The organism is Streptomyces sp. NPDC047043, assembly GCF_040644055.1.
Lineage (GTDB): Bacteria > Actinomycetota > Actinomycetes > Streptomycetales > Streptomycetaceae > Streptomyces.
On sequence record NZ_JBEYVO010000057.1, the window covers coordinates 1 to 41,307 of the forward strand.

At 69.6% G+C, this 41,307-nt stretch carries 41 protein-coding genes; 24 read left to right on the top strand and 17 right to left on the bottom strand.

Features of this window, described 5'->3' with window-relative positions:
- Positions 1–113 precede the first annotated feature (113 nt).
- The 4 genes from ABZ880_RS51495 (at position 114) to ABZ880_RS51510 (ending at position 3,981) form a co-directional block, all read left to right on the top strand.
- Positions 114–758, top strand: a complete 645-nt coding sequence (locus ABZ880_RS51495; protein WP_361278327.1) for an HAD family hydrolase — start codon at positions 114–116, stop codon at positions 756–758.
- 69 nt (positions 759–827) lie between these two features.
- Positions 828–1,550 carry a VC0807 family protein gene (locus tag ABZ880_RS51500; RefSeq protein WP_361278246.1) on the top strand — a complete coding sequence of 241 codons (723 nt, stop codon included), beginning with the start codon at positions 828–830 and terminating at the stop codon, positions 1,548–1,550.
- A gap of 87 nt (positions 1,551–1,637) precedes the next feature.
- Positions 1,638–2,858 (top strand): MFS transporter, encoded by a 1,221-nt coding sequence (locus ABZ880_RS51505; RefSeq protein ID WP_361278248.1) that lies wholly within the window; start codon positions 1,638–1,640, stop codon positions 2,856–2,858.
- Positions 2,809–3,981: an acetoin utilization protein AcuC gene (locus tag ABZ880_RS51510; RefSeq protein ID WP_361278250.1), complete on the top strand. Its 1,173-nt coding sequence runs from the start codon at positions 2,809–2,811 to the stop codon at positions 3,979–3,981. The genes ABZ880_RS51505 and ABZ880_RS51510 overlap by 50 nt, the downstream gene beginning before the upstream one ends.
- 100 nt (positions 3,982–4,081) lie before the next feature.
- On the opposite strand, the gene ABZ880_RS51515 is transcribed toward ABZ880_RS51510, so the two are convergent.
- Positions 4,082–4,231 (bottom strand): hypothetical protein, encoded by a 150-nt coding sequence (locus ABZ880_RS51515; protein WP_361278253.1) that lies wholly within the window; start codon positions 4,229–4,231, stop codon positions 4,082–4,084.
- Positions 4,232–4,382: 151 nt separating this feature from the next.
- Between ABZ880_RS51515 and ABZ880_RS51520 the strand changes: the two genes are divergently transcribed.
- The 5 genes from ABZ880_RS51520 (at position 4,383) to ABZ880_RS51540 (ending at position 8,198) form a co-directional block, all read left to right on the top strand.
- The gene (locus ABZ880_RS51520; protein WP_361278255.1) at positions 4,383–5,198 is read left to right on the top strand and encodes a phosphatase; all 816 of its coding nucleotides are present in this window, start codon (positions 4,383–4,385) and stop codon (positions 5,196–5,198) included.
- 129 nt (positions 5,199–5,327) lie between these two features.
- On the top strand, positions 5,328–5,537 hold the full coding sequence (locus ABZ880_RS51525; protein WP_016437488.1) for a helix-turn-helix domain-containing protein: 210 nt from the start codon (positions 5,328–5,330) through the stop codon (positions 5,535–5,537).
- A gap of 153 nt (positions 5,538–5,690) precedes the next feature.
- The gene (locus tag ABZ880_RS51530) at positions 5,691–5,789 is read left to right on the top strand and encodes an AURKAIP1/COX24 domain-containing protein (RefSeq protein WP_003948845.1); all 99 of its coding nucleotides are present in this window, start codon (positions 5,691–5,693) and stop codon (positions 5,787–5,789) included.
- 280 nt (positions 5,790–6,069) lie between these two features.
- A complete protein-coding gene (locus ABZ880_RS51535) occupies positions 6,070–7,131 on the top strand; it encodes an NAD-dependent epimerase/dehydratase family protein (protein ID WP_361278257.1) in 1,062 nt (353 codons plus the stop codon).
- Between the two features lie 14 nt (positions 7,132–7,145).
- Complete coding sequence (locus ABZ880_RS51540; RefSeq protein WP_361278260.1) at positions 7,146–8,198, top strand: lysophospholipid acyltransferase family protein; 1,053 nt, start codon at positions 7,146–7,148, stop codon at positions 8,196–8,198.
- Positions 8,199–8,271: 73 nt separating this feature from the next.
- On the opposite strand, the gene ABZ880_RS51545 is transcribed toward ABZ880_RS51540, so the two are convergent.
- From ABZ880_RS51545 to ABZ880_RS51555, 3 genes are all read right to left on the bottom strand, one after another.
- The gene (locus tag ABZ880_RS51545) at positions 8,272–9,492 is read right to left on the bottom strand and encodes a DUF5667 domain-containing protein (RefSeq protein WP_361278263.1); all 1,221 of its coding nucleotides are present in this window, start codon (positions 9,490–9,492) and stop codon (positions 8,272–8,274) included.
- A 273-nt stretch (positions 9,493–9,765) separates the two neighbouring features.
- Positions 9,766–10,539, bottom strand: a complete 774-nt coding sequence (locus ABZ880_RS51550) for an ECF subfamily RNA polymerase sigma factor, BldN family (RefSeq protein ID WP_361278265.1) — start codon at positions 10,537–10,539, stop codon at positions 9,766–9,768.
- 381 nt (positions 10,540–10,920) lie between these two features.
- Positions 10,921–11,859: an HAD-IB family hydrolase gene (locus ABZ880_RS51555; protein WP_361278267.1), complete on the bottom strand. Its 939-nt coding sequence runs from the start codon at positions 11,857–11,859 to the stop codon at positions 10,921–10,923.
- A 95-nt stretch (positions 11,860–11,954) separates the two neighbouring features.
- Here ABZ880_RS51555 and ABZ880_RS51560 point away from each other — a divergent pair, with 95 nt between their 5' ends.
- From ABZ880_RS51560 to ABZ880_RS51580, 5 genes are all read left to right on the top strand, one after another.
- A complete protein-coding gene (locus ABZ880_RS51560; RefSeq protein WP_361278269.1) occupies positions 11,955–12,236 on the top strand; it encodes a glutaredoxin family protein in 282 nt (93 codons plus the stop codon).
- A gap of 246 nt (positions 12,237–12,482) precedes the next feature.
- Positions 12,483–13,247: a redox-sensing transcriptional repressor Rex gene (locus ABZ880_RS51565; RefSeq protein ID WP_361278271.1), complete on the top strand. Its 765-nt coding sequence runs from the start codon at positions 12,483–12,485 to the stop codon at positions 13,245–13,247.
- Positions 13,244–14,968 carry a glutamyl-tRNA reductase gene (locus tag ABZ880_RS51570; protein WP_361278273.1) on the top strand — a complete coding sequence of 575 codons (1,725 nt, stop codon included), beginning with the start codon at positions 13,244–13,246 and terminating at the stop codon, positions 14,966–14,968. The genes ABZ880_RS51565 and ABZ880_RS51570 overlap by 4 nt, the downstream gene beginning before the upstream one ends.
- A complete protein-coding gene (gene hemC, locus ABZ880_RS51575; protein ID WP_361278276.1) occupies positions 14,965–15,924 on the top strand; it encodes a hydroxymethylbilane synthase in 960 nt (319 codons plus the stop codon). Before ABZ880_RS51570 ends, hemC begins: the two co-directional genes overlap by 4 nt.
- Positions 15,921–17,624: a bifunctional uroporphyrinogen-III C-methyltransferase/uroporphyrinogen-III synthase gene (locus ABZ880_RS51580; RefSeq protein WP_361278278.1), complete on the top strand. Its 1,704-nt coding sequence runs from the start codon at positions 15,921–15,923 to the stop codon at positions 17,622–17,624. The genes hemC and ABZ880_RS51580 overlap by 4 nt, the downstream gene beginning before the upstream one ends.
- Positions 17,625–17,687: 63 nt before the next feature.
- On the opposite strand, the gene ABZ880_RS51585 is transcribed toward ABZ880_RS51580, so the two are convergent.
- The gene (locus ABZ880_RS51585; RefSeq protein ID WP_361278280.1) at positions 17,688–19,079 is read right to left on the bottom strand and encodes an FAD-binding oxidoreductase; all 1,392 of its coding nucleotides are present in this window, start codon (positions 19,077–19,079) and stop codon (positions 17,688–17,690) included.
- Between the two features lie 208 nt (positions 19,080–19,287).
- On the opposite strand from ABZ880_RS51585, the gene hemB reads away from it, so the two are divergent.
- The gene (gene hemB / locus ABZ880_RS51590; protein ID WP_361278329.1) at positions 19,288–20,280 is read left to right on the top strand and encodes a porphobilinogen synthase; all 993 of its coding nucleotides are present in this window, start codon (positions 19,288–19,290) and stop codon (positions 20,278–20,280) included.
- A 758-nt stretch (positions 20,281–21,038) separates the two neighbouring features.
- Positions 21,039–21,941 carry an SAM-dependent methyltransferase gene (locus ABZ880_RS51595; RefSeq protein ID WP_361278282.1) on the top strand — a complete coding sequence of 301 codons (903 nt, stop codon included), beginning with the start codon at positions 21,039–21,041 and terminating at the stop codon, positions 21,939–21,941.
- Between the two features lie 311 nt (positions 21,942–22,252).
- On the opposite strand, the gene ABZ880_RS51600 is transcribed toward ABZ880_RS51595, so the two are convergent.
- Positions 22,253–23,023, bottom strand: a complete 771-nt coding sequence (locus tag ABZ880_RS51600; RefSeq protein WP_361278284.1) for a DUF4253 domain-containing protein — start codon at positions 23,021–23,023, stop codon at positions 22,253–22,255.
- Positions 23,024–23,229: 206 nt separating this feature from the next.
- On the opposite strand from ABZ880_RS51600, the gene ABZ880_RS51605 reads away from it, so the two are divergent.
- Positions 23,230–24,204, top strand: a complete 975-nt coding sequence (locus ABZ880_RS51605; RefSeq protein ID WP_361278287.1) for a winged helix-turn-helix domain-containing protein — start codon at positions 23,230–23,232, stop codon at positions 24,202–24,204.
- A gap of 224 nt (positions 24,205–24,428) precedes the next feature.
- Here the strand turns inward: ABZ880_RS51605 and ABZ880_RS51610 are convergent, their stop codons facing one another.
- On the bottom strand, positions 24,429–25,025 hold the full coding sequence (locus tag ABZ880_RS51610) for a TetR/AcrR family transcriptional regulator (RefSeq protein WP_361278289.1): 597 nt from the start codon (positions 25,023–25,025) through the stop codon (positions 24,429–24,431).
- Positions 25,026–25,099: 74 nt separating this feature from the next.
- Here ABZ880_RS51610 and ABZ880_RS51615 point away from each other — a divergent pair, with 74 nt between their 5' ends.
- On the top strand, positions 25,100–25,963 hold the full coding sequence (locus ABZ880_RS51615; RefSeq protein WP_361278291.1) for a class I SAM-dependent methyltransferase: 864 nt from the start codon (positions 25,100–25,102) through the stop codon (positions 25,961–25,963).
- Here ABZ880_RS51615 and argS read toward each other — a convergent pair.
- Positions 25,941–27,704, bottom strand: a complete 1,764-nt coding sequence (argS, locus tag ABZ880_RS51620) for an arginine--tRNA ligase (protein ID WP_361278293.1) — start codon at positions 27,702–27,704, stop codon at positions 25,941–25,943. The genes ABZ880_RS51615 and argS overlap by 23 nt on opposite strands.
- Positions 27,705–27,850: 146 nt before the next feature.
- Between argS and lysS the strand changes: the two genes are divergently transcribed.
- On the top strand, positions 27,851–29,596 hold the full coding sequence (gene lysS / locus ABZ880_RS51625) for a lysine--tRNA ligase (RefSeq protein ID WP_361278295.1): 1,746 nt from the start codon (positions 27,851–27,853) through the stop codon (positions 29,594–29,596).
- Between the two features lie 45 nt (positions 29,597–29,641).
- On the opposite strand, the gene ABZ880_RS51630 is transcribed toward lysS, so the two are convergent.
- From ABZ880_RS51630 to ABZ880_RS51640, 3 genes are all read right to left on the bottom strand, one after another.
- A complete protein-coding gene (locus tag ABZ880_RS51630) occupies positions 29,642–30,937 on the bottom strand; it encodes a DUF2637 domain-containing protein (RefSeq protein WP_361278298.1) in 1,296 nt (431 codons plus the stop codon).
- A 156-nt stretch (positions 30,938–31,093) separates the two neighbouring features.
- Positions 31,094–32,020 carry a DUF3558 family protein gene (locus ABZ880_RS51635; RefSeq protein ID WP_361278300.1) on the bottom strand — a complete coding sequence of 309 codons (927 nt, stop codon included), beginning with the start codon at positions 32,018–32,020 and terminating at the stop codon, positions 31,094–31,096.
- 121 nt (positions 32,021–32,141) lie between these two features.
- Positions 32,142–32,993: a DUF3558 domain-containing protein gene (locus ABZ880_RS51640; protein ID WP_361278302.1), complete on the bottom strand. Its 852-nt coding sequence runs from the start codon at positions 32,991–32,993 to the stop codon at positions 32,142–32,144.
- A 208-nt stretch (positions 32,994–33,201) separates the two neighbouring features.
- Between ABZ880_RS51640 and ABZ880_RS51645 the strand changes: the two genes are divergently transcribed.
- Complete coding sequence (locus ABZ880_RS51645) at positions 33,202–34,395, top strand: RtcB family protein (RefSeq protein WP_361278304.1); 1,194 nt, start codon at positions 33,202–33,204, stop codon at positions 34,393–34,395.
- 48 nt (positions 34,396–34,443) lie between these two features.
- Here the strand turns inward: ABZ880_RS51645 and ABZ880_RS51650 are convergent, their stop codons facing one another.
- The 4 genes from ABZ880_RS51650 to ABZ880_RS51665 form a co-directional block, all read right to left on the bottom strand.
- The gene (locus ABZ880_RS51650) at positions 34,444–35,277 is read right to left on the bottom strand and encodes an LAGLIDADG family homing endonuclease (RefSeq protein ID WP_361278307.1); all 834 of its coding nucleotides are present in this window, start codon (positions 35,275–35,277) and stop codon (positions 34,444–34,446) included.
- A gap of 141 nt (positions 35,278–35,418) precedes the next feature.
- A complete protein-coding gene (locus ABZ880_RS51655; protein ID WP_361278309.1) occupies positions 35,419–36,681 on the bottom strand; it encodes a tyrosine-protein phosphatase in 1,263 nt (420 codons plus the stop codon).
- A gap of 17 nt (positions 36,682–36,698) precedes the next feature.
- A complete protein-coding gene (locus tag ABZ880_RS51660; protein ID WP_361278311.1) occupies positions 36,699–36,851 on the bottom strand; it encodes a hypothetical protein in 153 nt (50 codons plus the stop codon).
- Positions 36,851–37,624: an SDR family NAD(P)-dependent oxidoreductase gene (locus ABZ880_RS51665; protein WP_361278313.1), complete on the bottom strand. Its 774-nt coding sequence runs from the start codon at positions 37,622–37,624 to the stop codon at positions 36,851–36,853. Before ABZ880_RS51665 ends, ABZ880_RS51660 begins: the two co-directional genes overlap by 1 nt.
- Before the next feature lie 166 nt (positions 37,625–37,790).
- Between ABZ880_RS51665 and ABZ880_RS51670 the strand changes: the two genes are divergently transcribed.
- Positions 37,791–38,228, top strand: a complete 438-nt coding sequence (locus ABZ880_RS51670; RefSeq protein WP_361278315.1) for a nuclear transport factor 2 family protein — start codon at positions 37,791–37,793, stop codon at positions 38,226–38,228.
- 7 nt (positions 38,229–38,235) lie between these two features.
- Here the strand turns inward: ABZ880_RS51670 and ABZ880_RS51675 are convergent, their stop codons facing one another.
- Positions 38,236–38,571, bottom strand: coding sequence for a YnfA family protein (locus ABZ880_RS51675; RefSeq protein ID WP_361278317.1), 336 nt, complete (start codon positions 38,569–38,571; stop codon positions 38,236–38,238).
- A 151-nt stretch (positions 38,572–38,722) separates the two neighbouring features.
- Between ABZ880_RS51675 and ABZ880_RS51680 the strand changes: the two genes are divergently transcribed.
- Entirely contained in the window at positions 38,723–39,193 is a 471-nt protein-coding gene (locus ABZ880_RS51680; RefSeq protein ID WP_361278319.1) for a hypothetical protein, read from the top strand.
- A 135-nt stretch (positions 39,194–39,328) separates the two neighbouring features.
- Positions 39,329–39,802 (top strand): MarR family winged helix-turn-helix transcriptional regulator, encoded by a 474-nt coding sequence (locus ABZ880_RS51685; protein ID WP_361278321.1) that lies wholly within the window; start codon positions 39,329–39,331, stop codon positions 39,800–39,802.
- On the opposite strand, the gene ABZ880_RS51690 is transcribed toward ABZ880_RS51685, so the two are convergent.
- Complete coding sequence (locus ABZ880_RS51690; protein WP_361278323.1) at positions 39,759–40,208, bottom strand: helix-turn-helix domain-containing protein; 450 nt, start codon at positions 40,206–40,208, stop codon at positions 39,759–39,761. The genes ABZ880_RS51685 and ABZ880_RS51690 overlap by 44 nt on opposite strands.
- 122 nt (positions 40,209–40,330) lie before the next feature.
- Here ABZ880_RS51690 and ABZ880_RS51695 point away from each other — a divergent pair, with 122 nt between their 5' ends.
- Positions 40,331–41,221 (top strand): NADP-dependent oxidoreductase, encoded by an 891-nt coding sequence (locus ABZ880_RS51695; RefSeq protein ID WP_361278325.1) that lies wholly within the window; start codon positions 40,331–40,333, stop codon positions 41,219–41,221.
- The last annotated feature ends 86 nt before the right edge of the window (positions 41,222–41,307 follow it).

Below are 41,307 nucleotides of genomic sequence, written 5' to 3' on the forward strand. Positions count from 1 at the left end.
TACTGCAGGGGGGACCCTGTGGGAGAGTAGGACGCCGCCGAACAAATCGTGAGAAAACCCCCGTACCAATAATCGGTACGGGGGTTTTCTGCGTTTAGGGTGGTGTCATGCCAATGCGCTACGACCTCGTCATCTTCGACAACGACGGCGTCCTCGTCGACAGTGAGCCCATCTCCAACCGGCTCCTGGCCGCCTATCTCACCGAGCTGGGGCACCCGACGTCGTACGAGGACTCCCTGCGGGACTACATGGGTTCTGCCATGCACCGCGTACATGATCTGGTCGAGGAGCGGAGTGGGCAGCGGTTGCCGACGGACTTCGACGACGTATTCCACGCGCGTGTGTTCGCCGCGTTCGAGCGGGAGTTGAAGCCGGTGGCCGGCGCCGCGGACGTGCTCGAGGAGCTGGCGGCCGACGGGGTGCCGTGCTGTGTGGCGTCCTCCGGGAGTCATGAGCGGATCCGGGTGGGGCATCGGACGACCGGGCTGGATCGGTGGTTCGACGACTCGCGCATCTTCAGTGCCGAGGACGTGGGGCGGGGGAAGCCCGCGCCGGATCTCTTTCTGCACGCGGCCGAGCGGATGGGGGTCGCGCCGGAGCGGTGTGTGGTGGTGGAGGACTCGCCGTTGGGGGTGCAGGCGGCTGTTGCGGCGGGGATGGACGTGTACGGGTTCACGGCCATGACGCCTGCTGAGCGGCTCACCGGGGCCACTCAACTCTTCTCCGGCATGGGGGAGTTGTCAGGGCTGCTGCACTGACATTTGTCACGCCGAGCTCCGGACGATCGTTTCTACTGGCGCTCAGGTGCCGGACGCCAAGCTGAGAGCATGACGACGAACGCGGTTCCTCAGGGTCAGTCCAGCAGCCAGAGCCTCCTCACCAACCTCAAGCCGCTGCTCGTGGATGTGGCGGTGCCCCTCGGGTCGTACTACCTGCTCAAGGGCGGCTTCGGGATGAGCACCTTCGCGGCGCTCGCCTGGAGCAGTGTGGTGCCGGCGCTGCGGACCGTGTGGAGCGCGGTCAGGGAGCGGCAGGCCAACGGGCTCGCCGCCCTCATCCTCGTCGTGAACGTCGTCGGGCTGGTGCTGAGCTTCGTCTCCGGTGACCCTCGGCTGATGCTCGCCAAGGACGGCGCGGTCAGCAGCACCGTCGGTATCGGGATCCTGGTCTCAGTGGCGCTGGGCAAGCCGATGATGACCGCGGGGCTCAAGCCCTTCCTGGTGAAGGGGAACGTCGCCAAGGAGGCCGCCTGGGAGCGGTTGGCGGCCGGCTCCGCGGCCGGGTCGGTGACCTTCCGGCGGCACGAGCGGGCGTACTCCGTGGTCTGGGGTGTGGCGCTGCTCGCGGAGTGCGTCGCGCGGGTCGTGGGGGCGTACACGATCCCGGTGGACACGATGGTCTGGCTCGGTACCGTCTTCCTGATCAGTGCCATCGTGATCGGCATGGTCGTGGGCGGTGGTCTTGCCGCCGAGCCGATGGAGAGGCTGCTCTCCGAGGAGGCGAAGGGTGCCGTCGAGGGCGCCGAGCCTGCGGTCGCCCTCGCCAAGTGATCCGAGTGACGACAAAGGTAAAGCTGAAGGAAATTCATCTTTGGCTGGATCTACCCACAGGTAGTCAGGGGCCCTACGCTCGCCGCCATGACAGATGTGCTGCGGCGCGGTAGGGCCTCTTTGGCGTTCAGCTTCTTCGCTCAGGGCGCCACCTTCGCCCTGCTGGTGACCCGTATTCCGGCCATCCAGGACCGGTACGGGGTCTCCGACGCGCTGCTGCCCGTCTTCCTGGCCGCCGTACCCATACTCGCCGGCGTCGGCAGTGTGACGACCGAGCAGCTGGTGAAGCGGATACGGCCGAGTCTGCTGCTGCGGTGTCTGCAGCCGGTGGTGATGCTGGCGCTGCTCGGGGTCGGGGCGGGGGACCAGCTGACCGAGCTGGGGATTGCGCTCGCCGCCTTCGGGCTTGCCGTGGGCGGGCTGGACGCGTCGATGAACATGCTCGGGGTGAGCCTGCAGCGGGCGTACGGGCGCAGCATCATGCTCAGCTTCCATGCCGCGTTCAGCCTCGGCGGGATCGTGGGGGCCTCGCTGGCGTGGGCGGGGGCGCACTGGCATCTCGCGCTGTGGGTGTCGTATCTGCCGGTCGTGGCCGCGCTGCTGCCGGCCGCGCTGGTGGGGAGCCTCTGGTACGTCGACGGAGAGGCCTCCGCGGCCGTACAGGACGAGCAGGCGAAGGGGGAGGGGCAGCCCGTCGTCTTCAAGTTGCTGCTGCCGCTGTGTCTGGTGATGACCTTCGCGTACATCGGGGACTCGACCGTCTCCAACTGGAGCGCCAAGTATCTGAAGGACGTGCTCGGGAGCTCGGAGCAGCTGTCGACGGTGCCGTACAACGTCTACATGGTGACCACGCTGCTGGGGCGGTCGCTGGGGGACTCCGGTGTACGGCGGTTCGGGGCCGTGGCGGTCGTACGGATCGGGGCGCTGGTGGCGGCGCTGGGGTTCGCGGTGGTGGCCGTGGCGCCGGGGGCGTGGGTCGGGATGCTCGGGTTCACGTTGCTGGGGCTGGGGTTGTGCGTGTTGGTGCCGCAGACGTTCGCGGCGGCGGGGCGGCTGTTCCCGCATGCCTCCGATGCGGCCGTCGCGCGGCTCAATGTCTTCAACTACGTCGGCTTTCTGATCGGCTCGCCGTTGGTGGGTGCGCTGGGGGACGCGTGGAGTTATCGCTGGGCCATGCTCGTGCCCATGGTGTTGGTGCTGGTGACCCTCGTGTACGCCAGGTCGTTCGCGGCTCAACCGGACCGATACGGTGGCGAGCATGAGCGGCCGCGCACAGCTGATGTGGGACGAGGCAGTAACGGGCTATGACTTCGGTCCGGACCATCCGATGGATCCGGTCCGGCTCGCCCTGACCAGGCGTCTTGTCGATGCCTTCGGGCTGGACAAGGACGTCGACGTGGTGGCGGCGAAGCCCGCCGGGGAGTCGACGCTGCGGCTCGTCCACCGGGAGGACTACGTCGAGGCCGTGAAGGCGGCCTCGGCCGATCCGGAGGGGGCCGACCCGTCGTACGGGATCGGGACGATGGACGATCCCGCCTTCGCCGGGATGCACGAGGTCTCCGCGATGATCGCCGGGCAGTCGGTGGGAGCCGCCGAGGCGGTGTGGCGCGGGGAGGCGCTGCATGCCGTGAACTTCGCGGGCGGGCTGCACCATGCGATGCCCGGGAGTGCCTCGGGGTTCTGCATCTACAACGACGCCTCGCTGGCGATCGCGCGGCTGCTTGAGCTGGGGGCCGAGCGGGTCGCGTACATCGATGTGGACGTGCACCACGGGGACGGGGTGCAGGCGGCGTTCTGGGAGGATCCGCGGGTTCTGACGATCTCGATGCACGAGCATCCGCGGACGCTGTTTCCGCAGACCGGGTGGCCCGAGGAGACGGGGGCGGACTCGGCGGAGGGTTCGGCCGTGAACGTCGCGCTGCCCGCCGGGACCGGGGACGCGGGATGGCTGCGGGCCTTCCATTCCGTCGTACCGGAACTGATCGCCGATTTCCGGCCGCAGGTGCTGGTGACGCAGCACGGGGCCGACACGCACTTCGAGGACCCGCTCGCGCACCTGGCGGTGTCGCTGGACGCGCAGCGGGCCGTGCAGGTCGCCTGCCATGAGCTCGCGCACGAGTACGCCGACGGGAAGTGGGTCGCGCTCGGCGGGGGCGGATACGCGGTCGTCGAGGTCGTGCCGCGGTCGTGGACGCATCTCGTGGCGATCGCGGCGGGACGGGAGATCGCGCCGGAGGCGATGATCCCGGAGGACTGGCGGCAGGAAGTGTTCGCGCGGACGCGGCAGTTGGCGCCGGCGCGGATGACGGACGGGCGGTGGCCCGTGTCGTACGCCGAGTGGGAGGCGGGGTACGACCCGGCGGACCGGCTGGACCAGGCGGTGCTGGCCACTCGGCGGGCGGTGTTTCCGCTGCGGGGGCTGTTGGCGTAGGGGGTGTTGCCGGGGGCGGGTGGTCGGCCCGCCCCGCCCCGGGTCGGCGTCAGCTGCAGTGACCCGAGTCGTCGGCCGACGCGGTGCCGATGGTGCCGCCTCAGACGAGGCAGTGGCCACGGCCGTTGACGTAGACCGGCTCGGCGTAGCTCGTGTACTGGCCGGAGTCCACAGCGGTGTCCTGGCCGCTGTCGAGGGCCAGGATGGTGAGCGCGGCGGCGGTCGTGGCGCTTCGGGACAGCTTGTTCATGATGTTCCCCCTGTTGTGTTGGTCAACTGAAGTCGGTCAGCGTGCTCGGGACAGCTGGTCGTTGCCGTCCACGCAGGGTGCCGTTACGCCAACTGTGCGGTGTTTGCCCGTTCGCATGGCTGCGTTCAGCCCCCTCCGCCACCATCGAGACGTGTTGAGCACCGGAGCCCTGCGCGCCCATCTGCTGGCTGCCCGTCTCGCCGGGCCGGTGGCCACCTCGCGTGAGGAGAGCCTCCGTAGCTACCGGCTCTTCGCCGCTCGGGATCCTCGCGTGCTGATCGGCCTTGATCCTGAATGGACGTGGCGGCAGCGGGATTTGATCGAGTTGATGGCGGACAAGTGCGGAGTTTCGGCCGATCCGCAGTATGTCTCCGGCCATGATGTGATCGATCCGGAGCGGACTCTGAGTGCTCTGGATGCCTTCGCCGAGCGTCTCGCCGCTGCGGCCCAGCGCAGCGCCCCCGTACTCCTCGGCACCGGCCACCCGCACCGCCTGCTCGGCTTCTACGCCGCCTTGGCGGACGCGTTGTCGGCGGCTGGATGTAGCGTCCTCACACCGGCGCATGGTCACTGTGTCGACATAACGACCCGGTTCGGCCTACGCACGTACAACCTTGACTACGTACAAGGAGTCGCGCTGGTGCGGGAACCCGGCGCCTCTCGCCCCGGTTGTGCGACCGGCGCACACACGCACTCACCGCTCCCGGTTCGTACCGCGCTGGCCGTGGCGGCCGAGGCCGGCGGGCCGCTTCCCGAGCTGGTGGTCGGGGACCATGGCTGGGTCTGCGGGGCAGGTCAGCTGGGGTTCGAGGCCATTGGTCTTGCCGATACGGACGACCCCGCGCTCTTCGTGGGGGAGGCGGAGGGGTCCGTGTCCGTCGTCGTTCCACTTGATGACGCTGTGCGGTCTGATTACTACCGGCCGCTTACCCGCTACGTACTCAATCGAGCGTGTCTGTCACAGTAGGCCGCCGATGGGTGCACCTCTTCCCCACTCGCATCACCCGCCCCTACATTGGGGAGTGAGCACGCAGCGACGAAGAGTCACCGGAAGGGGAAGCCGGTGGCCGTCGAGTGCGGAAGGTTCAGGTGTGTCATGGCTGCTGAGCAGAGGCCTCTGAGCGAGGTTCAGTTCCTTACCGTGGCGGAGGTCGCCTCGGTGATGCGAGTGTCGAAGATGACCGTGTACCGGTTGGTGCACAGCGGTCATCTGCCCGCGATCAGGGTGGGGCGGTCCTTCCGCGTCCCCGAGAACGCGGTTCACGAGTACCTTCGCGAGAGCTATGTGGGGGTGGAAACCGCCTGACGGCGTCCCGGGGGGATCCTCAGGGCACTTCGGGATCTCCCCCGGCTCTCCCTCGATTACGACCTCAGCGCTCGGACGGGTAGGCTGGCCCCTCGTAGGTCGTATGGGCCCCGGCGCCCAGCACCGAGTGATGAGAAGTGAGCGAGGGTAGTCGTGGGCTCTGTTATCAAGAAGCGGCGCAAGCGGATGGCGAAGAAGAAGCACCGCAAGCTGCTCAAGCGCACGCGCGTTCAGCGTCGCAACAAGAAGTAAGCGACGCCGTAAGAGCGTGTTTGTGGCCCCCCACCGCAATTGGTGGGGGGCCACACGCGTCTGCGGTTCACAGAAGCTCCCAGAAGCGCACGGGACCTCGCACAAGCCCTGAGCCTACGCACGTCTTTCACATGGCTTGGTCTGTTCGTAGGCCTGTGGATGTCGTCACTTCGTGCATTGGGTGGTCATCACAGCGCAACATCGACCCGCTAAGTTGGCCACACACGGGGAACGCGGCACGCTACGAATACCGGAATGGGCTGGAAGGAAGGCGCAGATCTTGGGCAAGGTCGTGCTCGTGACCGGAGTGGCCCGCAGGTTGGGGGGCCGGTTCGTACGACGGATCCAGCGTGACCCGCAGGTGGACCGGGTTGTCGCCGTGGACGCGGTCCCACCCGAGCATCATCTCGGTGGCGCCGACTTCATCCAGGCCGACATCCGCCAGCCCACCATCGCGCGTGTGCTCGCCGAGACGGGTGCGGACACGGTCGTACACATGGATGTGAGCGCGACCGGGCTGGGCAGTGGCAGCCGGACCGCGATCAAGGAGACCAACGTCATCGGCACCATGCAGCTGCTCGGTGCCTGCCAGAAGTCGCCGGCCGTGAAGCGGCTTGTGATCAAGTCCAGTACGAACGTGTACGGGTCCGCGCCCCGCGATCCCGCGGTGTTCACGGAGACCACCCCGCCCAAGTCCCTGCCCAGCGGCGGCTTCGCCAAGGACACGGTCGAGGTCGAGGGGTATGTGCGCGGCTTCGCGCGGCGGCGGCCGGATGTCGCCGTGTGCGTGCTGCGGTTCGCCAACATCCTGGGGCCCACGGCGGACACGCCGCTCGCCTCCTACTTCTCGCTGCCGGTACTGCCGACCGTGTTCGGCTACGACCCGCGGCTGCAGTTCGTCCACGAGGACGACGTGATCGAGGTGCTGCGCATCGCCTCGCACGAACCGGAGCGGGGCACGCTCAACAGCGGCACGTTCAACATCGCCGGCGACGGTGTCCTGCTGCTGTCGCAGTGTTCCCGGCGGCTCGGCAAGCCCACCGTGCCCCTGCTGCTGCCGGCCGTCACCTGGGCCGGCTCGCTGGTCCGTACGCTGGGAGTGACCGATTTCTCGCCCGAGCAGATCCGGCTGCTGACGCACGGCCGGGTCGTGTCGACGGACCAGATGCGGGAGACGCTCGGATTCCGGCCGAAGTACACGACGGCCGAAACCTTCGCGGACTTCGCGCGCAGCCGTGGGCCCGGACTCCTGCCGCCGGAGGCCCTTGCGGGGGCCGTCGACCGGATCGCCGCGCTGCCCCTGCCGGGCAGCGGCCACCCCCCGACGCAGAGCGCCAACTGAGGAGCGCATCAACGATGGCGGATGCCAAGGTCATTCCGTTCGACGACGACCGGTCCCGCGGGAGCGCCGTACAGCGGCCGTCGCGGCGCCGGGGCGCGGGGAGCCGACGCAAGGCCACGGAACCCGCGCTGGTCGGCGACGTCCAGCCCCTGCCCAGCAGGGCGCCCGCGCAGGATGATGTTCCCGTGACGCATGAGGAACAGTCGCCCCAGCGGCCGCAGGACGGCGGCGGCCTGGAGCGGCGTGTCGCGAGCGGCCTGAACTTCCTGCGCCGCCGCCTCACGGGCGACTACGAGGTCGACGACTTCGGCTACGACGAGGAGTTGACCGACCAGGTCCTGATGTCCCTGCTGCGGCCGGTGTACGAGAAGTACTTCCGGGTCGAGGTGAAGGGCGTCGAGAACATCCCGTCCGAGGGCGGCGCGCTGATCGTCGCCAACCACTCCGGCACGCTGCCGCTGGACGGCCTGATGATGCAGGTCGCCGTCCACGACAACCATCCGGCGGGCCGGCATCTGCGGCTGCTCGCCGCCGACCTGGTCTTCATGCTGCCGGTGGTCAACGAGCTCGCCCGCAAGCTCGGCCACACCCTGGCCTGCGCGGAGGACGCAGAACGGCTGCTGGCGCAGGGCGAGGTCGTCGGGGTGATGCCGGAGGGCTTCAAGGGCATCGGCAAGCCCTTCAGCGAGCGCTACAAGCTGCAGCGCTTCGGCCGGGGCGGCTTCGTCTCCACCGCCCTGCGCAAGGGCACGCCGATCATCCCGTGCTCGATCGTCGGGGCCGAGGAGATCTATCCCATGATCGGCAACGCGAAGACGCTGGCCCGCGTCCTGGGTTTCCCGTACTTCCCGCTCACGCCGACGTTCCCGTGGCTGGGCCCCCTCGGCGCGATCCCCCTCCCCACCAAGTGGACGATCCAGTTCGGCGAGCCGATCCTGACGGACGGCTATCCGCCGGAGGCGGCCGAGGACCCGATGCTGATGTTCAACCTGACGGACCAGGTCAGGGAACAGATCCAGCACACGTTGTACAAGCTGTTGGTGCAGCGGCGGTCGGTGTTCTTCTGAGGGGGCCTGCAGGCTTTTCTGTACGACGACGGGGGCGCCCCTCCTGAGAGGGGCGCCCCCGTTGCCGGACGGGCTACTGGTCTGTGTCCTCGCCGTTGATGCCGAGGCCCGGTAGCAGGCCCGGGAGGAGGGGCGGGATCGTCACCTGTGGTTCGGTGGACGGTGTCTTGCTCGCCGACGGGGAGGCGCTGCCGGTGTCCTTGGGCGGGTCGAGGAGGCCGCCGGTGCTGCCGCCGATGAGGCCGCCGCCGGTGGACTCGGCCGACTTGCTCGGGCTGCTGGAGTGGTTGCCGACGGAGGAGCCGTCGCCGGTGCTGGGGGCCGTCGAGCCCCGGCCGGAGCCGGACGTGCCCGTGGACGCCGTGCCCGAGCCGTGTCGCTTGCCGTCTCCGCCGCCCTTGGCCGGGGCCTGCGGCAGCAGGGACTGCAGCGGGGCGACCTCTTCGTCTATGGCGGCGAACACCGACGTCACCTGCTGGCTGACGTCCACGAGTTGGACGGGGAGCCGGTCGCGCAGGGCACCCCAGGCCTCGCGGTGGGCGAGCGAGAAGGTGGACAGGGCCTGGATGGGGCTCAGGGACCTGGGGTCGCGCTCGTACGCCTCGTGCAGCAGGCGGTGGCCCTCGGAGGCATCGTGGGTCATGCCGGACAGGGTGCGGCGGATCTCGCCGAGGGACTCGTGGTCGAGGTGGCCGCTGCGGCCGCGCTCCATGAGGCGACGGGCCTCGCTCAGGCGGGTGGAGGCCTGGTCGAGGTAGGCCACGCCGCGCTCGTCGTCCCCGTCGGACATGTAGTTGAGCTTGAAGTCCTCGATGCCGCGCTTGAGGCCGTAGAGCGAGTCTCCGGGCAGCGCGTCCGAGCTGGCTGCTGCGACTCCGCCGAAGGCCCCTGCGGCAACACCCACGCTGAGGCCGCCCGCGGCGAGCCCCTTGGTGAGCCGGGAACGGGGTCGCAGCTTGCCCAGCGGGCTCGCCCGGTGCGCGCCCCTGGAGCGCTGCCCCGGTACCGACGGGTCTGTCGCCTCGCCGCCGGCGCCCTCCTGCAGCATGGCCTCGAAGGCGGCCACCAGCTGGGCACGCTGAACGACCTTGACCTCGGGGTCCAGCTCCGGTCTGGGCAGTTCGTCGAGACGATCCGCGAGGGCCAACAGGCGGCCCTGCTCGGTCTGTTCCGCAGCAGCCGGGGCCGGGGCCGGTCCTTCGGACTGCTCGGCCGCCGTGTCCCGGTCGGACTGCTCCTCCAGGGCCTGGGCGAAGGCGTTCGCCCGCCGGTGTGCCGATACGTTCGCGATCACTGGCGGCACCTCCTCTCGTGATGACGGTCGACTCCCCAGGGGGTCCTGAGGGTTGCACACCCTGACCACAACCACACGATCGAGTGATCGGAGTCGGCCAGGGAGTGACCACAGGGAGCCTGCATCCCGCACAACGAGCGGCGCGGCACTTGGGTTACGGACGACGGATGGCCGGATCGGGAAGTCAACGGACTTTCACAGACAGCGAGTTGGGCGTCACGGAGTGTGTCGCTCCGGCAACCGCCGGGTCCGCTGCCGGATCCGTGTCTTCCGTCAGCGGGCGTCGTCCGGGAGGAGGCGGGCGAGGGTGCGTACGGCTCGGTACTGGAGGGTCTTGATGGCGCCCTCGTTCTTGCCCATCACGCGGGCGGTCTCGGCGACCGAGAGGCCCTGGAGGAAGCGGAGCGTCACGCACTCCTGCTGCTGGGGGTTGAGGCGTCGTACGGCGTCGAGCAGTGCGGCGTTGGAGAGGGACTCCAGGACGGAGTCCTCGGGGGAGCGCTCGACCTCGTTGGCGTCGAGCATCTCGCCGGTGGTCACCTCGAGGCGGAAGCGGCTCGACTTGAAGTGGTCGGCGACGAGGTTGCGGGCGATGGTGACGAGCCAGGCGCCGAAGTCACGGCCCTGCCAGGTGAACGTGCCGATGCGGCGCAGTGCGCGCAGGAACGTCTCACTGGTGAGGTCCTCGGCGGTGGCCTTTCCGCCCACCCGGTAATAGATGTAGCGGTACACGGTGTCGCTGTACTGGTCGTAGAGCCGGCCGAAGGCGTCGGCCTCGCCGGCCTGGGCGCGTTCGACGAGGTCCATCATCCGGGCGCTGTCGCTGTCCGCGGCCGGGCGGCGGGTGGTGGTGGCACCGCCCGCACGGCCGCGTCTCCCGGCGACGGCGCCGCCGTCGGCGAGCGCGTAGCACGGGCCGACGGGGGTGGTGGCTGCGGCGAAGGCAGGGACGGCGTACGCGGTGGGGACGAAGCCGCGCAACAGGTTGTGGACCGTTGCGCGCAGCGTAGCCAGGCCCGAGGCGTCAACCCCGACGTGTGGGTACACGGGACTCCCAGAGGCAGAGCTTCCATCACGTGCAGTGCGGGACCGTTCACCCGTCGTAGCGACGGAGGGGTACCGGTTTGCGTCTGAGGAGAATAACGCTTCGTGCAGGCGCTGCTACACCCAGTTGCTCAAATCATCGATTACGTCGCTTCTGTAACCGATTGACGCACGATCAAGTGCCGTAGCGTGACCGGTTGTTGATCGATTGAGTTCGGGTTCCGGTTGGGAACAGGGCGTGTTGTGGCCGTGTGCAGCCAATGCGACTGGACAGGGCGGGTGTGCGGTCGGCTCGTACGGATTGGCGTGTTTGCGGCGGAGGGGTCCGAGAACGAAAGAGGGGCGTCGCGGTGCGACGCCCCTGCTCGAGTGGGTGGTGAGGTCCTAACGGCGCCTGCGGTGCAGGGCGATGGCCGCAGCCGTGCCGCCGGCCACCGCGCCGACGCCGGCCGCTGCCGGGATGCCGACCTTGGCGGCCTTGCGGCCCGTGCGGTAGTCGCGCAGACGCCAGTCCAGGGTGCGGGCGTGTTTGCGGAGTTTGGTGTCCGGGTTGATGGCGTAGGGGTGGCCGACGAGCGAGAGCATCGGGATGTCGTTGTGGGAGTCGCTGTAGGCGGCGCAGCGGGAGAGGTCCAGGCCCTCCGCGGCGGCCAACGCCCGCACCGCTTCGGCCTTTGCCGGGCCGTGCAGGGGCTCGCCCACCAACTTGCCCGTGTAGACGCCGTCCACGGACTCGGCGACCGTGCCGAGGGCGCCGGTGAGGCCCAGGCGGCGGGCGATCACCGTGGCGATCTCGACCGGTGCCGCCGTGACCAGCCACACCTTCTGGCCTGCGTCCAGGTGGGCCTGGGCGAGGGCGCGGGTGCCCGGCCAGATGCGCTCGGCCATGTACTCGTCGTAGATCTCCTCGCCTATCGACTGGAGTTCGGCGACGCGGTGACCCTTCACGATGGACAGGGCCGAGTCGCGGGCCTCCTGCATGTGTTCCGGGTCCTCGACGCCGGCGAGGCGGAACCATGCCTGCTGCCAGGCGAACTTGGCGAGGTCGCGGGTCTCGAAGAACTTCCGCTTGTACAGACCCCGCCCGAAGTGGAAGAGGGCGGCACCTTGCATCACGGTGTTGTCGAGGTCGAAGAATGCGGCAGCCTTGTCGTCGCCGAGTACCGGGAACTCCGGTTCCTCTTCTGTGCCGTCCTGGGCGTCGTGGACGTCCTGGACTTCCTGCGAGGACTTGCGCGCAGCCTCCGCCGAGGCCTCGCCTGCCAACACGCTCCGCGCCGTGGCGGAGCGCCTACGGGGAGTGAGCCATCCGAGAGCGGCCATGCCCGTGAGCATAGCCAGTTTGTTCGGTGCCTCCAGACGCGAGAGGTTTGAAGGCTGTGAACTCTCCGCGACTGTGTCGTTAAACAAGCGCGACAATGGCCGACATGGCTCCCATCTTCCGGCGTAAACCCGCCCCCCACGAGCGGTTGGTCACTCTCATCGGCAAACCCGACTGCCATCTGTGCGAGGACGCGCAGCTGGTCGTCGAGAAGGTCTGCGGCGAACTCGGCGTTCCCTGGGAGAAGAAGGACATCACCCAGGACCGGGCACTCCACGACCAGTACTGGGAGCAGATCCCCGTGGTACTCGTCGACGGCAGGCAGCACACCTTCTGGCGGGTGGACGAGAGTCGCCTCCGCAAAGAACTGACCGAGTAGTACAAGGCCGTGCCGAACGTCGCTTAGGATCGGGACGGTCTGGTCCGGGGGGCGGGATTCACGAGGAGTGTGTCGGTTTTGCCCCCTGGGATGCGCCTGGGACGCGTGTGCGTGACCCCGGTCACGTTGGCCGGGCAAATCGGACACCATCTTTGTGCACGCGTTCACAAAGACATAGCCTGCTGTCGACGGGGCGGTCTGGGTACGTGTGACCGCCTGCAGCCCCGCTCTACCCGCAGGAGCACCGTGGCAACTGGCCGAACTCACCGACCGGCGACCCGAAGCCGAGGGATTCCCGAGGCCACCGTCGCCCGGCTTCCGCTGTACCTCCGAGCCCTGACCGCACTGTCGGAGCGCTCGGTACCCACGGTCTCCTCGGAGGAGCTCGCGGCCGCGGCGGGGGTCAATTCCGCCAAGCTGCGCAAGGATTTCTCGTACCTGGGTTCGTACGGCACGCGCGGTGTCGGCTACGACGTCGAGTATCTCGTCTACCAGATCTCCCGTGAGCTGGGCCTGACCCAGGACTGGCCGGTTGTCATCGTCGGTATCGGAAACCTCGGTGCCGCCCTGGCCAACTACGGCGGGTTCGCCTCGCGTGGTTTCCGGGTCGCGGCCCTCATCGACGCCGATCCCGCAATGGCCGGAAAGCCCGTGGCCGGGATCCCGGTGCAGCACTCCGACGACCTGGAAAAGATCATCGAGGACAACGGGGTGTCCATCGGCGTGATCGCCACCCCCGCCGGTGCCGCCCAGCCCGTGTGCGACCGGCTCGTGGCCGCCGGGGTCACCTCCATCCTGAACTTCGCGCCGACCGTGCTGTCCGTCCCGGACGGCGTCGACGTACGCAAGGTGGATCTCTCCATCGAGCTGCAGATCCTCGCCTTCCACGAGCAGCGCAAGGCCGGTGAGGAGGCCGCGTCGACCGACGGCACCGCCCCGGTCGCCGCCACCCGCAAGGAGTCCGCCGAGCAGGGGCCCGACGGGGACGTACCCGCCGTGATGCCGGCATGAGTCTCCTCGTCGTCGGGCTGAGCCACCGCAGCGCCCCGGTCAGCGTCCTGGAGCGGGCCGCGCTGAACGCGGACGCCCAGATCAAGCTGCTGCAGGACACGGTCGCCGCGGAGCCCGCCACCGAGGCCGCGGTGCTCGCGACCTGCAACCGCATCGAGCTGTACGCCGACGTCGACAAGTTCCACGCCGGTGTCGCCGAGCTGTCCACGCTGCTCGCCCAGCACAGCGGGGTGGGCCTCGAGGAGCTCACGCCCTATCTGTACGTCCACTACGAGGACCGGGCGGTTCACCACCTGTTCTCGGTGGCCTGCGGGCTCGACTCCATGGTCGTCGGCGAGGGGCAGATCCTCGGCCAGATCAAGGACTCCCTCGCCAAGGCGCAGGACCTGCACACCGCAGGGCGGCTGCTGAACGACCTGTTCCAGCAGGCGCTGCGGGTCGGCAAGCGCGCCCACTCCGAGACCGGCATCGACCGCGCCGGGCAGTCCCTGGTCACCTTCGGCCTGGAGCAGCTGTCCGCCGGGGCCGACGTCCTGGACTGGGCCCGCGGCAAGAAGGCACTGGTCATCGGCGCCGGTTCGATGTCCTCCCTGGCCGCGGCGACACTCGCGCGGGCCGGGGTCGCGGAGATAGTGATCGCCAACCGGACCGCCGACCGCGCCGAGCGCCTCGCACAGATCCTCACCGAGGGCGACGACACGGACGTGCTGGCCCGCGCGGTACCGATGGATGCGGTGCCGGCCGAGCTGACACGTGCCGACGTTGCGGTGTCCTGTACCGGGGCGACGGGCCTGGTTCTCACGGCGGAGGCGATCGCGGGGGCGGTCGAGGGCCGCACCGGTGCGCCCGTCGCCGAACTCGACGGCAGTGGTCGTACGGCCGAAAAGGCGGACATACGGCCGGGGGCGCTGCCGCCCACCAGCGTCGGCGCCGACGAGAACTGTCCGCTCGACCTGTCCGCTGTGCAGCAGGGTTTCTCCGTGATGGGCGAGGCCGCCGTCGCCGGGATGGACGCGGCGACGCTGGAGCAGCACGCCGCCTGGGTGGACAACGGCACCGTCGACCGCCGTGAGGCCGCCCGCCGGGCGCTCGAGGCCGATGCCGAACTGATCACCGCGCTCGCCGCGACCGTGGCGGCCGGCGGCCGGATCCCCGAACGCCGCAAGCCCGAACCGGTCGCCGAACCGCCGCGCCCGACGCCGGTGCTCTTCCTTCTCGACCTCGCGATGCCCCGTGACATCGACGCGGCCGTGCACCGGCTCGCCGGAGTCAGGCTCGTCGACATCGAGTCGCTCGCCGAGGCCTCCGCCGGTGCGCCGATGGCGGCCGACGTCGACCAGGTGCGCCGTATCGTCTCCGACGAGGTCGCCGCCTTCGGGGCGGCGCTGCGGGCCGCGCACATCACGCCCACCGTCGTGGCCCTGCGCACCATGGCCGCCGACGTGGTCGCCACTGAGATCGCGCGGCTCGAGGGACGGCTGCCCGAGCTCGACGACAAGCACCGCAGCGAGATCACACAGACCGTCAAGCGCGTCGTCGACAAGCTGCTGCACGCGCCGACCGTACGGGTCAAGCAGCTCGCCGCAGAGCCGGGCGGCGCCGGATACGCGGACGCGCTGCGCACCCTGTTCGACCTCGACCAGGAGGCGGTCGCCGCCGTCTCCCGGGCCGATCGCGCCGACGACGAACCTGAGAACAGCAAGAACCGAGGGCCCGCATGAGTAGCAAGGCATTGAGACTGGGGACGAGGCGAAGCAGACTCGCCATGGCCCAGTCCGGGCAAGTGGCGGACGCCGTGAGCCAGGTGACCGGACGGGCCGTCGAGCTCGTCGAGATCACCACGTACGGCGACACCTCGCGTGAGCACCTCGCGCAGATCGGCGGCACGGGAGTGTTCGTCACGGCGCTGCGCGACGCGCTGCTGAAGGGCGAGGTCGACTTCGCGGTTCATTCGCTCAAGGACCTGCCCACCGCGCAGCCCGAGGAGCTGGCGCTCGCCGCCGTCCCGCTGCGCGAGGACCCGCGTGACGTGATCGTCGCCCGGGACGCGCTGAAGTTCACCGACCTGCCCCGCGGGGCGCGGATCGGCACCGGCTCGCCGCGCCGCATGGCGCAGCTGAACGCATACGCGCGCAGCCACGGGCTGGACATCGAGACCGTGCCGATCCGGGGCAACGTAGACACCCGGATCGGGTACGTGCACGACGGCGAGCTGGACGCCGTCGTCCTGGCCGCCGCCGGCCTCAGCCGGATCGGCCGCATCGACGAGGTCACCGACTTCCTGTCGATAGACACGGTTCTGCCCGCCCCCGGCCAGGGGGCACTGGCGATCGAGTGTGCCGCGGACAACGCGGAACTGATCGCAGCGCTCGGAGAGCTCGACGACCCGTTCACCCGGGTCGCCGTGACCGCCGAGCGGTCACTGCTCGCCGCCCTGGAGGCCGGTTGCAGCGCCCCTGTGGGCGCGCTGGCCGACCTGCTGGCCGACGGGCAGATTGTCAAGGAAATGCGCCTGCGCGGCGTCGTCGGCACGACCGACGGCGCGCGCATGGTGCAGCTGTCCACCACCGGTCCCGTGCCCGAGACAAACGACCAGGCGATGGCGCTCGGTCGCGAACTCGCTGCCGAGATGCTTGCCCAGGGCGCGGCCGGTCTGATGGGGGAGCGAGCACATTGAGCCCCACCACCCTTCCCGCCGGCCTCGATCACGGGCACGTCACCTTCCTGGGTGCCGGACCCGGGGATCCGGGACTGCTGACTCTGCGCGCCGTTGAGGCGCTGGCGAACGCGGACGTCCTCGTCGCCGAGCACGACGTGCTCGACGTGGTGCGCCAGCACGCCAGGCAAGGCGTGGCCGAAGTGCACACGGACACGGGTCCTTCGTCGGACCCGCTTCCGGGCACGGGCACACCTCAGCTTGCGGTTGTTGACGGTTCGTCAACAACCGCTGGGGTCCCCGCGGTACGGGATGCCGCACATCTTGTCATGGAGGCCGCGCGGGGCGGCAGGCGGGTCGTGCGTGCGGTGTCCGGGGACCCCGGACTCGACGCGTACGCCGCCGAGGAGATGCTCGCCTGCGCCGCCGCGGGCGTGCCCTTCGAAGTCGTGCCGGGCGTCGCGGCGGCCGTCGGCGTGCCCGCGTACGCCGGTGTTCCGCTGCGGGACGCGCAGGGCGCGGACGTGCGGTTCGTCGACGCCCGTACCGCCTCCGACCGGTGCTGGACCGAGGTCGGCGCCTCCGACGGGACGGTGGTCGTGTCGACGACGCTCGACTCCGTCGGCTCCGCCGCCGGTGAGCTGGTGTCGGCCGGACGCAAGCCCGATACGCCGATGACCGTCACGGTGGCTGGTACGACCACTCGTCAGCGGACCTGGACGGCCACCCTCGGCACCATCGCCCAGACGCTGAAGCAGGCCAAGGTGCTGCCCTCGCCGGAGGGCGGGCGGCCGGTGATAGCCGTGGTCGGTGAGCGTTCCGCCGCCGCCCAGCGCGACCAGCTGTCGTGGTTCGAGTCCAAGCCGCTGTTCGGCTGGAAGGTCCTCGTGCCGCGTACGAAGGAGCAGGCGGCTTCGCTCTCCGACCAGCTGCGGTCCTACGGGGCCGTGCCGCACGAGGTGCCGACCATCGCCGTCGAGCCGCCGCGGACGCCTCAGCAGATGGAGCGGGCCGTGAAGGGGCTCGTCACCGGGCGGTACGAGTGGATCGCGTTCACGTCGGTCAACGCCGTGAAGGCGGTCCGGGAGAAGTTCGAGGAGTACGGGCTCGATGCGCGGGCCTTCGCGGGGATCAAGGTCGCCGCGGTGGGGGAGCAGACCGCCAAGGCGCTGGTGGCGTTCGGTGTGAAGCCGGATCTGGTGCCGAGTGGGGAGCAGTCGGCGGCGGGCCTGTTGGAGGACTGGCCGCCGTACGACCCCGTGTTCGACCCGATCGACCGGGTGTTCCTGCCTCGGGCGGACATCGCCACGGAGACTCTTGTCGCCGGGCTCATCGAGCTGGGCTGGGAGGTCGACGACGTCACGGCCTACCGGACCGTGCGGGCCTCGCCGCCGCCGGCGGAGACCCGGGAGGCGATCAAGGGGGGTGGCTTCGACGCCGTTCTCTTCACCTCGTCGTCGACCGTGCGGAACCTGGTGGGGATTGCCGGGAAGCCGCACAACGTGACCGTGATCGCTTGTATCGGGCCGGCCACCGCGAAGACTGCCGAGGAGCATGGGCTGCGGGTGGATGTGATGGCCCCGGAGCCGTCCGTGCACAAGCTGGCGGAGGCTCTCGCCGACTTCGGGTTGCGGCGGCGGGCTGCCGCGCTCGAGGCCGGGGACGCGGTGACCCGGCCCAGTGAGCGGCGGCCGGGGGCTCGGCGGCGTCGTACGACCTGAGGTGGGTGGGGGTGCGCGTCCCTGGGACGCTGCGCCCCCCCCCGACGGGCTGGGTGACGCCGGTCAGGCCGCGTGCGGTGTGACCGTGTGCCCGTAGCGCAGCAGGTTGTTCGGGTCGTACGTCTCCTTCGTGTGCGCGAGACGGTCGTAGACCTCCTCGGTCCACGCTCGGGCGCGGTCCTTCTCGTCGCCCGGGGTGCCGTGGAGGTTGACCATCGTGTGGCCCGTGCCGTACGGGGCCATCGCGGTGTGCAGGGCTGTCGTGGCTGCTTCCACGGCCGCCGCGAACTCCGGGCCGGGCAGGACGCCTACCGTTTCCAGGATGTAGCTGGCGTCGCGGGCGCAGATGGCGTCCTCGATGTCGGCGGGGCGGGAGAGTTCGCCGCCCATGTGGCGGATTTCGACCAGCAGGAGCGGGAGGTCGGGGACCGCCGGGCCCGCCTGGGCCAGGAACGTCGTCACGGCCTCCGCGGGCAGGGCCCTCAGCAGACTGCAGGCTTCGCGGGCGGGGAGCGGGTCCTGCGGGTCCATGTAGATGCGGTCCATGGCGGCCCACGGCATCTGCTCCACCGTGTCGATGACGACCGGTGCGGCCTCGCGGATGGGCGCCAGCAGGTTCTCGCCCTCCTGTACGTCGCCGGTCCAGGCGAGGGCGACCCGTGCCCAGAAGCCGCCGCGCAGGGGCTCGGGGATCTCCGGGATCGGGGGCAGGCGCAGGAGCGTGTAGGCGCTGCACATCTGGGTGGGGAGGGTGGTCGTCCAGTCGGCCCAGGTGCGCAGGACCGCCTCAGCCTGTTCGCCGGGGAAGTAGATGCCGCCGCCCAGCACGGTGGGGAGTTCCAGCAGGTCGAAGGTCAGCTCGGTGACCACTCCTACGTTGCCCTTGCCGCCGCGCAGGGCCCAGAACAGGTCGGGTTCGGTGTCCGGGTCCGTGGTGCGCAGTGTGCCGTCGCAGGTGACGACCTGGAGGGAGCGGACGCGGTCGGCCGCGTAGCCGTATGCCCGGCCCAGGACGGGCAGGCCGCCGCCGAGGGTGTAGCCGACGACGCCGGCGTCCGTGGACGAGCCGTTGAGTGCGGCCAGGCCGTGCGGGGTGGCCGCGTCCAGGACGTGGCGCCACCTCGCGCCGGCCGCGACGGTCGCGGTGCGTTCGGTGGGGTCTATGCGTACGTCCGTCATGCGGGTGGTGCTGATCAGGAGGCCGCCGTCGATGGGGAAGTTGGCGCCGTGGCCGGTGGCCTGGACGGCGACAGGGGTGCCGGTGGCCGCGGCCCAGCGCATCGCGGTCACGATGTCGTCGGTGCCGGTCGCGCCGACGACGACGTCGGGGTTGTGGCGGGCGGACAGGTTGAAGCCGGTGACCTCGGCGACGTAGGCGTCGTCGCCGGGGCGCAGGACGGGGCCGTGGATCTCGGACAGGGCGAACAGGTCGGGGGTGTGGTGGATGGCTGTCATCGCGTCCTCCGCGGTGCGTGACGGAGGGACGGCGGCGGCGGGGCGGGGGCGGCCGTCGGGGTCCTTGTCCTGTGCGGTTCTGTTCTGTGCGGGGTTTTCAGGGCGTTCTTTCAGGATGGACCTGGGGTGTGGGGGGCGCATGTGCGGCCTTGCCGCGCCGACGTTCCGTCGGCAAAGGCGCCTCCGGGGCGGGCGTAGCGTAGGTGGCATGACGAAGTACGGATCCTTTCCCGGCACGCGGCCGCGGCGGCTGCGGACCTCTCCCGTCATGCGGCGCATGGTCGCCGAGACCCGGCTGCACCCGGCGGACTTCATCCTTCCGGCGTTCGTGCGCGAGGGTGTCAGCGAGCCCGTGCCGATCGGGGCGATGCCCGGTGTCGTGCAGCACACGCGTGACAGCCTGAAGAAGGCGGCGGCGGAGGCGGTGGCGGCCGGGGTCTCCGGGATCATGCTGTTCGGTGTGCCGGAGGAGTCGAAGAAGGACGCGGTGGGGACGCCGGGGACCGATCCGGACGGGATTCTGCAGGTCGCGATCCGTGATGTGCGGGCCGAGGTGGGAGACGAGTTGCTCGTCATGTCCGACCTGTGTCTCGACGAGACCACGGACCACGGGCACTGTGGGGTGCTGGACTCGGAGGGGCGTGTCGACAACGACGCCACGCTTGAGCGGTATGCCGAGATGGCGCAGGTTCAGGCCGATGCCGGGGCCCATGTGGTGGGGCCCAGCGGGATGATGGACGGGCAGATCGGGGTCGTCCGCGATGCGCTTGACCAGATCGGGCGGGAGGATGTTGCGATCCTTGCCTACACCGCGAAGTACGCGTCCGCTTTCTACGGGCCGTTCCGGGAGGCTGTCGGGTCGTCCTTGAAGGGGGACCGGAAGACGTATCAGCAGGACCCGGCGAATGTTCGGGAGTCGCTGCGGGAGTTGGCGCTGGATCTTGAAGAGGGCGCCGATCTGGTGATGGTGAAGCCTGCGGGGCCGTATCTGGACATCCTGGCCCGGGTAGCGGATGCGGTGGATGTGCCGGTCGTCGCGTATCAGATCTCCGGGGAGTACTCGATGATCGAGGCTGCTGCGGAGAAGGGGTGGATCGATCGGGATCGGGCGATCCTGGAGGCGTTGACCGGGATCAAGCGGGCGGGGGCGCGGAGCATTCTGACGTACTGGGCTGTGGAGGCTGCGCAGAAGTTGGGCTGAGGGGTGTTGGGGGATGCCTGCGGCGCATCTGCGGGTTTTGGGGGGGGCGGTTCGGTTGTGGGTCGGGGCCGCGCCGGGGGGTGTCCGTCCTCGGTCGGGCGGTTGCTGTCTTGTGGGGGCTGTGCTCGGCGGTGACGCCCGCCGCTGCGGGCGGACACCCCCCGGTACGGCCCCTTTTCGCCGTGGGCGCGTGCGGGTGCCCGTTCACCTTTTCGCCGTGGGCGAGTGCGGTCCGTCAGCCAGCCTGCCACCGCTGCCGGTTCGGGTGTCCGTGGCGCCGTCTCAGCGGGCGGTCGGTGACGGTGTCTGTGCCGGTGCCGAGTGTGTGGTGGGGGTGGTCATCGAGGAGGGGCCCTCGTCCCGGAGGCCTTCTCCGTCCCTGCATGCCGTGAGGATCAGTGCGGCGAGTGCGGCCGTTGCGGCGAGGAGGAGCCGGGAACGGCGGGTGGGGGGCTTGGACGCGGACATGGGGTGGCCCTCTCGATGGTGAACTGGGGGTCGGGGCACAGCCTGCTCGGTGATGCGGTCGGGTCGCCACAGTTCGCGCGCCATTCGGGACGCCGGGGTGGTGGGACGGGCTCTGAACTGCAGGGATGTCGTGTCCCGGGGGGTGGATCCGGGACGTCCGGTGGGGTGTGGAGGCGCTTGGAGCTGTGAGATTTCGGCGTGGGCACCATCAACTTCCGTCGGGAGTTAGGTTGTTGGCGACTGGTTCGTTGTCTTTTGAATGACCGCCTCGACTCTCCAGGGAGACGCCCATGCCCGGTGACGCCCTCAGCCAGGATCCCGCCGAGCTGAGAAGGAGGATCGACACCACCAAGGCGCATCCGGCCCGCGTCTACGACGTCTTCCTCGGCGGCAAGGACAACTACCCCGTCGACCGTGCCGCGGCCGCCGCCGCGCTCGCCGCCAATCCGCGCGGCTACCTCGACGTGCGGCACAACCGGGACTTCCTGCGCCGGGCGGTCGGGACGCTGGCCCGGGAGGACGGCATTCGGCAGTTCCTCGACATCGGTACGGGGCTGCCCACCGCGGAGAACGTCCATCAGATCGCCCAGCGGGTCATTCCCGACTCGCGGGTCGTGTACGTCGACAACGATCCCGTGGTGCTGGCGCATGCACGGGCTCTGCTCACCAGCGGGCCCGAAGGCCGTACGGACTACATCGACGCCGACTTCAAGAATCCGGCGCACATCCTCGAACAGGCCGCCAAGACGCTGGACTTCGACCAGCCGGTTGCGCTCTGCCTCGTTGCGATCCTGCACTTCGTGGAGGACGACGAGGCTTATCCCATCGTGCGTGAGCTCGTCGATGCGCTGCCGGCGGGCAGTCGGCTGGTGCTCAGTCATCTGACCGAGGACCTCAATCCCGAGAACATCCGCGCTGTTCAGCGGACTTATACCGAGCGGGGGTTCACCTTCGTGCTGCGGTCCCGGGAGGAAGTCGAGCGATTCTTTGTGCAGAGTGCGCTGGAGTTGGCGGAGCCCGGTGTGGTGCCCGCGCATCACTGGCGTGCCGACGACGCTGCTCCTGTTCCGGAGCAGCCGGAGGCGTCCTTTCTGGCGACACTCGACGACATCGAGAAGGTGCGGTACGCCGACATCAACGACGTGACCGACGCCGACATCAATGTCTATGCGGGGGTTGGCAACAAGGCCTGAGGGGGCCGGGGCCGTAACGCGGGCGGGCATGGGGCGTTATCGAGGGCGGTAGAAACGTCACATTTCGTTCCTGGAGGTCTCACATGCTCGGCATCCTCGTCGGCGGCCTGCTCTTTTCTGTCAGTGCTCTTCTGCACGGGCTTCTCGGCGCTCTCTGACCGCGCTCCTCGGCCGCACTGAGCGGCATCTGCTTTTGCACGGGCGGGTGTTGGCCGAGACGCGGGTCGAGGGGGCCGTACGGTCGTAGGGGAGCGGGAGTTGGTGGACGAGGGGAGGCTCGGTGGGTGCCCGTCAGCTTCACATCCTTTCGATCAGTCCCACCAGAAGTGCCATGCCGGTTGGTTGAGGAGCTGGTTCTCGGCGTATGCGGTGAGTGTGGTGTCGCTGCCCTGGAGGATGTTGTCCGGGCAGAACGCGAAGTGCTCGGCGGCCACGGCCTCCGCCTCGGCGAGGGTCCTGGGCGGGGCGGCGACGGACACCAGCAGGTCGGCGTAGCCGAGGGCGATGACTCGTATGCCGAAGCGGTCCTCCCAGGAGCGGAGTACTGCCGACAGGCGGGCGGTGTCGTTCGTGTGGTTCGCCGGGCCGAACCAGCCGATCGCCGTGGGGATGTCGGCGCTACGGCGGGCCGGGACGAGGGCGAGGTGCGGGTCCCTGAGCGGGCGGCCGCCGGCGAGGAGCGAGTCCACCACGTCGGCGGCGTTGGCGTCGGGGTCGGCGGTGTCGGGCAGGGCGTCGGCGAGGCCGGGCCATTCGTCGTCCTCCGCCGCGTACGACTCCCAGAACTCGGCCAGTACTTCCTCCGCGTCGTGGTCCCCGGGGTACGACATCTCCCCGGGCATCAACTCCCACTTCTCGGGCTCGCCGAGGCCGCCGCCCACGTCCACGACGAGCGGGAGCAGCCCTACCGCCCGCGCAGCAGTTTGCAGCGCGGACCAGGCACCGGGCGCAGGCTGCTCGTCCGCCAGCCACAGCAGCGGTTCGTGCCAGGGGCCCTCGTCGGTCTCGTCGATCAGCCGGCCGGGCGGGAGGTCGAGCCCGAGGGACGCGAGTCTCGGCAGGGGGTTGGGAAGAGTCGCCATGTCAGTGACTGTAGGGGCAGCCACTGACAGCGGACGTATCCCGGCGGGCCGGTACTGCGCCGACTCGTGCACCGGCCTGCCGGGATCCCGCCTCCCCCGGGCGACCGGACCGGTTCCCCCCTTATGGCAACCCGGACGCCTCCCCCATAATCCGTGGGTCGAGCGGGGACCGCGATGGTTTCGGTTCTGGCCGAAACGTGGGGGATGTGGGTGAGCGGATGCTGCGGCTGAGCTTCACGGCGGAGGACCTGCTCGCGGTGACCTTCGCCCCGGAACCCGCGCCCCTGATGGAGCTGGGACTGGCCGTGGCCGTGCTCCAACGGCAGCCTCCGACCCCGGCGTTGAGCCGGTGGCGGCGCACAGCCCGCGGCGCGTTTCCGGCCGAGGCCCGTCCCCTGCTCCAGCTGATCCCGCCCACGGCCAGGGGTCCCATGTTCCTCGACCCGCTCAGCCGGGGGTTCGAGGCCGGGCTCGACACCGTCCTGTCGACCCCGCCCGCCCGGGTCCGCGCCGAGCTGGACGGCCGGATCCCCGAAGTGCTGCGGCCCACACCCTGGCTGCGGCGCATCGCCGGCAAGGACCGGGAGGCGTGGGAGGAGCTGGAACGAGCCCTGCGCGCCGCGTACGGCGGTCTGCTGTCGGCCTGCTGGCCCGACATCCAGTCCGCCTTCGACGCCGAACGGGCCTGGCGCACCCGCCTGTTGGCGCAGCACGGCATCCGCACCGCCCTGGCCGGACTCGGCCCCGGCGGACGCTGGGAGGGTACGACGCTCGTCTTCGACGACCCGGCCGACCGGGAGGTGTCGCTGACGGGACACGGAGTGATCCTCCTGCCGTCCACCCTCTGGACCGGGCGCCCGCTGGTGGCCCTTCACGACGACGCGCCGAGCATCCTGATCTACGGGGGCGCGGCGCCGCTGCCGCTGCTCGGCGAGCGCACGCCCGGTCGCCCGAGTCCGCTGGCGGCCCTGCTCGGCCGTACCCGGGCAGCCGCGCTGGAACTCCTCACCCGGGAGCACACCACCAGCGAGGTCGCCCGCGAGCTCGACATCAGCAGGTCCTCGGCGTCCGAACACACCAAGGCGCTGCGCGACGCCCGGCTGATCACGACGAGCCGCGACGGCAAGGCGGTCTGGCACATCTGCACCCCCCTCGGCCTTGAACTGCTCGCGGCGACCTGAGTCTTCGTATGCGAATCGACGCGACCATGGTTCATGAGCTGGGCCGGCGGGAGAGCGCGCGGAGGCCGAGTGGATCCGCAGCGAGGCGTGGGCCGCGGCCCGCTGGGTGCGCGGGCAGGCGGAGCACGAGGTCGAATGGGCGCGTACGGCGGCTGCGTGCTGGCGCGGTCGCCGAGGGGCAGCGGGTCGATCCGGGCGGAGTCCCGGATCGGACTGACTGGATGTCAGCCGGTCCTCGGCACCGCACCGGCGACGACCGTGGTCACCATGCTCCGCACCGCCTCCGCGTCCGGCCGCCCCGCCTCCCGGTCCGCATAGAGCAGATGCGCGGCTCCCAGGAGGGTGGGGGCCAGGACGTCCACGTCGGTGTCGGGCTTCAGGCGGCCCAGGTCTCGCTCCGCCGCGAGGTAGGACGCCAGCATCGTCGCCGCCTCGCCCATGAGGGGGATGCCCGTCGAGCCCGCCGCGCGCAGGCGGGTGCGTAGTTCGTTCCGGGAGATGACCAGGCTTACGACGGCGGTCGCGACCGGGTCGAACAGGTCCGTCAGTGCGGCCGTGAGGTTGCCGGGGACCGTGCCGGTTCCGGCCGATGCGCGCAGTGCGGCGGAGCGGTCCTCGAGCCGGTGGATGCGGCCCAGCACCAGTTCCGCCAGGAACGCGTCGAAGTCCGCGAAGTGCCGGTGCAGGACGCCCTTTGCGCAACCCGCCTCCGTCGTCACCGCCCTGCTGGTCAGCGCGTTCGGGCCGTCCCGGAGCAGGATGCGCTCGGCGGCGTCGAAGAGCTGCGTGCGCGGGTCGCGCATGGCCACACCTGTTGGCATGCCGGGTGTCTCTCCTCGCTGCGAGTGGGCGCTTGCCCATTGACCGGTGGGTGCCGGCCATCCATAGTGGGCGCATGCCCACTTTACCGTCTCAGCCGCAACCACCGGGTGCCGAGAGCGAACCCCATCGGCGCCGGGACATCGCCGAGTCCTTCGGCACGGATCCCGAGCGCTACGACCGGGCCCGGCCCCGCTACCCCGACGCCCTGCTGCAGCGCATCGTCGCCGGAATCCCGGGCACGGACGTCCTCGACGTCGGCTGCGGTACGGGGATCGTCGCGCGGCAGTTCCGGGCCGCCGGGTGCCGGGTGCTCGGGGTCGAGCCCGACGCACGTATGGCCGAAGTGGCGCGGATGCTCGACGTGGACGTGGAAGTGGCGACGATCGAGCAATGGGAGCCCGGCGGGCGGCAGTTCGACGCCGTCGTCGCCGGGACCGCCTGGCACTGGGTCGATCCCGTCGTGGGCGCGGCGAAGGCGGCTCGCGTGCTTCGGCCCGGCGGCCTGCTGGTCCCTTTCTGGAACGTGGCCCAGCTGCCGTCCGAGCTCGGCGAAGCCTTCGCCGACGTCATCGAGCGCGAAGTCACCGGCCTGCCCTTCGACTTCCGCGCGGCCCTGACGCGACCCGCGCTGCAGACGTATCAGTCGGGGTTCGACAAGGCCGCCGACGGCATGCGGGCCGCCCGTGCCTTCGGCGAGCCCGAACAGTGGCGCTACGACTGGGAGTTCACGTACACCCGCGACGCCTGGCTGGACGTCATGCCCACCCAGGGCGCCTTCACCCGGCTTCCCGCGGACCGGCTCGCGCGGATGCTGGAGGGGGTTGGGGCCGCCATCGACGCACACGGCGGCCGCTTCACCATGACGTACGCGACCGTGGCGGTCACCGCGCGACGGCCCCGGTCCGCCGCCGCGGTCAGAGCCGCTCGGGTGTCCTGATGCCCAGCAGTGCCATGCCCCGGTGCAGGGTGCGGGCCGTCATGTCGCACAGGAACAGACGGTTCTCCACCTGGGCCGGGGTGTCGGCCTTGAGGACCGGGCACTTGTCGTAGAACGACGTGTACAGCGACGCCAGTTGGTACAGGTACGCGGCCAGCTTGTGCGGTGCGTACTCCGCGGCAGCCTCGAAGACCGTGTCACCGAACGCGTCCACGTGCAGGCCCAACGCGCGCTCCGCCGGGGCGAGTTCGAGCTCCGGGTGGGCGGCCGGCTTCGTCTCCCCGGCCTTGCGCAGGATCGACTGGATCCGGGCGTACGCGTACTGCAGGTACACGCTCGTGTCGCCGTTCAGCGACACCATCTGGTCCAGGTCGAACTTGTAGTCGCGGTTGGGAGATGTGGACAGGTCGGCGTACTTCACCGCGCCGATGCCCACCTGCGCGGCCCGCTCCTGGATCTCGTCCTCGGTGAGGTCCAGGGCCTTCTCCCGTACGACCTCGGCGGCCCGCTGCACCGCCTCGTCCAGCAGATCCTCCAGCCGTACCGTCTCGCCCTCACGCGTCTTGAACGGCTTGCCGTCCGCGCCCAGCACCGTGCCGTAGCCCATGTTGTGCGCGGTGACGTCGTCGGCGAGCCAGCCGGCGCGGCGGGCTGCCTCGAAGACCATCTTGAAGTGCAGCGACTGGCGCACGTCCACGACGTACAGCAGCGTCGTCGCGTGCAGGTCGAAGACGCGGTTGCGGATCGCGGTCAGGTCGGAGGCGGCGTAACCGAAGCCGCCGTCGGCCTTCTGCACGATCAGCGGGACCGGCTGGTCGTCCTTGCCGCGGATGTCGTCGAAGAACACGACCAGCGCGCCCTCGGAGCGGACCGCGACGCCCATCTCCTCCAGGAGGCGGGCCGTCTCGGGCATGCCCTCGTTGTACGCGGACTCGCCGACGATCTCCTCGTCGCGGATCTCCATGTCCAGCTTCTCGAAGACCGAGTAGAAGTAGACCTTCGACTCGTCCACGAACTGCTGCCAGAGTTCCAGGGTCTCCTTGTCGCCGGACTGCAGGGCCACGACCCGCTTCCGGGCGCGCTCCTTGAACTCCTCGTCCGCGTCGAACACCGCACGCGAGGCCTTGTACACCCGGTTCAGGTTCGACATGGCCTGCTCGCCGTCGACGTCCGTCGCCGGGGCCAGCTCGCCGGGGTGCTCGAACAGGTACTGGATGAGCATGCCGAACTGGGTGCCCCAGTCGCCGATGTGGTGCCGGCCGATCGTCTTCTCGCCCGTGAAGTCGAGCATCCCGCGCAGGGCGTCGCCGATCACCGCCGAGCGGAGGTGACCGACGTGCATCTCCTTCGCCACGTTCGGCTGGGCGTAGTCCACGACCGTGATGCCGGGGGCCGGGGCGAGGGGGACACCGAGGCGGCCGGTGTCGTCCGCGTAGCGCTCCGCGAGGGTCTGCGTGATCGCCCTGTCGGAGATCGTGACGTTCAGGAAGCCGGGGCCGGAGACCTCGACCTCCTTGATCAGTTCCTCACCCGTGACGACCTGGGAGACCACCTGCGTCGCCAGCTCCCGCGGGTTCGCCTTCGCCTTCTTGGCCAGCGCCAGAATGCCGTTGGCCTGGAAGTCGGCCCGGTCGCTACGTCGCAGCAGCGGGTCTGCGCCCGACGCCTCCGGCAGGGTGGCCGAGAGGGCGGAAGCGAGGTGCTGCTGGACGGAGTCGCTGAGGGACGTGACCGAGGCCATAGGAAGGGGTGCCGTTCTCCTCGTGGGGATCGATAGACCCAACCAGTATCCCATGGGGGGTAAAGCCGTTTTCCCGGGCGCGAGGCGGTCTGGGAGAATGGGGCGTCAGCCGTTGACCGTACTGGCTGCCCCGGAGAAAGAAGGACGTGCCGATCGTGGCTCAGAGCACCGAGACCGCCGACTGGGTCTCCCGTTTCGCGGATGACGTCATCGAGGAGTCGGAGCGTCGGGCCCCCGGCAAACCTGTCGTCGTCGCGTCCGGCCTGTCGCCCTCCGGACCGATCCACCTCGGCAACCTCCGCGAGGTCATGACCCCGCACCTCGTCGCCGACGAGATCCGCCGCCGCGGCCACCAGGTCCGGCACCTGATCTCCTGGGACGACTACGACCGCTACCGCAAGGTGCCGGCCGGCATCGCCGGGATCGACGAGACCTGGGCCGAGCACATCGGCAAGCCGCTGACCTCCGTGCCCGCCCCGAAGGGGTCCGCGCACCCCAACTGGGCCGAGCACTTCAAGGCCGCCATGATCGAGTCGCTCGCCGAGCTGGGCGTCGAGTTCGACGGGATCAGCCAGACCGCGCAGTACACCTCCGGCGTGTACCGCGAGCAGATCCTGCACGCCATCGCCCACCGCGCCGACATCGACGCGATCCTCGACCAGTACCGCACCAAGAAGGCCCCGGCGAAGCAGAAGCAGGGCCAGAAGCCGGTGGACGAGGCCGAGCTCGAGGCCGCCGAGGGCTCGGGCGCGGCCGGCGAGGACGACGGCAGCAGCGGCTCCGCCGGATACTTCCCGTACAAGCCCTACTGCGGCAACTGCGAGAAGGACCTCACGACGGTCACCTCCTACGACGACGAGACCACCGAGCTGACGTACGCCTGCACGTCGTGCGGCTTCTCCGAGACCGTCCGGCTGAACGAGTTCAACCGCGGCAAGCTCGTCTGGAAGGTCGACTGGCCGATGCGCTGGGCCTACGAGGGTGTCATCTTCGAGCCGAGCGGTGTCGACCACTCGTCCCCGGGGTCGAGCTTCCAGGTGGGTGGCCAGATCGTCGGGATCTTCGGCGGCAAGCAGCCCATCGGGCCGATGTACGCCTTCGTCGGCATCAGCGGCATGGCCAAGATGTCGTCCTCGCGAGGCGGGGTCCCCACCCCCGCCGACGCCCTGAAGATCATGGAGCCGCAGCTCCTGCGCTGGCTCTACGCCCGCCGCCGCCCCAACCAGTCCTTCAAGATCGCCTTCGACCAGGAGATCCAGCGCCTCTACGACGAGTGGGACAAGCTCGACGCCAAGGTCGCCGACGCCTCCGCCCTCCCGGCCGACATCGCCGCGCACTCACGCGCGGTACGCACGGCCGGCGGCGAACTGCCCAAGACGCCCCGCCCGCTGCCGTACCGGACCCTCGCCTCGGTCGCGGACATCACCGCCGGGCACACGGACCAGGCGCTGCGGATCCTCAGCGAACTCGACCCCGCGGACCCGCTCGGCTCCCTGGACGAGGCACGCCCGCGCTACGACAAGGCCGAAGCCTGGATCAACACGCACGTCCCCGCCGACCAGCGGACCATCGTGCGCGACGAACCCGACGCGGACCTGCTGAAGTCCCTCGACGAGGCCTCCCAGCAGTCACTGCGGCTGCTGCTCGACGGCCTCGAGTCGCACTGGTCGCTCGACGGACTCACACACCTCGTGTACGGCGTCCCCAAGGTCCAGGCCGGGTTCCCGGCCGACGCCACGCCCAAGGAGCTGCCGGCCGAGATCAAGACCGCCCAGCGGACCTTCTTCGCGCTGCTCTACCACCTGCTGGTCGGCCGCGACACCGGTCCCCGACTGCCCACGCTGCTGCTGGCCGTGGGGCAGGAGCGGGTCCGGGCCCTGCTCGGGGAGTGACACCGTGAGGAAAGCGCCCGGTGCCGTGCGGCACCGGGCGCTTTCTCATGCGATGTGCTCTTCCGCCAGCTCCGCGTTGAGCCGGTTGGAGAAGCGGTTCACCATCTGCTCGGCCTCGCGTTGCGGAAGCGTGACGCCGTACGTCGCCTCGACATCGGCGATGAACCCCTTGGGGGTCGGCGCTCCGTTCCCGGTCTTTATCGACTCACGGAAGACCTGGTAGTACGCGTCCTCGTCCGGCTCCGGGGGACCTCCGCCCTCACCGAGCTCGCGCGTACGGCCCGGACTGACCGGAATGGGGAAGCTGCCGGTCTCCTCCGAAGAGGGCTCCTCCGGGAACTGCTCCTGCGGGAACTGCTCCTGCGGGTACTGGTCCTGCGGGTACTGGTCCTGCGGGAACTGCTCCTGCTGGTACAGCTCGGCCTGCTGCTGCTCCGCGAACCACTGCGCGTACTGCTCCGGGTCGTACGCGGGGTCGTAGTCGCCGTGGTACTCGACCTGCTGCGGGACGTTGAACCAGGGGCTCTGATCCGGTCCCTGCTGGTACTGCTCCTCGACGGGCGCCGGCGGCTGCTGCGGAACGTGCGCCGCCTCGACGGCCCGCGGAGGCGCAGACGCCTCGACCCGCGGCGCCGGCGGAAGCAGCGCCGGCTCGATGCCCGCCGCCGCCAGACCCGACGGAGCCGTCTCCGCCAGCGGCACCCCGTACCGGGCCAGCCGCAGCGGCATCAACGACTCCACCGGAGCCTTACGACGCCACGCACGCCCGAACCGCGAACGCAGCCGCGCCTGGTACACCAGACGCTCCTGCTCCAGCTTGATGACCTGCTCGTAGGAGCGCAGCTCCCACAGCTTCATCCGGCGCCAGAGAAGGAACGTCGGGACCGGGGAGAGCAGCCAGCGCGTGAGGCGCACGCCCTCCATGTGCTTGTCCGCCGTGATGTCCGCGATACGGCCGATCGCATGCCGGGCCGCCTCGACGGACACCACGAACAGCACCGGGATCACCGCGTGCATACCCACACCCAGCGGATCCGGCCACGCCGCCGCGCCGTTGAACGCGATCGTCGCCGCCGTCAGCAGCCAGGCCGTCTGCCGCAGCAGCGGGAACGGTATGCGTATCCAGGTGAGGAGAAGGTCCAGCGCGAGCAGCACACAGATGCCCGCGTCGATGCCGATCGGGAACACATAGGAGAAGTTCCCGAAGCCCTTCTTGATGGCCAACTCGCGGACCGCCGCATACGAACCGGCGAAGCCGATGCCGGCGATGATCACGGCGCCGGTCACGACCACGCCGATGAGAATCCGGTGCATCCGAGTCAGCTGCAGTGGCGCGGCCACCCGTACTCCCCTCCCATTGCGTGCTGTTGCGCGCAACAGAGTGGCACATGTGTGCGCCCGACGAGGTAACGGAACGGGTGGAGCCCGGTCCCCACAGGGGGCCGGACTCCGTCAAAAAGCGGTGCTGAGCTGCGAGTTGCCGTCCAGATGTGACAGTCAGCTCTTCTTGGACGCTGAGGAGGACGGAGACGCCGAAGAGGACTTCGAGGCCTTCGACGGAGACGCCGACGGGGACTTCGACGCCGACTTCGAAGGCGAGGGCTTCGCCGTGCCCGAACCCGAACCGGAGCCCGTGCTCCCGCTGCCGTCGCCGTTCGCCGCCGCCACCGAGGCGACCGCCTCCTTCGCCGCCTTCTCCGCGACCTTCGCCAGGGTGTCCGCGCTCGGCGTCTTCTCACCGGCCAGGCCCGCGCCGTTGTAGTCCAGCGTGATGACGACGTTCTCGACGCGCGTCACGACCGTCTGCTGCTTGAAGGAACCCTCCTTCTTCTTCAGGTCGTAACGCACCAGCGTCGCCTCGTCGCCCGTCCCGGCGACCGGCTCCGACTTCGTGTTCTTCGCGCCCTGAACCGCCTGGGCGTCCTTGACCTGCTTCTCGTAGTACGCGTGCGCCAGTTGGTTGCCCTCGCCGCGCGTAGCGTCCGACTCGAAACGCAGCAGCGAGACGTTCAGCCAGCGGAACTGCGAGCCCTTCACACCGTTGTTGTCCAGGCTGCTCCACGAGCAACTCGCCCGCGTCGCCGCATCGCCCGACTTGCCCTCCTTGCCGGACTTCGCACCCTTCGGCACCAGCGAGGTCAGCGTCTTCTTCGACAACACCCCACACGAATCCGGCAACTTCTTGTACGCCGCCGCCTGCACCGTCGGCGACGCGCTCGCACCGGACGCGGACGACGACGAGTCACCGCCCGCACCCTTGCTGCCTCCGTCGTCGGAGCCGGAGTCCGAGGAGCAGCCGGCGGCGAGCACCATCACGGGCACTGCGACCGCGCAGACAAGGAAGCGGCTTGAACGCTTCGCTGGCCGGTCTCGCTGGGTCCGCTGGTCTCGCTCTGCTGCTCGCTGCATGGTTCCTTCACTCATGACGCTGTGGTTCCTGCGGTCGGCGGGTTCGGGTCCGAGGGGCCACGGTACGCGGTGAGGAAACTGTGTGCTTCTGCTTCGCAAGCTTTGCGGACGGACGCGAGACAGGGCCGAACGCCCGCTAACCGGCCAGCGTGTCCGCCAGCGAGGCGGCCAGTTTCCGGGCCCTGTCCTGCATTTCCTTGCTGTCCGGCACGGTCCCGACCGTGGCCGGCTGCTCCTCGTACTCGATGGTCACGATGACGTTGGACGTGCGGAACGCCACAGTCACCGTCCGCTGCTGAGCCGTCGAAGCGGACCCGCTCAGCGCGTCGTCGAGGAAGGCCTCGTCGCCGAGGTCGGACAGGGTGCGGGGCAGCAGGCTAGACGGAGTGGCGGACGGAGAAGCGGAATCCGAGGCGGAGTCGGCGGAGTCGGCCGAGGAGGAAGCGGAAGAGGAGGCCGAGGGGGAAGTGGAGGCGGAGGCCGAGGAGTCGGCATCGCCACTGCCGCTGGAACCGGAATCGGAACTGGAGGTGGCCGGCTCGGGCAGGTCGGCCGCGGCCACCTTCGTCGCGAACACCTGCTCCGCCTCGCTGTCGTCGCTCACGGAGTTGTGGTACGAGACGACACGTTCGAAGTCGACGTAAAGACGATCCGTGGCATCCGTCGAATCGACCTTCCAGCGGCAGCCGACCTTGCGGTCCGTGTCGAACGTCTGCGTCGCCTCGCCCTCGTACGCCTTGTCCCGCTGCTCCTCGTCGGTGATCTGCTTGATGCCGGGCAGGAGCGAGTCGAGGGTGTCCTGGTCGATCGCGCTGCACGGCTCCGGGAGCGTGCGGTACTTGCCCGGCTGGGCGGCCGCGCTGGCCGTTCCTGCATCACCGGGGTTGGAGTCGTCGGTGCTGCTGTCGTCGCTCGAGCCGCCGGTGCAGCCGGCCAGCAGCACGGCGAGGAGCGCCGCGACGCCGGGTAGATAGGCCTTCCGCTGCACGGTCGGGCTCCTCTCGACGGTGGGGTCTGGCGATCGGTTCGACCAGTGTCCCCGCTGGTTATTCGCTTGCCGCACGGGGGCGCCCCCGGCAGACAATGTGTATCGCACGCACTGCCGTGGACGCCGGTCCGTTGTCCCTTTTCTTCGACCTTGGCACCGGTTTTGCGTTTACAGACTTCTGTTGTTGTTTCGGGGGAAAGAGGACGATATGTCGTACGTAGAGATGCCGGGCGCGAAGGTACCGATCCGGATGTGGACCGACCCGACGACGGTCGAGGACGGCGCCCTGCAGCAGCTCCGCAACGTCGCGACCCTCCCGTGGATCAAGGGCCTCGCGGTCATGCCGGACGTCCACTACGGCAAGGGCGCGACGGTCGGTTCCGTCATCGCGATGCAGGGGGCTGTGTGTCCTGCGGCGGTGGGGGTGGACATCGGCTGCGGGATGTCGGCGGTGAAGACCTCGCTCACGGCGAATGATCTGCCGGGGGATCTGTCGCGGCTTCGGTCGAAGATCGAGCAGGCGATTCCTGTGGGGCGGGGGATGCATGACAGCCCTGTGGAGCCGGGGCGGTTCCATGGGCTCGCCACTGCGGGGTGGGATGACTTCTGGGGGCGGTTCGACGGGGTTGCGGAGGCGGTTAAGTTCCGGGAGGAGCGGGCCGTTAAGCAGATGGGGACGCTCGGAGCCGGCAACCACTATATCGAACTTTTGTTCGATTCTGAGGGGGTGGTTTGGCTTACTCTTCACTCCGGATCCAGGAACATCGGTAAGGAGCTGGCTGAGCACCACATCGGTGTGGCTCAGAGGCTCCCGCACAACCAGGGCTTGGTCGACCGCGACCTCGCCGTCTTCGTTTCGGACACGCCTCAGATGGCGGCATACCGCAACGACCTTTTCTGGGCGCAGGAGTACGCGAAGTACAACCGCACGATCATGATGGCGCTCCTGAAGGACGTGGTCCGTAAGGAGTTCAAGAAGGCGAAGCCGACCTTCGAGCCGGAGATCTCGTGCCACCACAACTACGTTGCGGAGGAGCGATACCAGGGCATGGACCTGTTGGTCACCCGCAAGGGTGCGATCCGGGCGGGCTCCGGCGAATTCGGGATCATTCCCGGCTCGATGGGCACCAGCTCGTACATCGTGAAGGGGCTCGGCAACGAGAAGGCCTTCAACTCCGCCTCGCACGGCGCGGGTCGGCGCATGAGCCGCAGCGCGGCGAAGCGTCGCTTCACGACGAAGGACCTGGAGGAGCAGACGCGGGGCGTGGAGTGCCGTAAGGACTCCGGCGTAGTGGACGAGATCCCGGGCGCGTACAAGCCGATCGAGCAGGTCATCGACCAGCAGCGGGATCTCGTAGAGGTCGTGGCGAAGCTGAAGCAGGTCGTTTGCGTGAAGGGTTGAACGGGAGGGGCCCGGGCCGTTGTCGGCCCGGGCCCCAAGTTCTCTGCTCTAGCTGTCGCTTGGCGTCATCATCCGGCTGTTGCGGAGCCGCCACAGGCGCAGACGGCAGCTCGTCTCCGTGCGTCCGAGTTCCTCAGCCACTGCCGGGATGTCGTCGGATTTAGGCAGCACTTGGTCATCTCGGGTAGTCCAATGGCGTCGTGAGTGCACGACGCGCATGTCGAGCGGACGGGTCCAGCGGACGAGCGCGTCGGCCTTGACCCGCTTGCGGCCGAGAGACAGGCAGCCCGGGTAGTACAGGTCGGCTACCAGATCCTGCGCCGCCTCCTTCTCGTACGAGATGTTGTAGACCTCGTCGCGTGTATTGCGTTTGATGAGGCGTTCGGCTCCCGTGATCTTCCTCGCGTAGGAGCACAGGTATGCACCGATGGCAGTGCTCGACGTGGTCAGAGAGATGAAGGGCCGGCCTGGGCCCGTGTAGCCGACCGATCCGTCGGCGTCGATGAGGCCCCGAAGGTAATCGCGGCTGGAGAAGGCGACGTGGGACGGGGTGATCTTCCGTGACTTGCGCCCGTAAGGCAGGCCGAGTTCATTGAGTCTTGTCCTGGCCTCGAGGGAGCACAGGGTCCAGATCGCCGAGTGATGGTTCTCGGCGAAGTTCATGGACCGCGTGCGCTCGGTGACGCTGCTGTTGTACGGAGTCAGGTTCTTGAACCTGTACAGCAGATCGACGTCCCGCGCGTTGAGCTCGACAGTCAGACGGCCTTTCTGTCCGGCGCCCTGGTACAAGTGCCCGTCCGCCTGCAAGAAGCCGAACATGTACGCGTACTCGGGGACCGTCAGGTCCATGAACTGGTGGGCGCTAGGCTCGCAGTCAGCCATGAGGAAGCTGATCCTTCCTTGCTGGTCAGGCCCTCTTCCGGGCGGCATCCCGGTTGAGGGCCGTCTCTTTGATGTTGTGCTGCGAGCCTAGATCGCTAGTTCATGCTCCGTTCGAGTGATCGAGACGGTTCACCCTGTGGGTTACGCGAGCCGTTTCTCCAGCAGTGTCACCGCGTACGGGCTGCCCGTGCCGTCCTGTTTGGCCGACTGTTCGCCGACCACCTTGTAGCCCGCCGACTCGTAGTACGCGCAGAGTTGGGGGTTGGAGGACAGGCAGTCCAGGCGGGCATAGGGGCGGCCTGTCGCGGTGATTCGGGACTCCGCTTCCGCCAGCATCTTGCGGCCTGTGCCCGGTGGGGCCGTGTGGGGTGTTGTCATCAGGCGGTGGATGTAGCCGGCGTCCGCGGGGCGGGGGCCCCAGGCCGGCTCGTCCTCCCACCAGAGTTCCCAGGCGCCCGCCAGATGGGGGCCCGTGTGGGCCAGCCAGACCTCGCCCTGCTGCATGCGTGCTCGGAAGTGGGTCTCGTCCTTTTCTCCCGGCTTCCACTGGTCGATTCCGCGGGCCAGCTGCCAGAGCGCGGCCGAGTCGCGGAGGCGGACCAGGGTTGTCGCGTCTGCCGATTCAGCCCTGCGGTAGGTCAGGGGCGGCCACGTCGTGGGGCGGGGCTCAAGGAGTGCCGTGCGCAGCCGTCGGCCCAATTCCTCGGCGTCCAGGGAGAGTTCCTTCGTCACGTAGTTCGCCGCCGAGCCGTAGCGCTTTCTCAGCGCCGCCAGGAACAGCCGCATCACCGACTCCGGCGCCCGTCCGAAGCCCAGCCACGTCGGCGCGTGGCCCTCCCGCGCCGTCCAGGCCGCCACCATCGCCTCTGTCGCCAGTTCCGTGAGGCTGTAGTCCTCGATGATCGTCTCGTCCGGGATGCCCAGCAACTCAAGGGTCAGTGCGGCCAGTTGGCCCGTGCGGTCCTTGCCCGACGCGCAGTGGAAGACCAGTGGCCGGCCCGACTCCGCCGCGTCCGCCACCAGTTCCAGTGCGCGGCGGATTTCCTTCGTGCCGTCCTCCGCAACCTCCATGTAGCGCTCCGCCAGGTACGGGCCCGGGTCGACCTCGGGGGGCAGCGCCGGCTGGTTGTACGGGCGGTGCTCGATGCTGAGGTTGTGGTAGGTGAAGGAGGGGGCGGACGGGACGCGGCCCCGCTTCTCGATCTCCCAGGGGTGGCGGAGGTCGATGACCGTGCGGATGCCCAGGGACAGGAAGCGGGACCAGTCCTCCGTGCCCTGCCGCAGCTTGCCCAGCGAGTCCGCGCGGTACAGGCGCCCGGGGCGGATCCGCAGGCCGTCCGGGGTCGTGTAGCCGCCCAGGTCGCGGAAGTTGTGCAGCGCGTCGAAAGGTATGTGTCTGTCCACAGACGGTGACCCTACGTCTACTTGGCGTGCAGCACCGCGTAGATCATCACGAACGCGACGATGTGGATGCCGAAGAGGAAGTACGCGAGGTAGTACCAGACGTACCGTTCGCGCTTCTTCTCCAGCGACAGGCGCTGCTGTTCGGCCTCCCGGGCGGCGTCGTCGGTCATCACAGCTCCCGGTGGACCTTCGTGTTGGAGGCCTGGGCACGTGGGCGCAGGACCAGGAGGTCGACGTTGACGTGGTGGGGGCGGGTGACCGCCCAGGTGATGGTGTCCGCGACGTCGTCGGCGGTGAGGGGTTCGGCCACGCCCTCGTAGACCTTGGTCGCCTTCTCCTCGTCGCCGCCGAAGCGGGTGAGCGCGAACTCGTCGGTCTTGACCATGCCGGGCGCGATCTCGATGACGCGGACCGGCTGGCCGACGATCTCCAGGCGGAGGGTTTCGGCGAGGACGTGGGAGCCGTGCTTGGCGGCGACGTAGCCCGCGCCGCCCTCGTAGGTGCCGTGGCCGGCGGTGGAGGAGACGACCACGACTGTTCCGTCGCCGCTCGCGACGAGCTTCGGGAGCAGGGCCTGGGTGACGTTCAGGGTGCCGAGGACGTTCGTCTCGTACATCGTGCGCCAGTCGGCGGGGTCGCCGGTCGCGACCGGGTCGGCGCCGAGCGCGCCGCCCGCGTTGTTGACGAGGACGCCGATCGTCTTGAAGGCGGTGGCGAACTCGTCGACCGCGGTGCGGTCGGTGACGTCCAGCTGGTACGCCGTCGCCGAGTGGCCGGCCGAGTTGATCTCCTCCGCCAGTGCCTCGATGCGGTCCTTGCGGCGGGCGGTGAGGACGACCCGGTAGCCGGCCGCGGCGAGCCGGCGGGCCGTGGCGGCGCCGATTCCGCTGCTCGCACCGGTGACGACGGCGATGCGGGAGGCGGCGGACGGGGCGGTGGCCATGGGGTGCTCCTCGAGGCGGCTGGTACGGCGGCTGGCTGCTGCCCAGGGTAGGTGACGTCGGTCGGCGGGCCGTCCGCCTTTTCAATGCGCGGACACTCGATGCGCGGACGACTTCGCCGGGTGGGACGATGAGATGGGTGGTCCTCCGGTCCTGCGGAGGTGGATCATGGGACAGGCGCGAGAGGTCATGGACCGGCTCACCGAGGCGGTCACGACGCACGCGGACCCGAAGACGATCGGCGAGCTCTACGCACCGGATGCGGTCGCGTTCACCCCGGACGAAGGGGAGATCCGCGGGCGCGACAACATCGCCGAGTACTGGCGGCAGATGACGGACGCGATTCCGGACGGGTCGTTCGAGATGGTGCACTCGTACGAGATCGGGAACACGGCCATAGACGAGGGGTTCTTCAGCGGCCGCAACACCGGGCCGATCCAGCTGCCGTCCGGGGACACGCTGCCTGCGACGCAGAAGGAGGTCAGGATCCGCGGGGTGGACCTCGCCACCGTCGGCGAGGACGGACGGATCATCGACTACCGGCTCTACTTCGACGAGATGGAGTTCCTGGGGCAGCTGGGGCTGCTGCCCGACGAGCCGTCCTGAGAGCGGTTCAGCCGCCGCGCGGCGCCCACATGATCACCGCCATGCCGGCCAGGCAGATCAGCGCGCCGGTCACGTCCCAGCGGTCCGGGCGGAAGCCGTCCGCGACCACGCCCCACAGGATCGACCCGGCGACGAAGATGCCGCCGTACGCGGCGAGGATGCGGCCGAAGTGGGCGTCGGGCTGGAAGGTGGCGACGAAGCCGTAGGCGCCGAGGGCGAGGACGCCGCCCGTGATCCACAGCCAGCCGCGGTGTTCGCGCACGCCCTGCCAGACCAGCCAGGCGCCGCCGATCTCGAAGAGGGCGGCGACGACGAAGAGGGCGGCGGAGCGTGCGACGAGCATGCCCGCAGCTTGGCATGCCCGCTGTCACCTACGTGTTTGCTGTCACCTGATGGACGGCGCCTGCCGCGTGCCGCGCGTGGGATACATCCGTACGACCACGCGGCGTCACCGTGCGACCTCGTGGCGACCACGCGGAGCGAGGAGCGGCGGTATGCGGAGGATGCGGGTTCTTGCGGCGGGGGGCGCCGCTCTGGCGGCGGTGACAGCAGCGGCTCTGCCTGCCGGAGCCGTCGATGACACCGAGGCGGATCTGGCGTATCACGGTGCCGTGTCCATGGCCGCCGGCCGGGTCTTCGTGCGGTTCACGCCGCGCAACCACGGGCCGTCGGACGTGCCGGACGCGACGGTGCGGCTGCGCTGGTCGGCGCCGCTCGCGGACGGGCAGCTGCTGCCGCAGGGGTGTGCGCGGTCGGGGCCGCGGGTGCTGCTGTGCCGGGTCGGGCCGCTGGCCTCGGGCGAGGTGGGCGCGCAGGTCACGGTGCAGGTGCGGCTGGAGGGGAAGCCCGCCGAGGTGCGGCTCGAGATGGACACGGTGTGGGCCGGTGGTGTCGTCGACCGCAACCGGGAGAACGACGAGCAGCGGGTACTCGTGCTGGACACCGGGGACGAGTACTACTTCTGACGGGCTCTGCTTCCGGTGGGCGGGGGTGCGACTGCTGCGTCGTACGATCTCTGCATCGCGCAGACGAAGCAGGCGAAGCAGGCTGGGCAGACTGGTCGGACGGAGCAGGTGAAGAGGAGCGGAGGAGCGGCGGGTATGGCCGGGAACGCGCGTGAGCGTCTGATGGACGAGCTGTCCGCCGTCTCGCGCCGCTACATGGCCTCGTACGCCCTCTTCAACCAGGCCGTCGCCGACCATCTGGGCCTGCACCCCACCGATCTGCAGTGCCTGAACCTGCTGACGCTGGAGGGCGGTCCGGTGACGACCGGCCGGATCGCCGAGCTGACGGGGCTGACCACCGGGTCGGCGACGCGGCTGGTGGACCGGCTGGAGAAGGCGGGCTATGTCGTACGGGAGCGGGACGCCGCCGACCGGCGGAAGGTGCTGGTGGCGACCGTGCCGGAGCGGATCGCCGAGTTCGGGCGGATGTGGGAGCGGCTGGGCGGCGGCTGGTCCGCCCTCTTCGAGGAGCTGGACGACGCCGAACTCGCCGTGGTGATCGGGCACATGAGGCGCACGGTGGAGTTCAGCGGCCGGCAGGTCGCGCGGCTGCGGGCCGGCGAGGTCTGAGCGGCTGGGCGCTCTCCGCGTCGTAGCGTTCGCGGGCCTCGTGCACCTCGTCGAAGTGGGTCTCGGCCCATGTCTTCACCGCGGTCATCAACTGGGCGAGGCTGCTGCCGAGTTCGGTGAGTTCGTAGTCGACGCGGACCGGTACGGACGGGGTGACCGTGCGGGTGAGGATGCCGTCGCGTTCCAGTGAACGCAGGGTCTGCGTCAGCATCTTGGGGCTCACGCCCGCGATCTTGCGGCTGAGGTCGCTGTAGCGCATGGGGCCGGAGGCGAGGGCCGCGAGGACGAGGCTGACCCACTTGTCGCTGAGGCGGTCCAGGAGCTGGTTGGTCGGGCAGGCGCGGAGAAACGCGTCGTACTCCACGCGGGCCTGCTCGCGCTTCTGGGCCGCTGTCGTGGTCGCCATGGCTCTCCTCCCGGTGAGGTAGGCACCTTCAGGTAACTACTTCCTCCTGGATAGTAACTCTTCCTAGGGTTGTTGCAGCAGAGCGAAACCATTCGAAGAGTCTCATTACGGGAGAAATAACCATGCGTGCTGCAGTGGTGAGGACGTTCGGCGGCCCCGAGGCCGTGGAGGTCGTGGACGTGGACGTGCCCGAGCCGGCCGCGCGGCAGGTGCGGATCAAGGCCGCGGCCGCCGCCCTGAACCCGGTGGACGCAGGAGTGCGGCAGGGCGTCTTCGGTGGCGGCGGCAAGCAGATCGGGCTCGGCTGGGACGTCGCCGGGACGGTGGACGCGACGGGCGTGGCCACCGCCTGGAGCGTCGGCGACGAGGTGGTGGCGCTGGACTACGGCATGGTGAAGCCGCTGGGCACGCATGCCGAGTACGTCGTCGTCGACACGGACGCGGTGGCGAAGGCGCCGGCCACGGTCGACGCCGTGCACGCGGCGACACTGCCGCTGAACGCCCTGACCGCCGTACAGGCCCTGGATCTGCTGGAGTTGGGGGAGGGACAGTCGCTGCTGATCACCGGTGCGGCGGGTGCGGTCGGCGGATTCGCCGTCCAACTCGCCGCGCGCCGCGGGATTTCGGTGACCGCGCTGGCCAGGGAGGACGACGAGGAGCTCGTACGGTCGCTGGGGGCCGCGCACTTCGCGTCCGGCGCCGTCGGGGCGGGGAGCGTCGACGCCGTGCTGGACGCGGCGATCCTCGGCGAGGCGGCTCTGGAGTGGGTGCGGGACGGCGGCGCGTACCTCGGCGTCATTCCGCAGGCGGCCCCTGCGTCCGTGCGCGGCGTGCGGACCGGTGCGGTCGAAGTGAACGCCGACGGGGCGCAGTTGGCCGAGCTGGCGGCGCTGGTCGACGAGGGCGTGCTGACACTGCGGGTGGCCGAGACGTACGCCCTCGAGGAGGCCCCGAAGGCGCACGCCCGCCTGGCGGAGGGCGGGGTGCGCGGCCGGTTGGTGCTGGTGCCCTAGGGCTCTTCTGATGGATCTCCGCGGCGTCGCGACGCCCGGCACGCCCTCTCGCCGCACCGGTCAAAAGCCCTAGTAGCTCCGCTACG

Excerpts from the sequence above, each read along its gene's own strand:
- ABZ880_RS51495 (WP_361278327.1), top strand. The coding sequence starts at position 114 with ATGCGCTACGACCTCGTCATCTTCGACAACGACGGCGTCCTCGTCGAC.
- ABZ880_RS51500 (WP_361278246.1), top strand. The coding sequence starts at position 828 with ATGACGACGAACGCGGTTCCTCAGGGTCAGTCCAGCAGCCAGAGCCTC.
- ABZ880_RS51505 (WP_361278248.1), top strand. The coding sequence starts at position 1,638 with ATGACAGATGTGCTGCGGCGCGGTAGGGCCTCTTTGGCGTTCAGCTTC.
- ABZ880_RS51510 (WP_361278250.1), top strand. The coding sequence starts at position 2,809 with ATGAGCGGCCGCGCACAGCTGATGTGGGACGAGGCAGTAACGGGCTAT.
- ABZ880_RS51515 (WP_361278253.1), bottom strand. The coding sequence starts at position 4,231 with ATGAACAAGCTGTCCCGAAGCGCCACGACCGCCGCCGCGCTCACCATC.
- ABZ880_RS51525 (WP_016437488.1), top strand. The coding sequence starts at position 5,328 with ATGGCTGCTGAGCAGAGGCCTCTGAGCGAGGTTCAGTTCCTTACCGTG.
- ABZ880_RS51540 (WP_361278260.1), top strand. The coding sequence starts at position 7,146 with ATGGCGGATGCCAAGGTCATTCCGTTCGACGACGACCGGTCCCGCGGG.
- ABZ880_RS51555 (WP_361278267.1), bottom strand. The coding sequence starts at position 11,859 with ATGGCCGCTCTCGGATGGCTCACTCCCCGTAGGCGCTCCGCCACGGCG.
- ABZ880_RS51560 (WP_361278269.1), top strand. The coding sequence starts at position 11,955 with ATGGCCGACATGGCTCCCATCTTCCGGCGTAAACCCGCCCCCCACGAG.
- ABZ880_RS51570 (WP_361278273.1), top strand. The coding sequence starts at position 13,244 with ATGAGTCTCCTCGTCGTCGGGCTGAGCCACCGCAGCGCCCCGGTCAGC.
- hemC (WP_361278276.1), top strand. The coding sequence starts at position 14,965 with ATGAGTAGCAAGGCATTGAGACTGGGGACGAGGCGAAGCAGACTCGCC.
- ABZ880_RS51585 (WP_361278280.1), bottom strand. The coding sequence starts at position 19,079 with ATGACAGCCATCCACCACACCCCCGACCTGTTCGCCCTGTCCGAGATC.
- hemB (WP_361278329.1), top strand. The coding sequence starts at position 19,288 with ATGACGAAGTACGGATCCTTTCCCGGCACGCGGCCGCGGCGGCTGCGG.
- ABZ880_RS51595 (WP_361278282.1), top strand. The coding sequence starts at position 21,039 with ATGCCCGGTGACGCCCTCAGCCAGGATCCCGCCGAGCTGAGAAGGAGG.
- ABZ880_RS51600 (WP_361278284.1), bottom strand. The coding sequence starts at position 23,023 with ATGGCGACTCTTCCCAACCCCCTGCCGAGACTCGCGTCCCTCGGGCTC.
- ABZ880_RS51610 (WP_361278289.1), bottom strand. The coding sequence starts at position 25,025 with ATGCCAACAGGTGTGGCCATGCGCGACCCGCGCACGCAGCTCTTCGAC.
- ABZ880_RS51615 (WP_361278291.1), top strand. The coding sequence starts at position 25,100 with ATGCCCACTTTACCGTCTCAGCCGCAACCACCGGGTGCCGAGAGCGAA.
- argS (WP_361278293.1), bottom strand. The coding sequence starts at position 27,704 with ATGGCCTCGGTCACGTCCCTCAGCGACTCCGTCCAGCAGCACCTCGCT.
- ABZ880_RS51635 (WP_361278300.1), bottom strand. The coding sequence starts at position 32,020 with ATGAGTGAAGGAACCATGCAGCGAGCAGCAGAGCGAGACCAGCGGACC.
- ABZ880_RS51645 (WP_361278304.1), top strand. The coding sequence starts at position 33,202 with ATGTCGTACGTAGAGATGCCGGGCGCGAAGGTACCGATCCGGATGTGG.
- ABZ880_RS51650 (WP_361278307.1), bottom strand. The coding sequence starts at position 35,277 with ATGGCTGACTGCGAGCCTAGCGCCCACCAGTTCATGGACCTGACGGTC.
- ABZ880_RS51660 (WP_361278311.1), bottom strand. The coding sequence starts at position 36,851 with ATGACCGACGACGCCGCCCGGGAGGCCGAACAGCAGCGCCTGTCGCTG.
- ABZ880_RS51665 (WP_361278313.1), bottom strand. The coding sequence starts at position 37,624 with ATGGCCACCGCCCCGTCCGCCGCCTCCCGCATCGCCGTCGTCACCGGT.
- ABZ880_RS51670 (WP_361278315.1), top strand. The coding sequence starts at position 37,791 with ATGGGACAGGCGCGAGAGGTCATGGACCGGCTCACCGAGGCGGTCACG.
- ABZ880_RS51675 (WP_361278317.1), bottom strand. The coding sequence starts at position 38,571 with ATGCTCGTCGCACGCTCCGCCGCCCTCTTCGTCGTCGCCGCCCTCTTC.
- ABZ880_RS51680 (WP_361278319.1), top strand. The coding sequence starts at position 38,723 with ATGCGGAGGATGCGGGTTCTTGCGGCGGGGGGCGCCGCTCTGGCGGCG.
- ABZ880_RS51685 (WP_361278321.1), top strand. The coding sequence starts at position 39,329 with ATGGCCGGGAACGCGCGTGAGCGTCTGATGGACGAGCTGTCCGCCGTC.
- ABZ880_RS51690 (WP_361278323.1), bottom strand. The coding sequence starts at position 40,208 with ATGGCGACCACGACAGCGGCCCAGAAGCGCGAGCAGGCCCGCGTGGAG.
- ABZ880_RS51695 (WP_361278325.1), top strand. The coding sequence starts at position 40,331 with ATGCGTGCTGCAGTGGTGAGGACGTTCGGCGGCCCCGAGGCCGTGGAG.